Origin of the sequence: Streptomyces sp. NPDC126497 (assembly GCF_040302425.1) — a bacterium.
In the GTDB taxonomy this organism is placed as follows: domain Bacteria; phylum Actinomycetota; class Actinomycetes; order Streptomycetales; family Streptomycetaceae; genus Streptomyces.
In genome coordinates this window covers 1-57,285 of sequence record NZ_JBEORT010000038.1, presented here as the reverse complement: position 1 = coordinate 57,285, position 57,285 = coordinate 1, and the positions used below count along the sequence as shown (strand labels likewise).

Here is a 57,285-nt window from a genome sequence, read left to right as displayed (position 1 = left end):
CCGGCGGGCAGCGCCTGCTCCGGCCGGCACGCCGCCCACAGCGCCGCGCCGGCCGCCCAGGCCACCGCGACGCGGCCGCACACGGCGGGCAGTTCCTCCAGCAGCTCCGGTACCGGCGGCCTCCTGTCCGGGGGGCGCAGCAGCAGCGACACCCCGATCAGCAGGGCGACGAGCAGCGGATGGCGCTGGGCGGCGGGCAGTGCCAGCGCGGCGGGCAGGACGGCGGCGCCGTCCGCGACGAGCAGCGGCAGTGGCGAGGCCGTCCGGGGCGGCGCGGCGGGCAGCCGGGGGCCGGTGTCGGTGCCGCGCGGCGGCATGACGGAGACGGGGGAGGAGGTCCCGTGCCCCCTCGGCGGTACGCCGGGGGAGGGCACGGTGCGTTCGGCGGTCACGAGTGGATGGGCTCCCTGTGTGCAAAGGGCTCGGCGCGCGACTCCGCCCGGCCGGCCCCGGCGCACCCGGCCGTCCGGCACGGGTGCGTCCTGGTCGTGGCGGGGAAGGCGCCGAGCAGGTCGTGGTAGACGTCGGCGACCGCCCGCGCGGTGTGCCGCACGTCGTGGAGGGACAGCACGTGCCGGCGGCCCCGGTCGCCGAGGGAGGCGCGCAGCGCCGGGTCGAGCAGCAGCGCGCCGACCGCTCCGGCCAGGGCCCGGGGATCCTCCGGGGGCACCACGCAGGCGGTGGTGAAGGGGCGCGGCAGGCTCTCGCGGGCGCCGTCGACGTCGGTGACGACCACGGGCCGCCCGCAGGCCATCGCCTCCAGCGGGGCCAGCGCCATGCCCTCCCAGCGGGACGGCAGAACGACGAGATCGGCGGCCTGGTACCAGGGGGAGGCGTCCGCGACGGCCCCCGCGAACAGCACGGACCCGGGCGCGAGGGCCCGCAGCCGGTCGCGGTCCGGCCCGTCGCCGACCAGGACGAGACGGGCGTCGGGCACCTGGCGCAGCACGGCGCTCCAGGCCCGCAGCAGGACGTCCTGCCCCTTCTGTCGGCACAGCCGGCCCACGCAGACGGCGAGCGGCGCCCGCGCGTCCACCCCGGCCAGCGGCGCGAGCCCGGCCCGTACGGGGGCGGCGGGCGCCGGGCGGAAACGGTCGGGGTCGATGCCGTTGGGCACGACGGTCCAGCGGCCGGTGATCCCGGCGCGCACCCCGGTGGCGCGTTCGGCCTCGCTCACGCAGACCACCCGGGCGGCCCAGCGCGCCGCCCACCGCTCCCAGCGCAGCGCGAGGGCCGCCGTGCCCCCGCCCACCGCCTCGAACGACCAGGCGTGCGGCTGGAACACGGTGGGGATGCGTCCGCGCACCGCGAGCCGTCCGGCGAGCCCGGCCTTCGCGCTGTGGGCGTGCACCAGGTCGGGGCGCACCTCGTCGATCAGCCGGGCCAGCTGCCGTACCTCCCGCGCCAGCGAGGGACCCGGCGAACGCGTCGCCCTCCAGCGCCGTACGGGCGCGCCGAGCGACCGCAGCTGTCCGGTGAGGGGGCCGTCGGGGCAGGCCGCGGTGACGTCCAGGCCGTCCGCGAGCTGGGCCCGGACCAGGTCGGTCACGACCCGCGCCACCCCGCCGTCCACCGGCTGGGTGAGGTGCAGCACCCGCGGCCGGCGTCCGCCGGCCGACGGGTCGGCGGTCACGGTCTGCGCGCGCAGGAGGGCGCCCGGCGTGGACACGCTCACCGCCGGGCGTCGACGGCGGCGAAGAGCACGCCCGCCCATGCCGCGTCCCGCTGGGACGTGAGCCGGAAGGCCGCCCGGTCGCCGGCGTGCGGCAGCCCCCCGGAGAGGTCGAACACGTCGGAGTCGTAGCCGAGGGTGTTGGCGTACGCCGGCACCCGCGCGGGGGACGCGCCCCCGGGGTCGGCGATGGTGGAGTTCAGGACGTCGTCGAAGGGGTTGGCCCGGTCGGCGAACGCGGTGGGGGTGGACCCGTCGGCGGCGAGGACGAGCGAGTCGCCGGTGGTGCCGCGGTCGCCGTTGTACGCCACCAGCCCAGCCCGGCCCCCGGCGCCCGCCGGGAACGGCAGGTCGCGCAGCGGCATCTCGACGCCCGAGCGGCCGCCCAGCGGGGCGAAGCCGTCCCAGAGCGCGAGGTGCCGCAGCGGTTCCGCCGGGTTCTCGTACGCCACCACCAGCGTCCAGCCGCCCCAGGTCCCGGCCGCCGACCTGCCCATGGCCACGTTGACCTGCGCCACCGTGTACAGCCCCGGTCCGCTGTCCCGCACCAGCGCGGTCACGTCCGCCGAGGCCTGGAAGGCGTCCGCGCCGTCCGCCACCCGGTGTCCCACCAGCGTGTCGGCGAGCAGCTCCTTGTACGCGCCGCCGGGCTCGGCGATCAGCACCCGCCCGTTGTCCTGCCACGGCTTCTGCTCGCCGGCCAGCAGGTTGCCGCCCCAGTACAGACGGGCGTACGTCACCCGGGAGCCGGCGGGCAGACGGACCTCCGCGCGGGAGGAGTTGTACGTGTTCGGGTCCTGGTCGACGTCGATGTAGCCCATCTCGAAGTCGCCGTTCGTCCCGTGCGCGCCGGCCTGCGCGTCCCGGCACGAGGACGCCTGGGGACGGCAGGTGGCGGAGGCGTTGGCGGCCCGCACGATGCCGCCGTGCTGGACCGCGCGGTACCGCTCGGAGAAGGCGAGGCCGTCGGCCTCCGGGGCGGGCGCGACCGGCGCGGCGGCCGCGAGGCCGCAGGGTGCCCACATCGCTGCGAGGGAGAGGACGCCCACCGCGGCACGGCGAAGCAACTGACCCGGGGAATGACGCATGACCGTCGGAGCCTTTCGGAACGGGGAGGCGGTGCGGGCAGCGGGGAGGAGTGCGGCGCGACCGCCCATGAGGGTGCTTCGGGGTTCGCAACTCTAGTCATCAAACGGACAAATTCACCGAAATTCAGTGAACGGTGGCAAGTGTGTTGGAATCGTGAACCCGGTTCCGGGCGGCGGGCCGGGCCGCCCCACCGCCCGGCCGGGAGGAGGGCGGGCGGTACGGACGGGGGCGCGGGGCGGACAACCGAACGGCCTACGCCCGGTTGCCGGAGCCCCCGGGCGCTCCCACGGTGGGTTCCACGAACCGAAGCCCGCGAAAGGAACCTCCATGCGCGCTCTGCCCGTCCGGCGCCTCGCACCCGGCGCACTGTGCGCCGCCCTGCTGGCCGGCATCACCGCCCCGGCCGCCGTGGCGGCCGACACGGCCCCCGAGCATCACCGCGCGAGCTCCTCCGCCGCGCTGCTCGAGCGGGTCGGGGCCGTCGCCGGGGACGAGCGCGCGCTCGCCCCGGTCGTCGCCCTGGTGAGGGCCGCGCTCGACGCGGACGGCGGCCGGCTGCCCGCCGCCGAGGCCGGGAAGCTGGGCGAGGCGGCGAAGGCCGCCCTGGCGGAGGCGGCCGACGAGGACCCGGTCGTCATGACCGGGACCACCACCGTCACGACGGACGACACACACCTGGTCATCACCGGGGACGACCTCACCGAGGAGGAGCTGACCGTCCTGCGGGAGGCCCTCGACAGCCTTCTCGACCTGCTCCGGCCCGGCCCCGACACCGGCACGGCGACGGAGGAGGGCACCGGGACGGACGCGGCGACGGAGGAGGGCACCGGGGCGGACGCGGCCACCGGGGCGAGCGCCGGGGAAAGCGCGGAGCCGGCCACCGAGGCGGAGGAGAGCACCGGCACGAGCGCGCAGACGGACGCGGAGACGGAGGCGCAGGCGGACCCGGAGGCCGCGCAGGCGCCGTCGCCGGTCGACGGATTGCTGTCCCGGGTGGACGACCTCGTCTCCGCGCTCACCGGCGCCCGGCCCCAGGCGTCGGTCCTGCCCGCGCCGGCCGGCCCCGCACAGCCGCCGCTGCTCCCGGGCGTCACGTTCCCCGCGCTCACCTCGCTGCTGCTGCCGCCCTCGGCGTCCTCGTGAACCCCGGCGTCCTCAAATGATTCTCATATGAGGACTCGTCAATCTTCGGCTCCGTGGTTTCCGCTCCGCCCGGGGATCGTTAGGCACGGCGACAGAATTCCCCTCCGGTGACCGCCTCCGCGTCGCCGAAGAAAGGAACACGATGAAGTCCCTGAAGGCTGCCGCCGTCCTCGCCGGAACCCTGATCGCCGCCGGTGCCGCAGCGCCCGCGTACGCCCAGGAGTCCCTTGACCTGGCGAAGACCGGCGTCGACACCGGTCTGCGCACCGCGGTTCCCTTCGAGGTGCAGGAGTCGGAGAAGCTCGAGGCCGACGAGAGCACGCTGCTCGAAACGACGAAGGAAGCGGCCGCCACGATGAACGAGGCCAAGCCGGTCCGCGGCGACCTGGGGCTGCACGCCTGAAAACCCCGCCCCGCGACATCCGGCCCCCAGTTTCCCCTGGGGGCCGGATGTCGTTTGCCGTTACGGACAACCGTACGGACAAGGGAGTTGGGCCGATGATCATCGGAATCGACGGAACCCCCGAAGGCGCGCAGCCGCCGCCCGCGCCGGAGGGCAGAACGCGGCGGGACGTGGCCCGCGGACTGCGCACCGGCGCGCTGGCCGTGGCCCTGGCGCCGCTGCTCGCCGCCTTCCGCGCACCGCGGTCCGCGGCCGGGAGGGCTCCGGACCGCGCCTCCTTCGACCAGACGTACCGCGGCCGCCGCATCCGGGGGGAGCGGACCGCCGACGGCCACTGGCACGTCACCCTCGACGGCCGCCCCCTGCACCTGATGCGCCGGGCCGACGGCACCTGGCTGAGCATGGTCGACCACTACTGCTCCTACCCGACACCGCTCGAGGCCGCCCGCGCCGCCGTGGACGCCCTCGCCCCCGGCGAGCGACTGCGCGCGGCCGGCACGGAACCGCGGCACGCACACCAGGGAGGCCTCCATGGCGTACGTGCGTAAGGACGCCGCCACCCTCACGGCGTCCGAGAAGCGCCGGTTCGTGAACGCGCTGCTCGAGGTGAAACGGCGCGGCGAGTACGACGAGTTCGTGCGCACCCACCTCGCGTACTACTCCTCCGACGGCGAACGGGGGCTGCGCACCGCGCACATGGCGCCCTCCTTCCTGCCCTGGCACCGCCGGTTCCTGCTCGACCTGGAGGAGGCGCTGCGCCGGGTGGACTCCTCGGTGACCCTGCCGTACTGGGACTGGACCCGCGACCGCACGGCCCGTTCCGCGCCGTGGACCGCGGACCTCCTCGGCGGCGACGGGCGCCGCTCCGACCGCCAGGTGACGACGGGCCCGTTCGCCTACCGGGAGGGAAACTGGACCATCCGGGTGGGCGTGACCGACGGGGAGTTCCTCACCCGGGACCTCGGCCGCCGGGCCGACCCGATCGACCTGCCGGGCAAGAGCGACCTGGAGTGGGCGCTGAAGGAGTCCGCCTACGACGTGGCGCCCTGGGACTCGACGGTCACGCGGGGCTTCCGCAACCGGATGGAGGGCTGGGGCACCGGCCGGGGCAGCGCCTCGTGGCGCAACCACAACCGGGTGCACCGCTGGGTCGGCGGCGTCATGCTCACCGCCGCCTCCGTCAACGACCCCGCCTTCTGGCTGCACCACGCCTTCGTCGACCTGCAGTGGTACCGCTGGCAGCGCAGGCACCGCAAGGCCCGCTACCTGCCGGCGGCCCCGCCGGGCTCCGGCGACGAGCAGCACGGCCGGGTCGTGTCCCGCCGCGAGAAGCTCCCGCCGTGGGACGTGACCCCCGAAGAGCTGGAGGACGTCAGCGGGACGTACCGCTACGCGTGAGGTGACACGCGGACGTGCGAGGAGCCCCGGCGCCCCAGGCGTCCGGGGCTCCTCGCACGACGTGCCGCCCGTCCCCGCCGGGAGCCCCGCCCGCGCCCCCCATTCGTCCATTTGATACCTCCTCAAAACGCCCTGACCTGCGATTTCGCAAGAAATTTACGAGATCGGCCGTTTTGGTTGTGGAGCGCCGCAAAGTGTCACCTATAGTCATGACCGTCGGTGAACAGCCCATAACGGACTGTGCCGACACGAACGAGAAACGGAGAGGTAATGCGTAAGTTCCAGAAGGCTGCCGTCGTCGTGGCCATGCTCGGCAGCGTTGGCTTCCTCGGTGCGGGCGTCAGCCACGCCGGTGAGAACCCGGGCCTGAAGATCGACAGCGAGCAGGCGCAGGAGTGCGTCGGCGAGGTCAACAACCAGCAGGCGCTCATCGGTCTGCAGGACACCAACGTTGCCCTCAACCTCATCGGTGTCGGCAACCCGGCCGCGGGCAACACCGTGGTGGCCTGCACCCAGAGCTTCGGTGGCTGACGATCACTGACCAGGTGATCTAGGCAGGTCTCGGGGCTCGAGCCTGACGGTTCGAGCCCCGGGGCTTCTCGGCTTTCGGGCCGGTCCAGTACTTCGGAGCGACCCTGCCGCCCGGTGGCGGAGGGTCGACCGCATAAGGAAATCAGGTAGATGTTCACTTCGAAAAAGATCGCGGCGGCGGCTACCGCCGGCATCCTGGGAAGCTTCGCGCTGATCGGCCTCGGCGCCGCCCAGGCGTCCGCCGGCGACGGCAACGGTAGCAACGCGTGCGTCGACGACGGCAGCAACACCATTCGCTGCGAGCAGACGCAGAGCTGCACCGGCGGGGGGCAGGTCGACTGCAGCAGCACGGTCACCCTCGGCGGCAAGAAATCGTCCGACAGGTCGGCCGGCGTGCCCATGATCACTTCGGCGACCGCCTCCCAGACGCAGCCCGCTTAGATCTTTCCGCGCGGCGGAGGACGGCCGGGACCCTCGACGGGTCCCGGCCGTTCCGCGTTGCCGGATCACCGGACGGGTGCGACCGCCTTCCCGGTGACGGCACTCCGGCGGGACGGGCGCCACCGGGGGAGGGCGGTCGGCTCAACGGCAGGCCGTCGCACGGGCACGACCCGCGCACGGCGACTCGACGGCGCCGCAGTACGGCAGGCCGTCGACGGGACGGTCGGTGCAGAAGCGGGCGATCAGGTCCGCGGACTCCTCACGGCGCTCGACCGTCACCAGGTGGTCCGCCTCCTTGACGGTGGTGAACAGCGCCCCCGGCATCGTCGCGGCGAGTTCCCGCCCCATCTGCGGGGTGCACAGGGTGTCGTACTCCCCGGTGAACACCAGGGTCGGCACCCGGGGGACCGGCAGGGGCTCGTAACAGCCGTGGGTCACCAGCCTGGTGTTGTGCTCGACGGCCTTGCGGATCTCGTCCGGCGTCTGGGTCAGGAACTGCTGCTGGAGGAGCCGTGCCACGGCCGCGTGCCTGCGGACCTTGCCGGCCTCCGGGTTCGACATGAACAGCCGTACCAGTCCGTCGGCGGCCCCCTCGATGTCGCCCCGCCCGAGTGCCTCCGACAACCGCGGCACGGCGTCGGTGTAGAGGTCGGGGAGGCGGCTCGCCGCCCCGGCGAAGACGATGCGCCTGATGAACCCCGGATGGCGCTGCGCGAAGCGCAGGCCGACGACCTCGCCGAAGCAGCCGCCGAACAGGTTCACCTCGGACACGCCGATCTCCGTCAGCGTGTGCTGGACGGCGTCGGCGAGGAAGTCGATGCCGTAACGGGCCGGCAGGAAGTCCGAGCTGCCGTAACCGGGCAGGTCCACGGTGATCATCGTGCACAGCGGGGCCAGCCATCTCTCGTGGCCCTGCCAGGAGTACCGGTTCTGCGACGAGCCTCCGAGCAGCAGCAGCGGAGCCGTCCGCGGCGCACCCTGATGGACGATCCGGCACGTGTACGCGAAACCCTCGAAGATGAGGTCCCGCTCCTCCACGAAGTCCTGGGCGGCGGGGACGGCAGTGCGCATGAACGGCTCCGGAAAGGGCGGAAGACAGCGAACCGTTCCATGGTGGCCGGGAGTCAAGCGGACCTGGTGCAATCACTCTAATGTGGGCGATCCTGATCGCATGGTAGGTAAAGCGGGAAAAGGTTGATGTTTCCGCCGGTCCATGGAAGCGAGCACCCCGGCCGATCCTCCGGCCGGGAACTCCGGCGCGACCACCCGCGAAAACCCGGCGGCAGCCGGACGATCCCGGAGCCGCCCTTGATCGCCGAGGGGGTGTCCGGGGTTTCGTCGTGTCGGCCGGCACCGAATGCTGTAACGGTGATGCCGTTGGCGTCGATCACGAGGGCCGGGGCGATGAACGAGCGGGGGACGAAGGGGAGTGAGCCGGGCGGTGGTCCCGACTCGCACCCCGTATGCCGGAACGGGAGATTCCGATTTCGGAAGGGAAGATCCGTACAACTCGGTGACGTCCTCGCGGGTCTCCCACACATCCGGACCGTGATCCGGCCCCTCGTGCTGGGAGAATCATGCGCAAGCGTTACGCGGCGGTCGTCACCGTTGCTCCTCTGGTCGTCCTCGCCGCCGTGGCGCCCGCAGCCCACGCCGACACGACCGTGGGGGACACCCGCATCACGTCCATCACCTTCGCCAAGGCGACCACCGGCGTCGGCGCCACGCTCGGGGCATCGGTCAGCGTCACGCTGACCGCCACGGACAACTCCGGGATCCACAGCGTCATCGGTCCCAAGGTGGTGGGCCCCGACGGGCTGATCATCCGTCCCACCCGCAACGAGTGCGCCGCGCGGAGCGCGACCACCGTGCAGTGCGTCTACAGCTTCCCACTCTCGCCGGACGGCACGGACGCGCAGGACCTGCGGAACAGCTCGGCGGGCGCTTGGCGCTTCAAGGCCAAGGCCGTGGCCGACGACGGCGACTCCCACCACCTGTCGCCGGGCGCACCGCTCGGCGTCAAGCGGCACGCCAAGCTGGTGGCCGCCCAGGCCACGCCCGAGCCGGTCGACCAGGGCGGCAAGCTCACCGTCACGGGCTGGCTCCGGCGGGCCAACTGGGACACCAACGTCTGGGACGACTACGCGGGCAAGTCCGTGGCCCTCCAGTTCCGCAAGTCCGGCACCGACACCTTCAAGACCGTCAAGACGGTCACCACCGACAGCGCCGGCAAGCTGCGCACCACGGTCACCGCGAAGACCACCGGCACCTGGCGTTGGCGGTTCACCGCCAACACCATCGTCACGGGTGCGACGTCGCAGGGCGACCGGGTCGTGGTGCGTTAGCCGCCGGAGGCGTCCCGGCGCAGGTGAACCGGGAGTCCGCCCGGTCGGCGGGCACCGCCGGGTCGTAGGGCCCGTGCGGCCCCCCGCCACCAGACGCGCGGGTGCTGCTCATGCCCATGATCGGGTCGGGCAGCTGAGCCATGATGCCCGACTGCCTTCGGCCGGCGTGTCGCGACTGCCGCGGCTTCAATGTCGTCCCGGCGCCAACGAGTGACATCAAAAAGTACTGGCGTTGGGCACTCTGAACGTCACGGAACGACTCCCGAAACAACCGCGAAACGACTCCCCCGGAAAAGTGACACAGTCAGCCAGCAGCGACGCGACGGCGTTCCGGGCGCGGCCACCCACGCCCGGAACGCTGTTCCAAGGAGGGGACAATCGCAGTAATCGGCGCGCGAGACCCAGCCGTGGGAGGTGGGGAATCGCACGGCCAGGAATTCCAGGCGTGCCTGGCGGGGAAGTTGGCTGTCGAGTCCCAGCGCGGTCCGGACGGATCAGCCTCAGTCAATGCGGTGAGGTACCTGACGTACGCAGTCCGCCGCAGCTCTGCGTGCCGGAGCCGTTGGCCTCGCCTCGTTCGCACATGAGGCTCTCGGGACACGCCGTCGCTGCTCGGTCGTCACGGAAGTGCTGTCGACGTCCAGGCCGGCGTCACACCGCAGTGGGGGCACTCAGCGTCGGGTCCTGGCCGGAGTGGCGTAGCGCCTCGGCGACGAATCCGGACGCCACCAGCTCGGTCACGAGTTCACTGAGGAATTGCGTGGTCCTCGGACTCCGCTCCTTCGTGGTGCCCATGGCCTGCCGGATCGTCATGAACGCGGGCTCCAGCAGGCGCAGTTCGGCCCGCTGGGAAACGTGCGCGGTCAACGGTTGGCGGATGCCGGCCGCCACGTCCAGGCTCTCGGCGTGGAAGACGTCGACCCCCTCGTCGCCGCGCACCACGGTGGCGTGACGCAGGGTGCGGCTCAGGTGGAGGTCGTACGCGGACCCCTTCTTGACGCCAACGCGCACCCCGTCCCGGTCCACGTCGTGGGCGGAGGCGAACGCCGAGTTCACCGGTGCCGCGTACACCCCCTCGATGTGCACGTACGGCGTGCTGAACGCGACTTCCTTCTCGCGGTCCGGATCCACGGCCAGAAAACACAGGTCGGCGTGGCCCTCGGCCACCGCGGCGTACGACTTGCGGGCCGCATCGAAGCAGATGAACTGCACCGGCAGAGCCAGACGTGCGGCAACCTCGCGGGCAAGCTCGACAGTGACACCGGACGGTTCGTCGGGGGTGCCCTGAGCAAGGACTGCGTTGCCGAGGTTGACGGAGGCGCGCAGCACTCCGGTGGGGGCCAGGTCGTGTGCAAGCTCTGCGTCTATGGGCGTCATGGCCCGAGCCTAGGCGGCTGTCATTCGGTCGTTCGTGGCTGAAGGCTCAAGGGTGGGAGAGGAGATCGCGTCGGCACCCCGCATGAGCACCCCACGCAGGCCCCTACAGGCCCGCAGTCGGCAACGGCGCCCCCTCCGTCCCGGTGCCGGCCGATCCCCTGCCGGAGGCATTGTCCTGACAGGAGCCGGGGCGTCCGGGGCTTCGTCGCGTCGGCTGGCATGCGTTCTGACCAGCGAAAAGCCCTCCCGAGAGGGAGGGTGGAGAGGGGCGCCCCCGGCAGGACTCGAACCTGCGGCCAAGCGCTTAGAAGGCGCTGGGTGAGATCACCGGCGTACGCCCTCTGACCTCGTGTTTTTCGATTGACGACTGCGGGCCTGCGGCGTCTTCGACACGCATGCGACAGAGGGGTGGGCGATGCATGTCGGCTGGAGCCGCCCGCTCGGGGTATCTGCCTGAGCATGCTTGCTGTAGTGGCCTACCGCTCGTACCACGGTGCAACGACCGTATGGGCCTTCGTGGTCGCCCTTCTCATCGTGCTGGTGGCGGGTTGGTACATCCGGCGCCGAAGGTAGGTACGGCACCCGCAGACCTGCTTCTCGGGATCCGGCAGACCGCTAGGGACGGTTGATCGGGATCTCGTAGACGATCTCGCAGTGCGCGGCGGGCACCACGATGTCCGCCGTCTCCACGGGCCGCCCCTGGTCGCTGTAGTACGTCCGCCGGATGTGCGTGACGAGCGCGGACTTCTGGATGCCCAGGAGTGACGCCTCCTCGGCGGTCGCCTGCCTCGGCTCCGGCTGCTCCACGGCGTGGCTGACGGTCACGCCGATCGCGGCCATGCGGTTCACCACACCCGCCCCGGCGTGCGGCCCTCCCTCCGGGAGGACAGCGAGCGTGCCGCCGGTGAGGTCGTACGGCTCCCAGCTCGTCGACAGCTGCACCGGCCTGCCGTCGGCCAGGAACTCGTACGTCGTCCGGACGCACAGGTCGCCCTCGGCGATACCGAGCCGCGCCGCGATGTCCGCGGGCGCCGGCACCTTGGCGTCGGTCCGGCTCTCCCAGTCCCCTTGCCTGCCCAAGGCCTTCATGTCCGCCCGGAACGGCGACCCGTCGGGCCGCTCACGCGCGGACGACCGGACCATGCGCACGCGCTGCCGGGACTCGGCGACGTACGTGCCCGAACCGGCGCGGCCCTCCAGCACGCCCTGGGAGATCAGCAACTCCTGGGCCCGGCGGACCACGTTCTCGCCGACCCCGTACTCCTGGCCGATCTGGGCGCGGGACGGCAGGCGATCCCCCGGCTCCCATACGTGCTCCGCGATCCGCCGCCGGAGTTCGTCGGCGACGCGGAGATAGGGCGGCTGCTCAGACATATGGAAAATCTAGTCCACTAGCTCTAATCTAGTTAACTAGCTTCACTCAAAGTGATCGCCGGTGACGGAGGCTGCCCTGTGCCCGCTTCGGGAGTAAGCGCGGTGGCCATCGCCGCTCGGCTGTCCGCCGTCGGGCTTTTCACTCGCGTGGAGGAGCGCGACCGGTACACGACGGTCGAGGCGGAGGTGCCGGAATCGCTCTCCGCCGACTCATGGCGGGAGGTCCTTGAAGTGGTGGCGGAGGCCGATCGGTTCGGGCTCCTCGCCACCAGCCTGAACGACCGCACCCTCTGGGCGGTCGTACGCAAAGCGGTCCCCGCGACGGGCGATGTCGGGGGACCGAGCCATCAGCGATAGGAGCCGATCAGCGTGCTCAACCGTATCCGCCGTGCCGCCTCGCTCACCAGAGTGCGGTACTTCCCCAAGGGCAGGCACCGCCGCCCCTTAACGCCCTACCGGCCGCCGGCCGCTCCCGCTTCCCCCGCCTCCGCCGACGAACTGGCGGCCACCCTGGGCCAGGCCCTCGACAGCGTGAACCGCCGACACTCGTTCCCGGGTGAGGACGTCGCGCTCGTCCGTCCGTACGTGCTGGCCTGGGAGAGGCGCGTAGGGACGCGTCCAGTCGTCGTCGCTCCTCGTCTACCGGCTGAGGCGTGGTCGGCCCTCGTGGGGGTCCACGGATGACCTCTCGCCGACAGCCTCACACCACCGACGCCGCGGCCGTCCCCTACCGATCGACCGCATGCCGGATCGGCACGCATTCCACCTGCGCGGAATCCTCCCCGGCCTCGGCGCCGGTCGGCCTCCCGGTGGTCTACGAGACGTGCGACTGCCCGTGCCACTCGATGCCCGACCGATCCACGGACGCGGAGGTGGGGCAGTGATCGACCGGACCCCCAGGAGCGCGCTGGCCTCCAACATCGAGGTGACCGCGACCACGGTGCAGCGCGGCGACATCATCCAACTCGGCGGCCGAGCCTGCCAGGTACAGGACCTCTTCCAACTTCCCCAAGGCGCCAAGCAACTGCTCTTCGAGTCGGGCGAGCTGCTGACCATGCACACGCGTACCCGGCTCGTCGCCGTGCGAATGATGAGAAGGCGGTGACCGGTCCGTGTCCTCGCGCCATCACGAGATCGCCGACGACCTCCGGCACCAGATCACGAGCGGTCGCATCAAGCCCGGCGAACGCCTGCCGTCCGAGGCCGGTCTGGCCGACCGCTACAGGGTCAGCACGGTGACACTGCGCAGCGCCCTCGCGGTCCTCCAGGGCGAAGGCCTCGTCGAGAAGATCCACGGCAAAGGCAACTTCGTCCGTCGCCCACTCCGCAAGATCGTGTGTACGTCGGCGGATGGGGGACGCTGGACCCGTGGACGGCCGCTGAGGCAGCCCTGCGGGTCACCGTGCGCAGCAGCACGATTCAGGCGGACGGGCGTCTGACGACGTTGCTGAAGGTGCCGACGGGCAGCCCCCTCGCAGAGTTCGTCTGCGTCAGCCATGAGGGGGAGTCACCGCACGGACTGGCACGCATCTACATCCCGCGGGACCTGGCACCGGCCGGAATGCTCGACCACGAACCGTCGTGCCGTGAGGCGATCGCGAGATTCGCTGTCCTCGGCGTGCCGCCGGCTGCTGTCCGGGAGACGGTCTGTGCCCGCCCACCCACACCGGACGAAGCATCAACCCTCCGGACCAACTCCACCGCGCCGGTCCTCGCGATCACACGCGTTGCGACCGACCCCACCGGGCGAGTCGTCGAGGCCGCGCTCCTGGTGTTTCCGGGGGACCGTGTCGACGCCGTCTTCACCACCCACCACGTGACCGACGAGAGGCAGACTCAAGCATGACGGCATCGGACGAACTGCGGCTCCTCCCGTGGTCGGGACCGGAGGGCAAGCCCTGTTACCTGAGCACCGACGACAGGGGCGGGTACATGTCCCGCCTGGCGGACAACATCGAGGCGGTGCAGCTGGGAACGGCAGCCGAGCTGCTGGACCAGGCCCCGGAAACCCTCGCTGACGAGGACGCCGACGCGGAAGACCTGCGCCGGCTGGCACAGGAGCTGACCAGGGTCCTGCGAGACGTGCTCCGCGTTGCGACCAGCCGGGGGCACCTCCTCGAGGTGAGTGAGCCCCAGAGGCCCTGAGGGGCGAGCGGGCGGCGCACTCCCTGTTCCGCCTCGACGGGGAGAGGGACCCGGACCGCGATTCCGGATTCCTCTCCCCGTTTTGTCATGGTGGCTCACATACTTTTGGCGAGGTGAGACCTGTCCACAGGCAGACCACGGTGGACTGATCACTGCTTTAGGAGTTCGATCCGGGCCCGTTCCGGCTGCGGTCGGTGCCTGGTGTGGCGGCCGGACAGAGTTGCTGGCGTACGCCCCCGTCCAGCGTCGTTGATGTCAGATGTGGATGTCAGAAGCCTTTTGTTCCGTAGCTCTACCGAGATCGGTCATGGGAAGTCGTACAGGTTGCAGTGAGAGCTGCGAGTGTCGACGCTGGGCACTGTCGGTTGCTGGGGTTGCTGTACTTCGTTGCTGTCATGCAGGATCGGCCGATGTCTCGATCAGTAGGCGCGCACACCGCCGACCCGTGCCCCCGGTGCCTGGTCGAGGAGGTCCGTACGGGCAGCCTTGTGCCTACCGCGGAGCGCGGTGCGGTCGGCTACACCTGTGGGCGATGCGGACATTCATGGTCCCGCCCGGTCGAGGACGACCTAGACGTGTACGACATCGTCAGAGTGGACCTTCCGGAAAGAATGCTTTACGGCACTGTCCGGCAGGTGGAGGACGACCGAGTCCAAGTGCTCGACACGAGCAGCGGGCGACTGCTGTGGGTCGAACGCTGGAGGACCATCCTCTACTGAGGCCGGTCTGATCTGAGCACCACACCATCAGCTTGGGAAGCTGCGATCATTTGGGGCCGGTTTGGGCGCTGACCTCGGCGAACAGTCGAGTCGCGGCGTCGTCGGGCTCAGCTGCTTTCCCCGTGGTTCCCTGCTGTTCCCCGCTCGTTCTGGTGCGCTTGTGGTGCGGTCGGGCAACAGGCCGTCGCAGGCTCGAAATTGGTGTGCGGCGAGGGCATGGTGGTCGGCACCTTGGGGCTATGAGTCGTTGGAAGCATTACGACAACTAGTTCCCCGATCTGGCCAGCTTCTCTGTCGAGCAGCTGCGGGAGTGCCGGGCCTTCGCCGCTCAGCGGGCTGAGGGTGCCCTGGCGCGTGGCATGGGTCGGGACCCCAAGGCTGCGCGGGAGTGGCGCAAGAGGCTTCGCGCTGTCGATGACGAACTCCTGAAGCGAGGGATCCAGCGGGCATAGCCGTCGTGTGAGCCGTCTGAGCCTCAACCGCCGACAGTCAGCCACGATGGTGGGTGCGCTGGCCGACCAGGCGCGCGTGTGCCTCGCTGTACCCCCACTCGCCTCAGCCACGCTGGTGGTGGTCTCGTCGACCAGAGCAAGTCGCGACCACCGAACCGCGATCACAGACCCGGATCCCTCAGCTTGGGAGCTTCACTTTGTCCCCATCCGGGCTATATCTCGATCACGGAGCGGGGCCTCAGCTCACTATAGTCAGCCACGGTGGCTATCGCGGCTCGTTCGACCGTGACCTTCTGTGGGGCGCTTGATGACTGCCCAGAGCGCCGACGCTTGGCTACGCTTGCCCTGCAAGCACTGAGGATGCTGGCACGAGGGGGACGAAAGCATAGGATGAGACGCCGCCCTTTCCTGACCTACCTTGACGAGGCATGGACCCGTCTCCTCCATGGACGAGGAAGGTCAGAGATACCCGACGTAATAAATTGGGCTGACGTACATTTCTCGTGGGGGGAAGTGCGAAAAAAGGTCGTCTCTTCACTTAAAGATGGCGACGTTGGGCCTGATTATCTCGAAATTATCGACTTGCCCAAGAACTCCGTCGCAGTGCGCCCTATCGCGCGTCTAGCGGTACACGATCGACTTGTCTACGACACTCTCGTGTTTTCTATCGCCGAGTTGGTTGAGGATCAACTTCGCAGCAGTGTGCATAGCGCCCGGTGGGGAGATAACGGGAAGGCTTTCTGGTCGCCCATTAATAACTGGGTTTCCATGCAGAAAAAGGGTGTTCGCATGATGGCGAAGGCCCCGTACCAGTTGGCTCGAACCGACGTTGTTTCTTTCTATGAGCACATAGATGCCGACACGTTGGCGATCGACATTCAATCCGCTGGAGCTACGCGTTGGGTGACAGAACATCTAATTCGATACATTCGGGTGTTCCAGTCATCGAGTCACGCTTGGGGCATACCCCAGGGGCCTGACTCGTCGGCGATCCTAGCCAACCTCTACCTGCTTCCAGTTGATGAGTTTGTGCACAGATCAGGTTTAGATTATCTGCGCTACTCAGATGACATGATGCTGTTCGACACAGAGAGGGAATCGCTCCGTAACGCACTATTAGAGATCAATTCCATTTTGCGCTCGCGTCGCCTGACCATGTCTACGACCAAGACTCATATATACGACTCGGCGCAGGCGCTTTCGCAGCTTGAGAGCTTGGAAAAGGATGCCATCAACTATGGGATAAAGATAGGAGAGGATGGAGCGAGTGAAAGGCTTTACAAGCTCTTCCTGGAGGCGACTGCTGCCGAGCAGGTAGACCGCGACGTTAAGTTCGCACTATTTCGCATGGGGAACATCAAGGACGATAGGGCGCTCGGATGGGCGTTGCGGAACTTAAAGGAAAGTCACCATCTAGCCAGCGAACTTCTCAGGTATCTGGAGTGCTTCCCTGAAAGGCGTTTGGCGATACGCAGAGCCTACATATCGACTATGCGGCTCGTCGAGGATCACAAGTACGATCACCTGGAGCAGCGAATTCTTCAATCGGCGATTCGTATGAGGATTCGCTCTGTGAATATTCGCGACATGGCATGGGCCATTTTGCAGGATAAAAATAAGCCTAGTTTGCCGCGCGAGTTCGCTGCTCGTTACCTTGGCAGGGTAAGCAGCATTGCCGATGGCCAGTTGCTGCGTCGACAGTTCGAAAATGAGCCCGACGGTAACGTTCGGAGGGCTTTGCTAGTTGCCATGTATGAAGCGCATTCTGTTTCGCGCATCTTGCTGGAACGGCATGCAAACTCTAGTACGCAACTCACGTGGATAAGTCGTTATCTGTTAACTGGCCCTCGTGTTCCATTGCCCCGGTAGGAGAAACCTTGTTGCGACTGGTCATTTATGCCGCTCTAGCCACATCCGCTGTCGTTGCTAGTTTCTTCATTTCTAATTCCACAGTGGTTAACATGACTGCTGGCCTAGGAGTCGGACTCCTCATTCCTGTAGCCGATGAAGTTGCGCAAAACTGGGGCAATCTTCGACACTTGTGGTACTCGCTAAGGTATAGGAGTCGCCCTATTCGGGTTTCTACCTCATATCTGTTCAAGATTTACATAGATGGTCGATACCTCCTTGTCAGAGGGTCCAGATATCCCAACCAGTTCCAGCCGGTCGGGGGTGTGCACAAGGTTACCCCGCAAGGCAATTCCATTCTTTCTGGTATGGGGGTAACGGACGATAACTTGGTTCCTCTCGATGCCGTCAGTTATGGCGATATACGTGTGCGTGTCCCCGGAAGAAAGATCTTCAGTTTCTTCCGGTGGTTCGATACGAGAACTGGTCGAGAGGACTCGCCGTGGAGAGAATTTCAGGAAGAACTGCTTGCGACAGGCATTTTGCCACAGGATAAGTTCCCGCACATTATGCACAACTATCTCAGGCGTGAGGTCGATCCGATCCGTTACAGCGATTGGGCGGATTCGCTAGAGATTTTGGTTCGCGATATTTATGAACTAGTGCCGAGTCAAGAACAGGAAGCGGCTTTGAGGCAACTCGCGGCAGCTGGACACCCAGACGTCGTTTGGGTCACCTCTCAGCAAATCAACCGTCGCGGTGCCGTCCCTGGACAACCGCACACTGTCGAAGTCTCGGCACACAGCAAGGCGGTGCTGTAGCAAGGTCGGTGGGGCGCCCTTGACGCTAGTGATCACGGACCATAAGTCGTGGAACCGACTGCCCCAGCCGCAACGGACCCCTTCTCTGGCGGCAGGTGGTTGAGTGCCTGAGCGCGGCACGGGCGCCGGCCGGGCTGGAGCGGGACGGAGGCAGGAGCGCAGGCCCGGCCGGGGGCCGGGCCGCGCGCGGTGAGCGGAGCGAGCCGCCTTGAACTAGTAGAGAGACTTTGAATCACACTCATGCTGGCGGCTGTGTCCGGTCCCGGGAGATGCTTGACACTTCGGTCCCAGCTGACGGTGGCCGTGTTCGGCTTTTCTGTGCACGTCGTTGCGGCGTGTGGTGGGAGGCCGGGATTGGCGCTGGTGGAGTTGTCGGGTGTCGAGCAGCGGTATCGGGCTGTGCTTGCGGTGCTGGCGGGTGCGACGGTGACGGAGGTGGCCGCGTCGCTGGGGGTGTCGCGGCAGACGGTCAGCGGGTGGAAGTCGCGGTATGCGGTCTCGGGTCTGGCGGGGCTGGCGGACCGGTCGCGCAGGCCGGTGTCGTGTCCGCATCAGGCTTCTGCCGAGGTGGAGGCGGCGGTGTGTGAGCTGCGGCGCAAGCACCCGAGGTGGGGTCCTCGGCGGATCGCGTTCGTGCTGGAGCGGTCCGGGCAGGTGGATCCGGCGCCGTCGCGGATGACCGTGTATCGGATCCTGGTCCGGCATGGGCTGGTGGAGCCGGGGGTGCGGCGTCGGAAGCGGTCGGATTACAGGCGCTGGCAGCGGGACCGTCCGATGCAGTTGTGGCAGATGGACATCGTTGGCGGGGTGATGCTGATCGATGCGGTCACCGGTGAGCTGACCGAGGCCAAGGTCGTGACCGGGGTGGACGACCATTCCCGGTACTGCGTGATCGCGCAGGTGGTGGAGCGGGCGACGGGGCGGGCGGTCTGCGCGGCGTTCGCCGGGGCCTTGCAGAGGTTCGGGGTGCCGGAGGAGGTGCTGACCGACAACGGCAAGCAGTTCACCGACCGGTTCGGGCAGGGCGGTGAGGTGCTGTTCGACCGGATCTGCCGGGAGAACGGGATCGCCCACCGGCTGACCCAGCCGGCGTCGCCGACCACGACGGGCAAGGTCGAGCGGTTCCACCAGACACTGCGACGCGAACTCCTGGACGACTGCGGCGCGTTCGAGAGCATCGAGGCGGCTCAGGCGGCGCTGGATCGTTGGGTGCAGGAATACAACGCGGTGCGTCCGCATCAGGCCCTGGGCATGCAGTCTCCCGCCGACCGGTTCACCCCGATGCCCGAGGAGGAGCGGGATGTGCCGGGCTTGCGGGTGCCCGGGATGTTGGCGCTGGTGCCGCCGCAGCGGACACCCCCAGCGGAGCCGGAACCGGTCGACGTGCCGCCGGTGCCGGCCGTCCTGCCCGAGCCGGCCCCGGTGGTCCCGGCGGGGCCGGGTGGGCCGGTGGAGTTCGAGCGGGTGGTGCCGGCGAGTGGGAATCTGCAGGTCGCGGGCAAGCAGTTCTGGCTCGGGCCGGCCCGTTCGGGGCTGACGGTGACGTTCTGGGCGGACACCTCGGTGATCCATCTGCTGATCGCCGGGACGCGGATCAAGACGGTGCGGTCGCATCTGTCGGTGGCGGATCTGGGACGGCTGGCCGCCCGGGGCGGGCGTGCGGCCGGGCCACCGCCGCTTCCCGTCGGTGACAGGGAGGGGACGGCGTTCGAGGTGGACCGGGTGGTGAACAACAGCGGCCTGGTGGGCCTGGGCGGGCGCCAGGTGCTGGCCGCGGAGATCCTCGGCGGCCGCCGGGTGGGCATCCGCATCGACGCCGAGACGCTGTCGTTCTTCGATGTGTCCTCGCGGGAACTCCTGCGGGTGCGGCCCAACCCGCTGACCGGTGAGGAGGTGCGTCGGCTGCGGGCCTGCGTCCGGCCGGACCGCCACCGCGGCCGGGCATCGAGCCGGTGCGGGTGCAGCGGCGGGTCAGCGCGGTGGGCACCGTCATGGTCTGCCGCCAGACCGTCTCCCTCGGCCGCCCCTACGCGGGCCAGACGGTGACCGTGCACGTGTCGGACACGACGATCACCGTCGAGCTGGACGGCCAGGTCCGGGCCATCCGGCGCACCACCGACGTCCCGGTCCGCAACGTCAAGGCCAACAGGCCCCACAGGGTTTCCGATGTTGTCTAGGCCCACCGTCAAGCAACAGCCGGGACCAGAACGTCAAACATCACCTGGGACTAGACACAACCATCGCGCTGTTGCGGGCCAAGCCCACGCAGTTCGCGCCTGCGGCCGTGCGTACCGCCCTGCTTGAGTGGGCGTTCAACACGAACCGACGACCTGACGCGCCGCGGGACGTGGCGGCCATCCTCAGATGGGTCGAGCGGAACTCCCTGGCCGTCTCGGCCTGGGAGGACCCGGAGAAGGTCGACCAGGTCCTGCAGGCCATCGACACCCGCCTCGACGGCAGGCAGGCGGCGGCCTGGTCCCGGAAGCGCAACCGCCGGATCCTCAACGTCGTCATGAAGTACGCGGTCCGGCGGCGCATCCTGCGAGTCAATCCTCTTCCCAAGGGCAAGGAGTCGACGGCCGTCACGAAGACCTCGAACGCCGTGGACAAGCGGTCCTTGCTGAACCCCGAGCAGGCGGCGGCGATCCTCGACTGGATACGGTGCCGGCCGCGCGGCGGCAGGCGGCTCCACGCCTTCTTCGCCACGCTGTACTACTGCGGCCCGCGTCCCGAGGAAGCCGTGGCCATGCGGGTGGAGGACGTCACGCTGCCCCGACCCGGCGCCGAGGACCAATGGTGTGAGCTGCTGATCCACACGGCGACTCCGGAGGTCGGGAAACAGTGGACCGACACGGGTGAGATCCACGAACGGCGCGACTTGAAGGGTCGTGCGGAGGGCGAGACACGCACCGTGCCGGGGCATCCGGCCCTCACGCGCATCCTGCGGCAGCACATCCAGGACGAGCGGCTGAAGCCGGGCGATCTGCTGTTCCAGGGGGAGTCGGGCGGCATCCTCGCCGGGTCGGTCATCCGCCGGGCGTGGCGCGGTGCGCGGAAAGCCGTGTTGCCTCCGCACGTCTTCGAGTCGCCGACCGGGCGGCGCGTGTACGACAACCGGCACACGCGCCTGACCAAGTGGCTCAACGACGGCATCCCGCCCGCCCAGGTGGCGGAGTGGGCCGGGAACAGCGTGGCTGTGCTGCTCGCCACATACGCCCGATGCGTCGACGGGCAGTTGCCGGACCTGAAACGGCGGCTCGAAGCCGCGGGGGACCTGTCGGAGGCGCCCGGCGCCGGCTGATCCTCCGGCCGGGAACTTCGACACGTATTCGACACGGCCACCCGCGAAAACCCGGTGACAGCCGGACAGCCCCGGAGCCCGCCCTTGATCATCAAGAGGGCGTCCGGGGCTTCGTCGTGTCGGCTGGCATGCGCTCTGACCAGCGAAAAGCCCTCCCGAGAGGGAGGGTGGAGAGGGGCGCCCCCGGCAGGACTCGAACCTGCGGCCAAGCGCTTAGAAGGCGCCTGCTCTATCCACTGAGCTACGGGGGCCGGGTGTGTGGCCTCTGTCATGGTGCCCGGTGCCGGGTCTGTCCCTGACGTCGCCGGGACAAGGATAGGGCTCCCGCATCCTCGTCCCCGTCGCCTGACCTCCGCGGTTCCGTGTGGAGGTTAGGTGAAGCGGTCCTGATAATCGCAGGCAGGTACGAATCGTGCACCGCTTTTGGCCTCTCGCGCACCGGGTGTTGTGCACTCGTTATGCCTGGAGTGTGCACGCGCCGCGGCCATCCCTTCCCTTCCGTGCGTCCTGTCGGCGCGCAGGCATACTCATATGCTTCAGAAATCCCCTAAAATTGGGCATTCTTCGCATGTGGTGACCTTGGACGTACGGCCTCAGCTGCTCGACGCACTCTCCGCCCTGCGCGACCGTGTCGCCGCCGCACGCTTCCCCCTGCCCCTGGCGGGGGCCGCACGCGCGCGTGCCAACCGTGACGAACTGCTCGCGCAGCTCGACGACTATCTGGTGCCCCGGCTGAGAGATCCCGAAGCGCCCCTGCTGGCCGTCGTCGGCGGATCCACCGGAGCCGGGAAGTCCACCCTGGTGAACTCCCTGGTGGGCCGCCGGGTCAGCGAGGCGGGCGTGCTGCGGCCCACCACCCGGACGCCGGTGCTCGTCTGCCACCCGGAGGACCACCACTGGTTCAGCGGGATGAGGGTGCTGCCCGACCTCACGCGCGTGTGGGTGCCCCACCACCAGGACCCCGCGGACGACCTGCTCCTCCCCGGCGAGAACCCCGCGCGGGTGCTGCGCGTCGAGACCGCCGACACCGTGCCGCCCGGCCTCGCCCTCCTGGACGCACCCGACATCGACAGCCTCGTCTCCGACAACCGGGTCCTCGCCGCCGAGCTCTTCGGCGCCGCGGACATCTGGGTCATGGTCACCACCGCCGCCCGCTACGCCGACGCCGTGCCCTGGTACATGCTGCGCACCGCCAAGGAGTACGACGTCACCCTGGTGACCGTCCTGGACCGGGTGCCCCACCAGGTCGTCTCCGAGGTCTCCCGGCACTACGGCGCCCTGCTCACCAAGGCCGGACTCGGCGACGTACCGCGCTTCACCGTGCCCGAGCTGCCCGAGTCGGCCTGGGGCGGCGGGCTGCTGCCCGCCACCGCCGTGGCCTCGCTGCGGACCTGGCTGGTCCACCGGGCGCTGGACCCCGCGGCCCGCCAGCACACCATGGCCCGCACCGCGTACGGCGTCCTCGACTCCCTCAACGCCCGCATGCCCGAACTCGCCGGCGCCGTGGCCGCGCAGTACGCGGCCGCGCTGCGGCTCACCGCCGCCGTCGACGGGGCGTACGACAGCGAGCACGCGCGCGTGCGGGGCCGGCTGCAGGCCGGGGCCGTGCTCGCCGGGGACGCGCTCAAACGGTGGCGTGCCTTCCCCCTGGACTGCACCCCGGGCGAACTCCTCGACACCCTGGTGGAGAGCCTGAGCGCGCTGCTGCTGTGCGCCGTCGCCGCCGCCGACGAACGCATCGACGACGCCTGGCGGCGCGAACCCGCGGCGAACGCCCCCGAGCTCGCCGACCGCGCCACCGGGTCCGAGAGCGCCGAGCACCGCATCGGGCTGGCCGTACGGCGCTGGCGGCGCGAGCTCGAGGAGTACGCCGAGGACGAGGTGCGGGAACTGGACCGCAGCGTCGCGCCCGACCCCGAGGTGGTCGCCGCGCTGGTCGCCACGGCGCTGCTGGGCGGACGCCGGGCCCGGGACGCCGGGGAGGGGCTCGCCGAGCGGATCGGCGCGCACGGCGCGCTGCGGCTGCGCGACCGGGGCGGACGGCTGCTCGTCGCCCACGTGGACCACGTCATGCACACCGAACGCGAACGCCGGCTCGCGCCGCTCGACGCGCTCGAGGTGCGCGCGGAACCCCAGTCCGAGCTCATCGCCGCGCTGTCCGTACTGCAGAAGGAGAGGTGACCGGTGACCGCCGTCACTGACCAGGACCACACCGAGCACCCCGAGCACCACGGCCGCGACGCCGGAGGACCACCCCGTGCGGACGCCGCGAGCCCCTGGGACGACGGGCTGATCGCGCGCCGGGTGAACGGGGGCGACGGCGAGGAGGAGCGCGGGGCGGGACCGGCCCCCGCACCCGGGCCGCAGACCGTGGCCCCCCTCGCCCACGACCCGTGGCTGCGGTCGCGGCTCGAGGCGTTGCGCGAGCTGGTGGGGCTCTCCCGGGCCCGGCTCGACAGCCGGACCCTCGCCCGGGCGGGCCGGGTCCTCGACGAGGCCACCGCGCGGCGCCGGCTCTCCGGGGAGCACACCGTCGTCGCCCTCGCGGGCGCCACCGGCAGCGGCAAGTCGCAGCTGTTCAACGCGCTGGCCGGAGTGCCCATCTCGGAGACCGGCGTACGCAGGCCGACCACCGCCGCCCCCATCGCGTGCGTCTGGGGCGACGGCGCGACGGGCCTCGTCGAACGCCTCGGCATCCCGCCCCGGCTCAGACGGCGCCCCCTCCAGGCGACCGCGGACGCCGACGAGCGGCTGCGCGGACTGGTCCTGGTCGACCTGCCCGACCACGACTCGGCGGCCGTCCGGCACCGGGAGCAGGTGGACCGCGTGCTGGGCCTGGTCGACGCGGTCATCTGGGTCGTCGACCCCGAGAAGTACGCGGACGCCATGCTGCACGAGCGCTATCTGCGGCCCATGGCGGCCCACGCGGAGGTCATGTTCGTCGTCCTCAACCAGATCGACCGGCTGCCCGGGGAGGCCGCCGAGCAGGTCCTGGACGATCTGCGGCGGCTGCTCGACGAGGACGGCATCGTGCTGGGGGAGTACGGCGAGCCCGGTACGACCGTGCAGGCGCTGTCCGCGCTCACCGGTGACGGGGTCGGTGAACTGCGGGAATCCCTCGCCCGGTTCGTGGCCGAGCGCGGGGCCCCGGCCCGGCGGATCTCCGCGGACGTGGACGTCGCGGCGGCCCGGCTGCGGCCCGTGTACGCCACCGGCCGGCGCACCGGGCTGAGCGAGGAGGCGCGCGAGGAGTTCGCCGACCGGCTCGCGGACGCCGTGGGGGCCACCGCCGCGGGCGAGGCGGCCGAACGCGCCTGGCTGCGCAACGCGAACCGCGCGTGCGGCACCCCCTGGCTGCGGCTGTGGCGCTGGTGCCAGGAGCGGAGCGAGCCGCCCACTGGCCGGCTCGCCCTGCGCGGGCAGTCCGACGAGGAGATCACCGCCCGGCAGCGCGTGGAACAGGCGGTGCGCACGGTGGCCGACCGGGCCTGCGCCGGACTTCCGGCGCCGTGGGCGCAGGCGGTGCGGGAGGCGGCCGTGCGCGGCTCGCAGGGGCTGCCGGAGGCACTGGACGAGCTGGCCGTGCGCGCGGGACTGCCGCCGGGGCGGCCGCCGCGGCCCGGGTGGTGGCCGCTGGCGGTGTTCGCCCAGGTGTCGATGACGGCGCTCCAGTTCGCCGGCGGACTGTGGCTGCTGGCGCAGATCATCGGGGTCATGGCGCCGAACCTGGGGGTGCCGGTGCTGCTGATGGTGATCGGCATCGCCGGTGGCCCGCTCATCGAGTGGAGCTGCCGCATGGCGGCCCGGGGGCCCGCCCGGCGGTACGGGCAGGAGGCGGAGAGACGGCTGCGGGAGGCGGCCGCGGGGTGCGGGCGGGCCCGTGTCCTGGATCCGGTGGCGGCGGAGCTGTTGCGCTACCGGGAGGTGCGGGAGCAGTACGGGCGGGTCGTGGGGGCGCGGACCGGTCACGTGTGACGGCGGAGACGGGCCGCGTGCGACGGCGGAACCGGCCGCGGGTGACGGCGGGGCGCGTGCGGGGCGGAGCACCTCGTTCGGGTGGCGGGGTTCTCCACAGGCCGGGGGTGGTCCACAGCGCCCGGCGGGCCCGGCCCGGCGGAGGCAGTCTGGCGTGGTGGCGATCGCGGGACGGTCCGCGGCCGCCCTGCCGGACGGCAGCCGTACGGGACGGGCCCGTACGCGCACCGGCCCGGCGCCGGCCCCGTGGCCGGCGGACGGGCCGGGGAGGGAGACACGATGAACGAGACGATGGTGTGCGTGGTGGGCAACGTGGCGACACGACCGGTGTACCGGGAGACGGCGTCCGGCCCCGCGGCCAGGTTCCGGATCGCGGTCACCTCCCGGTACTGGGACCGGGAGAGGAGCGCCTGGGCGGACGGCCACACCAACTTCTTCACGGTGTGGGCCAACCGACAGCTCGCCACCAACGCGGCGGCTTCGCTGTCGGTGGGTGAACCGGTGATCGTCCAGGGCCGGCTGAAGGTGCGTACGGAGACGCGCGAGGGACAGCAGGGCTGGATGTCGGCGGACATCGACGCGGTGTCGATCGGCCACGACCTCGCCCGGGGCACGTCCGCCTTCCGGCGCGCGCAGCGACCGGAGCAGGCCTCCGTGCCGGAGCGTCCCGAGCCCAACTGGGAGAACCGGCCGGGTGACTCGCCCACCACGGGCGAGCCGGCGGCGCAATACGGCCTGCCCGCGGTGGTGATGACATGAGGTCAGCGGGCCGCCTCCGGTCCCGCCGCTGACCGAACCGGGGCTTATCGGTCGATGCGCGCCGAACATCCCCGGTGGATTTGTCGATAAGCCCTGTTCGAAAAGGTCCCTGCGATAACGATTCCGAGTCGGATCACTCCTCCGACGCGATCACCGGCGAGCGCGCTCCGTCGCCTCCTTAGGATGCCGGGCATGGCTCCCGGGGCTCTCGGGGCCGGTGATTCTGCTGGTGGGACCATCAGCCCCCCACGTCAACGGGTCCCGCTCGGAAAGGATTTCGGTGTTTGTTTCGTTCTCCGTGCGGTCCGCACGCGGGCCGGTCCGCCTCGCCGCAGGGACGCTGGTGTCCGGACTCGCCGCCACGGCCGTACTGGCCGGCGCCGGGACGGCAGCCGCCGACGACGGGGAGACGGCACCGGGCCACAGCGGGGCGGCCGCGACCATAAGCGGGCTCAAGACGTACGGCACCGCCGTGATACACGGCGCCGACGGGGAGCAGCAGGTGTCGGCGGGGCTGTTCGAGATGTCCGTCGAGGGCGGCGGCATGCTGCAGACGTACTGCGTCGACGTCCGGACGCCCACGCAGAAGGACGCCAAGTACCACGAGACCGCCTGGAGCGGGACCTCGCTGGGCACCAACAAGGACGCCGGCCGCATCCACTGGATCCTGCGGAACTCCTACCCGCAGGTGAACGATCTCGCGGCGCTCGCGAAGAAGGCCGGCGTGCGCGGCCGGCTCACCGAGCAGGACGCGGCGGCCGGCACCCAGGTGGCCATCTGGCGGTACTCCGACGGCGTCTCCGTGGACGCCGTCGACCCCCAGGCCGAGCAGCTCGCCGACTACCTGCAGAAGAACGCCCGCGGCCAGGCGGAGCCGAAGGCGTCGCTGGCCCTGGACCCGCCGGCGGTCTCCGGCCGCCCGGGTGAGCCGATCGGCCCGGTGACGGTGCGCACGGACGCGCGCAGCGTCACCCTCTCCCCGCCGGCGGACGCCGCCACGAGCGGGGTGCGGATCGTGGACGGGAAGGGCGAACCCGTCACCACCGCCACCGACGGCAGCCGGATCTTCTTCCAGGTGCCCGAGGACGCGGCGTCGGACACCGCCGAGCTGACCGCGCAGGCCTCGACGACGGTGCCGGTCGGCCGCGCCTTCGTCTCCGACAGCCGGAGCCAGACGCAGATCCTGGCCGGGTCCAGCGAGTCGACCGTCTCGGCGACGGCGAGCGCGACCTGGGCGCTCGAAGGCGCGATACCCGCGCTGTCCGCCCGCGAGAACTGCGCCGAGGGCGGTGTGGACGTCACCGTCGCCAACCAGGACGACGAGCCGTTCACCTTCCGACTGGCGGGCGCGGAGCACACCGTCGCGGGCGGCGCCTCCCGGACGGTGACGGTCCCGCTGACCGAGGACCGGTCGTACGACTTCACGGTCGAGGGACCGGACGGCTTCGAGCGGCGCTTCACCGGCATGCTCGACTGTGTGACCCGGTCCGCCGAGACCGGCACCACCACCCACACCCTCACCGGCCCGGCCCCCACTCCCGTCGTCGACGTCCCCGCCGACACCAACCTCGCCGCGACCGGGTCCTCCGGCGCCACCCCGTGGATAGCCGGCACCGCGATCGCCCTGGTCGTCGTCGGCGGCGCGGGCCTGGTCGTCGCCCGCCGCAGGCAGACCTCGCCGGGAGACTGAGGCCGCCGGGCGGACCCCGGACCGGCGCCACCCGGCCCGACGGGTCCCCCCCCCGGGGGAGCGGTCGGGCCCCGGGCGGGGCTTCTCCCGCCGATGAGGGACGGGTCAGGCGGCTCGGGCCGTGTCCGGGCCGTCGCCCCGCCCGGCCGTGGCCCGAGCGGCGGACCGTCCGGCCGCGCCGCCACCGGCGCTCACTCCGCCGCGCGGGGCCCGGGCGGCGCTGCCGTCGGCCTCGAACCGCCCGTCGCGCAGCTCGAAACGCTCGGGGGCCGAGCAGCCGATCGACGGGGTGATCAGCAGGCTCACGGCGAGGGGCGCCGGGTCGGTGCCGGCCGTCGAGAACTCGCAGACCGCGCCCCGCCCGGTGACGGGGAACCAGAACCAGCCGTCCACCGCGCCGACCCGTACCTCGTCCGACAGCACGAAACGGCCGTGCTGCCGGACGAACGCGCTCAGATGGACGGAGGCATTCAGGGGGTCGGCGGTGGACCGGACCGCGGTCAGGGTGAACTTGACGTCCCCGTCCGCGCCCAGGACCGAGGACGCGATCCGTCTGGTCTCGGCCGCCCGCCCGTCGCGGGCTGCCCCTTCGGTGCTTCCGGCAGGGGCGGTCAGCACGGCGGCGGCCGCCGTGGCGGCGACGAGCACCGCACCGCCGCGCACGAGCGCGGCCATGTGTATCGGCACGATTCCTCCCTGATGCCCAGGCGTCTTCCTCACGCACCAGTGCACTCTTCTCCTTCCACCCGGCAACGGGGAAACCGGATGAATCACCCGTTCGCGCGCGCCGCGTCACCCGATCGAATGGCGCCCGGGACGTCGCCGAATCCGGCCCGGTTCCGGCGGAAGGCCGGCCGACAGCGGTCGGGTGCCGGTCCTGCGTCACCTGTGCGGTGCTTCTTCCCGTCTCGCCCTCCGGGGTGCTCACCTGCGTAAACGATCGAGGGGGTGCGGTCGCCGGATGATCCATTTGCCCGTACGGGGTGTTGCATATGCGGTGTTTTGCCGCTTTTCTCATGGGCGAAGCACGACAAGGACGCCGCGCATCCCGGCCGGCCACCGCTTCCCTGGAGGAACTCCATGCGCATCACGTGTGTAGGCGCCGGCATCGGTCTGGTTCTCGGCGCCGTCGGTCTGTCGAGCCCGGCCGCGGCAGTCGCGAGCGACCCCGCCGGCGATTCGGGCGTCCACATCAGCACGAGACGTGCCGCCCCGGGCTCCACCGTCCGCGTCAGCACCACGGCCTGCGGCTCGGAGACCTACGGGAAGGGCGAGTCCGAGGCGGGAGGCCAGTTCCACCTCCTCCCGGGCGACCGCGAGGGCGTCCTGACCGGCGAGTTCCAGGTGCCGAGCGGAACCGAGCCCGGTGCTTACACCGTCACCCTGAAGTGCCCGCCCCGCATCAAGGTCACCGGCACGTACCTGGTCGGCACCGGCAACCCCAGCGGAGCGGTCGACGCCGGTTTCGGGGCGGGCGACGACAGGGGCGCACAACTCGCCCTGGGGGCGGCGCTGCTCGCCGGGGCCGCCGCCGGAGGCGCGATCAGGATGCGCCGTCGCCCGGCCGGCGCCCGCACCTGACGTCCTGCTCCCTGGACCCGAGCCCCGGGCCCGTGTCGGTCCGGGGCCCGGGTCGCACCCCGTCCTCCCACATCCCGGTCGCGAAGCGGAGGCGCCAGAGCGATGGCACCCGGCGACGAACCCGTCGGCCCTTCTTCCCCGGTCGATCCTCCTCCCCCGGCCACCCCCTCCACCACGTTCCTCGCCTGCACCCTGCTGATGGGCTTGCTGCTGGTGGTCACGGCGCTCCGGGGCGAACACCCTCCGCAACCCTCGACCGAGCAGTCCTTCTCCTCCCCCCTGCGGGCCGGTCCCAGCGCCACCGCCCCGGCCCCCTCCCCCTCCGCGCCGGCGCTGCCCCCGTCCGATCCGGTCCGGCTGTGGATCCCCGCCATCGGCGTGAACGCCCCGATGACGGAACTGACCCTCGACGGGACGGGGGCGCTGCGCCCGCCGCCGGCGGACATGCCGGCCTTCGCCGGGTGGTACGGCGACGGCACGCCCCCCGGCTCGGTGGGGACGGCCGTCACGACGGGACACGTCGACACCCGGGAAGGTCCCGGGGTCTTCTACCGGCTCGGGACGCTGGACAAGGGCGACACCGTCGAGATCACCCGGGAGGACCGGCGGACGGCGGTCTTCACCGTCGACGCCGTGGAGTTCTACGACAAGGAGGCGTTCCCGGACGAGAAGGTCTACGGCAGTTCCCGCCGGCCCGAACTGCGCGTGATCACCTGCGGGGGCGAGTACACCGAAGGCGACGGCTACCAGGGCAATGTCGTGGTCTACGCGACGCTGACCGACGTGACCTGACCCCACCGGGCCGACCCGCCCGTCACGCCCCGGCCCCGGACGCCGTGGGACCCGAGGGTGCTCGACGGCGACCGGCGGTGACGGGCGGTGCGCGATCACCGTCCGTGAAACCGCAGGTCGGGGCAGTCGACCCGGACGCGTTTCCGCGCAGGGGTGGCGGTACGGCAAGATGGGGTGTATCTGCCCACTGCCTGATTTCAAGCTGCCGGACGGTTTCTCTTGGCTGAGTTCATTTACACCATGCGCAAGGCGCGCAAAGCGCACGGCGACAAGGTGATCCTCGACGACGTCACCCTGAGCTTCCTGCCGGGAGCGAAGATCGGTGTCGTCGGTCCGAACGGCGCCGGTAAGTCGACCGTTCTCAAGATCATGGCGGGCCTGGAGCAGCCGTCCAACGGTGACGCCTTCCTCACCCCCGGTTACACCGTGGGCATCCTGCTCCAGGAGCCCCCGCTGAACGAGGACAAGACCGTCCTGGAGAACGTCCAGGAGGGTGTCGCCGAGGTCAAGGGCAAGCTCGACCGGTTCAACGAGATCGCCGAGCAGATGGCGACCGAGTACACCGACGAGCTCATGGACGAGATGGGCAAGCTGCAGGAGCAGCTCGACCACGCAGGCGCCTGGGACCTCGACGCCCAGCTGGAGCAGGCCATGGACGCCCTGGGCTGCCCGCCCGGCGACTGGCCGGTCGCCAACCTCTCCGGTGGCGAGAAGCGCCGCGTGGCGCTGTGCAAGCTGCTGCTCGAGGCCCCCGACCTGCTGCTGCTCGACGAGCCCACCAACCACCTCGACGCCGAGTCGGTGAACTGGCTGGAGCAGCACCTCGCCAAGTACGAGGGCACCGTCGTGGCCGTCACCCACGACCGGTACTTCCTGGACAACGTCGCCGGGTGGATCTGCGAGGTCGACCGCGGCCGGCTGCACGGCTACGAGGGCAACTACTCCAAGTACCTGGAGACCAAGGCCACCCGCCTCAAGGTCGAGGGCCAGAAGGACGCCAAGCGGCAGAAGCGGCTCAAGGAAGAGCTCGAGTGGGTGCGGTCCAACGCCAAGGGGCGGCAGGCCAAGTCCAAGGCGCGTCTGGCCCGGTACGAGGAGATGGCCGCCGAGGCCGACAAGATGCGGAAGCTGGACTTCGAGGAGATCCAGATCCCGCCGGGGCCGCGCCTGGGCAACGTCGTCGTCGAGGTCAACAACCTCAGCAAGGCCTTCGGTGAGAAGGTGCTCATCGACGACCTCAGCTTCACGCTGCCGCGCAACGGCATCGTCGGGGTCATCGGGCCGAACGGCGCCGGCAAGACCACGCTGTTCAAGATGATCCAGGGCATCGAGGAGCCGGACTCCGGTTCCATCAAGGTCGGCGAGACCGTCAAGATCTCGTACGTCGACCAGAGCCGGGAGAACATCGACCCGAAGAAGACGCTGTGGGCGGTCGTCTCCGACGAGCTCGACTACATCAACGTCGGCCAGGTCGAGATGCCCTCGCGGGCCTACGTCTCCGCGTTCGGCTTCAAGGGCCCGGACCAGCAGAAGCCGGCCGGGGTGCTCTCCGGCGGTGAGCGCAACCGGCTGAACCTCGCGCTCACCCTCAAGCAGGGCGGCAACCTGCTGCTCCTCGACGAGCCGACCAACGACCTCGACGTCGAGACGCTCTCCAGCCTGGAGAACGCCCTCCTCGAGTTCCCCGGGTGCGCCGTGGTCGTCTCCCACGACCGGTGGTTCCTGGACCGGGTCGCCACCCACATCCTCGCCTACGAGGGCGACTCCAAGTGGTTCTGGTTCGAGGGCAACTTCGAGTCGTACGAGAAGAACAAGGTCGAGCGGCTCGGCCCGGACGCCGCGCGCCCGCACCGCGCCACCTACAAGAAGCTGACCCGGGGCTGATCCCTTGCGGCACATCTACCGCTGCCCGCTGCGCTGGGCGGACATGGACGCGTACGGCCACGTCAACAACGTGGTGTTCCTCCGCTACCTGGAGGAGGCCCGCATCGACTTCCTGTTCCGCCCGGAGAAGGACTTCAAGCAGGGGTCCGTGGTGGCGCGCCACGAGATCGACTACAAGCGGCAGCTCGTCCACCGGCACCACCCGGTCGACATCGAGCTGTGGGTCACGGAGATCAGGGCGGCGTCCTTCACCCTCGCCTACGAGGTGAAGGACGACGACCTCGTCTACGTCCGCGCGTCGACGGTGATCGTGCCGTTCGACTTCGAGGCGCAGCGTCCGCGCCGGATCACCGCCGAGGAGCGCGCGTTCCTCCGGGAGTACGCGGACGACACCGCCGGTGCAGAGGAGGAGGCCGTCGCCGCATGACGGTGCTCCACCTCGCCGACGAGGGGGAGGCCGCGGACCTCGCGGCCTTCCTCTCCCGGCTGCTGCACTACGACCGTTCCGCCGCGGTGCGGCTGCAGGCGGCCGGTACGGCGCTCGCCGTCTTCGGCCGGCCCCCCTCCTTCGAGGTGCTCGCGATCCGCGCGGCACGGCTCGCGAAGCCGTACGAGGACGGACTGGACGTCACCCTGGACGTGACCGTGTCCGCCGGTGAGCTGCTGGAGTCGGTGGACGAGACCGCCGCCACGGCCGCCGTGCCGGGCGCGGTGACCGGCCCGCCGTGGGCCGGGGTGCTGCCGCCGCGCGGCGGCTGGCGGGCCGAACCCGGACTGCCGGAGCCGCGGGAGCTGCGCGGGCTGGTCGCCGCGTCGGTCGCCGAGTTCCGGTCCCGCACGGAGGAACTGGCGCCCGGGAGCCGTACGCGGGCGGAGTTCGACCGGATCGGCCGGGAGATCTGGTCCCGCACGGTCGCGCGGACCCCGCTCCCGGTGCGCGCGGTGCACGCCGCCCAGTCGCTGGGGTTCCTGCGGGGCGACGAACAGGGGCTGTTCTCCTCGGGGGCGTGGCTGAGGCTGCGCACGCCGTACGGGTCGGTCGCCGTGCGCCGGACGGGACTCGGGGCGCTGGGCCTCAGCGTCCGCTGAGGCCGGCCCGCCGGGACCGGCCCGCTCACCGCCCTTCGCTGTCGTCCGGGCGGACGGCGATGTGGTCGGGTTCCAGTTCCAGCGCGACGCGGTCACGCATGCCCAGCGCCTTCGTGTACTCGGCGGGCAGCTGGAGGCGTCCGGCGCGGTCCAGCATGGCGTACTCGCGGGCGACGACGGTCTCGTGGCCGGTGGCCGCGTCCACCTCGCTGCGGCGCAGCACCTCGGTGGAGGTGCGGCCGTCGCGGATGGCGACCGTGCGACGGACCTCGCTCGCCACCGCCTGGTCGTGGGTGACGATCACGATGGTCGTGCCGAGCCGTTCGTTCGCGGTGCGGAACGCGGCGAAGATCTGCTCCGCGGTGTGGGAGTCGAGCTCGCCGGTGGGCTCGTCGGCGAGGAGCACGGAAGGGGCGCCCGCGAGGGCCACCGCGATGGCGACGCGCTGCTGCTGGCCGCCGGACATCTCGTGCGGGCGACGGTCACGGCAGTCCGCCACCTCCAGCAGCTCCAGCAGCTCCAGCGTGCGTTCGGCGCGGGCCCGGCGCGCGGTCCGCGACCGGCCGCGGCGGCCGGCCAGCTGCATCGGCAGGGCGACGTTCTGCGCCGAGGTCAGATAGGGCAGCAGGTTGCGGGAGGTCTGCTGCCAGACGAAGCCGACGACCTCACGGCGGTAGGCGAGGCGGTCCCGTGCGGTCATCGTGAGCAGATCACGGCCGGCCACGCGGGCCGCGCCGGCCGTGGGGGTGTCCAGGCCGGCCAGGATGTTCATCAGGGTCGACTTCCCGCTGCCGGACGCGCCCACGAGCGCCATCAGCTCGCCCTCCCGCACCAGGAGGTCGAGCCCCTGGAGCGCCTGCACCTCCACCCCGTCCGCGGTGAAGACGCGGACCAGGCGGTCGCAGGTGATGAGCGCGTCATGACCGTAGGCCGGGCGGTCGCGGCCGGCGGTGGCGCGGTCGGCCAGTTCGGCCAGGGTGGGGTTCGAGGTCATCGGACGCCTCCTGAGCGGGGGTCGGTCGGTCGGGGCCGCGGATGTCCGGCGCACGGCGGGGCCCCGCGGCGCCGCCCTCCGCCGTCCGGCCTCACCGGGCGTCCCCCACCCTCAGCTCCCGGACCGACCCCCGGCGCCCCGTCCACCACGCCTGCACCACCGCGACCCCGACGGTCAGCACCACGACCGCCAGCGCCGGCACCAGCAGCGACAACGGATCGGTGCGCAGCGCCGCCCGCCCCGCCGAGGACGCGGTGGCGGGCAGGGCGACGGCGGTCAGGTCGATGCCGGGGGCGAGCAGCCGGATGGTGGCCCACGCGGTGAGGATCCCGCCCAGCGCCGCGAGCAGCGCCTGCGGCAGGGACTCCAGGACGAGCAGGCGGCGTCCCTGGGCGCGGGTGAGGCCCATGGTGCGCAGCCGGGCGAGCAGCGCCGCCCGTTCGGGCGCCGCGCGCACCAGCGTCAGCAGCAGCGCGAGGGCGGCGTAGCCGGCGCCCGCCGCCACCGCCGCCGCGTACACGCGCTCGGCGCCGGACTGGAGGGGCGAGTCGACGTAGCCGGCACGTTCCTCGGCGCGCAGCCGGACCGGTGTCCCGCCGCCCGCCGCCGCACGCAGCGCGGCCCCGTCCAGACGGTCGCCGGTCACCAGCAGCAGGGTCGTCCGGGCGGACCGGGCGGAGAGCCCCGACCGGTCCACGACCAGGAACTCCCTGCCGACGACCGCGGGGGTCCGCTCGCGCACCAGCGCGATCCGCACGGTGACGGAACTGCCGTCCTCCATGCGCACGGGGAACGGCCGGGTGCCGTGGCGTTCGGCGACCCCGGGCGAGGCCAGGGCGGGCAGGACCTCCGACGGCCCGGACGCCTCCAGCGCCCCGCGGTCGAAGGCGCCGATCCCGGTGTGCCGGGCGAGGGTGGAATAGCCGGCCGGGTCGACGCCGGCCACCGGCACCGTCCGCGTGCCGTTCCCGGGCTGGGCGAACCTGACGACACCCGCGGCGGTGACCTCCCGCACGCCGGGTGTGCGGCGGACCCGGTCGGGCAGGTCGGACGGCAGGCGGTAGGGCGACTCGACGCGGGCGTCGGCGCCGACGGTGAGCACGGCCGCGCGCTCCCGGGCGTCGGCCACGCCGGCGAGCACGGACCCGCCGAAGGCGGCGGTGGTCAGCGCGGTCAGCAGTCCCAGCAGGGGCAGCACCGCGGAGCCCGGGGCACGGCTCGCACGGGCCAGGGACAGCGGGCCGACCGCACCCCGCAGCCGCCTCGCCGGACGGGCCAGCCCGCGCAGCGGCAGCGGGTACAGCCGTACCAGCACGAAGGCGGCGATCGTCCCCACCAGCACCGGTGCCAGGGACACCAGATGGTCGCCGGAGTCCGCCGTGCCGCGCGTGCGCAGCGCCACGACCGCGCCCACGGTCAGCACGAGCAGGGTGACCTCGACGACCGTGCGGCGCCGTGACGGGCGTGCCAAGACGACGTCCTCGCGGGCGCCGTGCACGCGGACGGACCGGTGCGCGACGGCGGCCCGCAGGGGCAGGGAAAGACAGCCGAGGAGGGCGACGGCGCCCGCAGCGGCCACGGCGTACCCCGGCCGGGCGTCGCGGACCGCGAGGTGGGCGGCCGCCTGGCCGAGGGCGGCCGCGGGCTCGGCGACCACCGCCGTCTCGGCGAGCAGCCGGCCGGCGACGCCGCGCAGGGACCCGCCGCGGGCGCGCAGCAGGGTGAGCTCGGCGCGGCGCCGGTCCGCGGCCAGTCCGCCCGCCATCAGCAGGACCACGGCGGCGACCGCACCGGTGCCGAGGGCGGCGACGGAGACCACCGGGCCGATGGCGGAGCGCAGCGCGGTGTACTCGGCGAGCACGTCGTCCAGTTCGGTGCCCGCCGCGACGTCGGACGAGGTGGCCGAGCGCATCCGCTGGAGGGCCGGACCGGACTCCAGGGACGCGACGGCGGACTTCAGGCGGGCCGCGTCGTAGCCGTGCAGGGCGGTGGCGGCCGGGGCCAGCTGCCAGTAGCGCCAGGGCTCCCCGGCGGTGCCGAGCAGTGCCGGGGCCGCGTCCGGCGGGAGCAGCACCGTTCCCAGCCAGTACTCCCGGAGGTCCGGGTCGCCGGGCAGGACGGTCAGGCCCGGGGTGCGCAGCAGGGGGTCGGTGGACCAGTACGCGCCGCGGGGCTCGCGCGGTTCGACGATGCCGGTGATCCGGATCCTGAGCGGCGCGCGCTCCGCGCCGGGGACGTCCAGGACGGAACCGACCCCGATGTTCAGCTTCTCGGCGGTGTCGGTGGTGACGGCGCCCTCGACGCTCCCCGTCGCCGCGGTGACGGTGCCCGGGGCCACGGGCAGCCGGCCCTCGCGCGGGCGGGAGTGGTCGCCGAGCCCGTCCTGCGCGACGAACGAGAGCCGCGCGGGCAGCCCGTCCGGCCGGGGCAGCCAGGGCTCGTGCATCACCTGCTCCTCGGAGGTGCGCACCCCGTGGGTGGACTGCTCCGGGTCGACGGGCAGGGACCGCGGGGCCAGGCCGAGGACCGCGGAGTGGCCCGCGCGCATCGCGTCCGCGCGCACGGCCGCCTCGCGTTCCTCCGGGGACAGGCCGTAGCCGGGCTGCCGGTCGACCAGCAGCACCGTGGTGCGGGGAGGTCCGGCCGACTCCAGGGCCCGGTGCAGGCCCGTGTCGCCGTACCGGTCGACGGCACGCGGCAGCACGGCGGCCAGGAACGCGGTCACCGCCACCAGCAGCGCCAGGGCCAGCGCGGCGCCGGGGGCGGACCGCATCCGGGTGCGCACCCAGGGGGCGACCGTCCTCGGTCTCGGGGACCGCGCGCTCACCTCACTCACCTCCCCGTTCCCGCAGCGACGTCACCGGGTCCGCGCGGCGCACCGCCAGGGCGGCCGTGACCAGCAGCGGCGCCGCGGCCACGGCGGCCAGCAGGACGGCCACCCGCCCGGCCGGCAGCTCCACCAGCACCTGGGGGACCGGCCGGGAGGCCTCCGAGGTCAGCATGGTCAGCGGGATCACGGCCCGCGCCAGCACCGCGCCGAGCAGCGTCCCGACCGCCAGCGCCAGACCGACCAGCACCCCGTGCTCGACGATCACCACGCGGGCCAGCCGCCGGCGTGACGCGCCCAGGGCGCGCAGCACCGCGAACTCGGCGGACCGCTCCCGCAGCGCCCCGGCCGCGCTCACCGCGAACCCGACCGCCGTCAGCGCCGCCGCCGCGAAGACCGCCGCGGTGAACGCCGCCTCGGGTCCCGCGCCGAACGGGTCGCCGCGCAGCCGTGCGGCGATCTCGTCCCGCACCACCACCTGGGACGGCTCCACGTCGGGCCGGTCCCGCAGCGCCGCGGCCACCCGGGCCGAGGCGCCCGGCTCGGTCCGCAGCCACCACTCGGTGGGCGGCACGCTCTCGCCGCGGCCGGCCTGGAGCACCCGGTTGACCGACCGCAGGTCGAGCAGCAGGGCCCCGCCGTCGTCCGTCCCCCCGGCCGGCGCGGACGGCAGTTCCCGCACCGACCGGACGATCCGCACCGGCACGGTGGAACCGTCGATCGTCACGTCCACGCGCTGCCCGGTGCGGGCGCTCGTCGAGGCCAGGTAGCGGTCGGTGGCCACGCCGGCGACCTCGGGCGCCCCGGGCTGCGGCACCTGCAGCCGGACGGTGAGCGACAACGCCGTCCAGGAGTCGTGCTCCGGTACGTAGCCGGTGCCGTAGACGAAGGTCAGCGGTCCGGTGCCGACCGGCCGGGGGCGGGTCGGGCCGGTCCCCGGGGCGGAGGACGGCGCGGTGCCGCCGGTCCGCGCGGACAGGGCCCAGTCGGCGGAGCCGTCGGGCAGCGCCAGCGGCCGGGTCCGGCCGCCGGAGTCCGCGGCGGTCAGCGAGGCCACGGTGAAGCGGTGCTCCTCGGCCCGCCCGACCGGCTGGTCCAGGTCGAGCTGCAGTCCGGTCAGCGTCAGCGCGCCCGGGGGCGTCTCGGCGACGGCGGACAGGTCCAGGGTGAGCGTGTGGGTCCGTCCGTCGACGGGGAGCCGGCCGAAGGTGAGCTTGTGCGGCGTCCCGTAGCGGTCCTCCAGGGTGGCCCTGACCTCGACCGCCGTGCCCGCCCCCGCGCCCCGGACGCGGGCCGCCAGCGCCAGGCGCGCGGTGTCCGCCGGGACCCGCACGCCCGCCGCCCCGCCCTTCGGCGCCAGGCCGTCCAGGAGGGTGTCCGCCGATCCGGAGGCCAGGTCGGGACGGATCAGCACGGTCCCGGCCGCGTGCGCGGTGTCCAGCGCCAGCACGGTCGCCGTCCGGTTGCCGGACAGCGTGACCGGCGTGCGGTACGCCGGCGCGGCGGCGCTCACGCCGGGGACGGCCGCGTACGCCTGGGTGCGGCCCGGCCCGCTCTCCCCGGCGGCGAGCACCCGCACCGGGGCGCCGGCCCGGAAGTCCGCCTGGTCGTCCTGCGAGCGCTGCCAGGAGGAGCCCTGGCCGATCGCCAGCATGCCCAGCGCCACGGCGAGCACCAGCAGCAGCACCGGGCCGGTCCCGCGTGTCGGGCGGCGGCCGAGCTGCCAGCCCGCCAGCGCCCCCGGCAGCCCGCGGCCGCGGGCCGCCCGGCGTTCGGCCAGCCGCGCCACCGGTGGCAGCAGGCGCAGCGTCAGCACCGTGCCGGCCAGCAGGGCCAGCGCCGGGGCCGCGACGAGCAGCGGGTCGACGTCGAGGTCGCGGCCGACCACACCGGAGGGCCGGCCGCTCAGCTGCCCGTACGCGACGGCCGCCACCGCCAGCAGTCCCAGGTCCGCGCCCGCGCGCACCACGCCGGGCAGGGGCCTGGCGCGGCCGGCCGCGAAGGAGGAGGCGAACGCGGGGACCGTGGCGGCCAGCGCACAGCCCAGGGCCACACCCGCGGCCACCAGCCACACCGTGCCGCGCCCGGCGACCGCGCCGACGGAGGTGTCCAGGTCCAGCCCGGTCCGGGCCAGCGGGCCCCGCCCGGTGAGCAGCCCGGTGAGCGGGCCCGCCAGCAGCGGGGCGCAGGCCGCCGCGGGCACGGCCAGCAGCAGCGCCTCCATCGCGGCGAGCCGGGTCACCTGGGCGCGGGAAGCACCGCGCGCCCGTAGCAACCGGGTCTCGGCCGCGCGTTCGGCGCTCAGCAGCCGGGTCACCAGGAACAGGGCGCAGCCGGCCAGCAGGACCAGCTGCAGGGCGATGACCAGCAGGGTCGAGCGGGAGACGAGCAGGGAGCGTTCGACCCGGTCCAGCACGGCGGGCAGTGCGCTCGTCGCCGTCGCGGTGCCGCCCTCCACCCCGTCCTCGGACAGGGCGGAGGCGCCGCGCCGTACCGCCTCACGCAGCGCGTCGATCCGTTCCGCGTCCACCGCCGAGAAGTCGGCCGAGGCCAGCCAGCTCGTCGTGTCGACACCGATCCGGTCCCCGGTGAGCACCGAGGGGTGGGCGAGCAGCGGGCCGTACGTGGTGAAGTCGACCTCGACGACCCCGCGGCCCCTCAGGTCGTCCAGCCGCCAGTAGGGCGCGGTGGTGTCCACCGGCCGGTACACACCGGTGAGCCGCACCCGCACCGCCGGCCCGTCCAGCCGGTCGGCCAGGGGGATGCGGGCACCCGGTTCCAGACCGAGGGCGCGGGCGGCGTTCTCCGGCAGGGCGGCCTCGACCGTCGTGCCGTCGGCCGCCCGGGGCGTCCGCCCCTCGGTGATCCGCACCTGGGTGCGGTCCAGCGCCGCGAAGTGCGTCAGGCCGGGGGTGTCCGCACCGGCGGGTCCGCCCGGCGGGCGCAGGGAGCGGGGCAGGGTGTACGGGCCGGAGCGGGTCAGGGTGCGCAGGGTCACCGGCAGCCCGTCGAAGGCCTTCCGGGCGCCCTCGCGCACGGCGGCGTCGGCCGCGGCGCGACGGTCCGCGGGAACGTCGGCCTCGACGACGAGCGCGGTGCCGGCGGCGTCGTGCGGGTCCGCCAGGGCCCGGCGCAGGGCCGCGTCGCCGATCGACGCGGAGTAGGCGGTGAGGGTCGCCAGGACCGCCGTGGTCAGCAGGACGGTGAGCAGGGCGGCCCCGAGGAGCGGCCAGTGAGCCCGCGCGCGGGCGAGGACGAACCTCGCCGACCCCCCTGCGGCCGCCACCCGACCCCCCGTGGTTGTCCGGACCTCCGGGTGATGTTGTCAGAGGCGACCGGCCGCGGGAAAGCGCTTGGGGTACGGGCTTGACCGGATCGTGATCGCATTCCGGCGACAGATCTCCGGAATGCGATCGGAATGTTTCCGTCCGGTCCGGCCGGACGCGGGGGTCAGCCCTCGCTGTTGATCATCGACGCCGCCGCGTACGTCAGGTACTTCCACAGGGTCTGTTCGTGCTCCTCGGACAGGCCCAGTTCGTCGACGGCGTCGCGCATGTGCTTCAGCCACGCGTCGTGCGCCGCCCGGTCGACCTTGAACGGGACGTGGCGCATCCGCAGGCGCGGGTGGCCGCGGTTCTCGCTGTACGTGGTCGGGCCGCCCCAGTACTGCATGAGGAACAGCGCGAGCCGCTCCTCGGCCGGGCCCAGGTCCTCCTCGGGGTACATGGGCCGCAGCAGCGGATCGTCGGCCACCCCCGCGTAGAAACGGTGGACGAGCCGGCGGAAGGTCTCCTCCCCGCCGACCTGCTCGTAGAAGGTCTGCTCCTGAAGCGTGCCGCGCCGAATCTCTGTCACGCCGTCCATGGTCTCAGACGCCACGGCATAGGACCCGAGTCCTAGGACCTCCCCGCCGAGGGGGACGGGCGGGCCGCGGCGCGAACGCCGCGGTCCGCCCGCCGACGGTCAGCCCCGGCGGATGGTGATCGTCGTCCAGGCGCCCACGTGGACCCGGTCGCCGTCCTGGAGCGGGACCGGGACGAACGGCTGGATCGGCTCGTCCGAGCCGTTGACCGTCGTGCCGTTCGTCGAGTTCTGGTCGACGACCGCCCAGGTGCCGTCCGGCTGCTGCACCAGCACCGCGTGCTGGTGGGAGACGCCCGGGTCCTCCGGCGGGGTCGACAGATCGATGTCGGGGGTGTCGCCGGTGGAGTGGCGGCGGCGCCCGATGGTGATCTGGTTGCCGGTGAGCTGGCGCTGCTGCTCGGGCGAGTACGCGGGCAGGTTCAGCCCGGCGGCCTCGGGGCCGGAGCGCTGCATCATCGCCATGAAGTACTCGCGGTCCGGACCGATGGTCGCGGTCCAGGTCGCCGGGCCCTGCGGCGGACGGGGCTGCTGCGGGAAACCGCCGGGTCCGGGCGGCGCCTGGGTCGCACCGGGCTGCGGGTAGCCGTAGCCGCCGGGCCGGCCGGGGCCGTTCGGGCCGCCGGGACCGGGAGCGCCGGGTCCGCCGGCCGGCGGGGGGATCACCCAGTCGTCGTCACCGCCGCCGAAGGACGGTCCGCCCGGCTGCGGACGGCCGGTCTCCTGCGGGAATCCGGGCGGGGCCGGGGGTCCGGGCTGGAACGCCTGAGGGGCACCGGGACCGCCGGGACCGCCAGGACCGCCGGGGCCGTTCGGTCCACCGGGACCGCCGAAGCCACCGGGACCGTTGGGACCACCGGGACCGCCGAAGCCACCAGGACCGTTCGGTCCGCCGGGGCCACTGGGGCGGCCGGGGCCTCCGGGACCGTTCGGTCCGCCGGGGCCGTCGAAGCCGCCGGGGCCACTGGGGCGGCCGGGGCCACCGGGACCGTTCGGTCCGCCGGGGCCGTCGAAGCCGCCGGGGCCACTGGGGCGGCCGGGGCCACCGGGACCGTTCGGTCCGCCGGGACCGCCGGGGCCGTCGAAGCCGCCGGGACCACTGGGGCGGCCGGGACCACCGGGCCCGCCCGGGCCGGGCGGGGGCGGTACCGGGCGTGACGGGTCGCCGCCGAAGCCCGGCGGGCCCGGCGGGATCGGTTCGGCGGGACGGTTCACCTGCGAGGGGCGCGAGCCCTGGTAGTCGTACGCGTCACCGCCACCGTACGACGGCCCGCCGGGCGGCTGCTGGAAGGGCCCGCCCGGACCGGGGGCCGGCGGACGCGGGGCGGCCGGGGTGTACGAGGTCGCCGTGTTCGTCAGGAAGTTCCACCGGCACTCCTCGCAGAACGGCGCGGCGCCCTCGCGGGGCGTACGGCACTGCGGGCACAGCTCCGGCGGCCGTCCGCCGCCGGGGCCACCGGGCCCGCCGAAACCACCGGGGCCGCCGGAGGGCCCGCCGGGCGGCGGGAATCCGTAACCGCCACCGGGCGCGGGCGGCGGGGGAGGAGGTGGGGGCACGGCACCCGCCATGCGGTGACCGCACACCTCGCACCAGTCGTCGGAACCCGACTGGTGTCCGTTCGGGCAGGTCGGCATGTCGGCGCTTCCCCCTCTCCTTGTCCGGCCGGTTCCGGCCGGTTTCTCCAACCCCGAGGGGTCGGGCTCGATTACTTACGGATCACTTCTTTACACGGACAGTCTTGGTGGACCGGGTCTCGAGCGTCATCTCGTCGGCCTCCTCGACCTTCGTCTTCAGTCGCACAGTACCGGTCGCGGCGTCGACCACGTCCACCACCTTCGAAAGCAGTTTCGCAGTGTCCGCGTTGCCGGACGCGCTCGCGAGCTGCACGGCCCTGCCCAGTTTGGCCGTCGCTCCGCCGACATCTCCCTCTTTGCGCAGATCGAGGCCCTGTCGGATGACTTCAGCCAGTTCCGCCTGCCCGGTGTAGTGGGCGACCTGGGGGTTGATCGCCGTCGAGGCGGCCAGGTCGTCCGTCCACACGGCCCGGACCAGGCCCTGCGCCCCGAGGTTGCGCGCCCCGCCCTCGGACGGCTGCGGGATCACCAGCGACACCCGGGCCGCCAGCATCTCCTGGCCGACGCCCGCGGGCGGCACCTCGACGCAGAGGTGGTAGTCGCGGGACTCGTCGCCCCAGGAACCCAGCGGGTAGTCGCCCGCGCGCGGGCCCGCCTCCGTGCGGCGGCCGGTCAGCTCCTCGACCGTCGGCGCGACCTGTTTGACGAATCTCACCGTCGTGCCGACCGGGGTCCACAGCCGCAGCGAGACGTCCGCGACCTCCTTGCCCATCGCCGTCTCCATCATCCGCGTGAAGTCCGCGGCGAGGCCGGCCGGGTCGGCGACGATGTCGGCGGTGCCGAGGAGGGCGGAGGCGACGGCTGTGACTTCTTTCACTTCCCAGTCGGTGCCCACCCCGCGGGCGTCACAGGTGAACCGTCCGGCGCAGGCGTCCAGGGCCGCCTTCAGGTCCTGCGGCGACTCGTGCTCGTTGCGGCCGTCGGTGAGCAGGATGCCGTGCCGGATCGCCACGTCCGCCGACGCCAGCAGCCGGTCGGCCAGCCGCAGCCAGGTGCCGATCGCCGTGCCGCCGCCCGCGTTCAGCTTCCGCAGCGCCTGCTTGGCCTGCTCGCGCGTGCCGGCGCCGGCGACCGCCAGACCGCCGCCGCCCGGATACACCTCCCTGGCCACGTGCGTGCCGCCGACCACCGCGAAGTTCACGCCGTCGCGCAGGGCGTCGATCGCGGCGGCCGTGGCGTCGCGGGCGTTGCGCATCTTGGTCGGCGGGTAGTCCATCGAGCCCGAGCAGTCGACCATGAGCACCACGGCCGCCGACGGCCCCTCGCCGGGCGCGTGGAGGCGGGGCGCCGCCACCGCGCTGCCGATGGTGCCGCCGCCGGTCGCGGTCACCGTGACGACGGCGTTGACCTCGCGCCCGCCCTCCGGCAGGTACTCGTTCTGGTACACGTCCACCGAGAACTGCGGCACGTTCGGTTTCGAGAAATTGGCCATGCCTGTCCGATCCCCCTTGGATGCCCCGGCGGCGCGGGGCGACGACGGATGACGGACCGGTCCCCTCCGGTCCGTCGAGGCTTCCGTGTGAGGGGTCTTCGCACGAGCGGCCCCTCAGGCCGATCCTGCCCCCTGCGGGACGGCCGGGAACGGCACGAGGGCCACTGTTACGTTGTCGTGCCCCCCGCCGTCGAGGGCGTGACCGACCAGCACCCGGGCGGCGTGCAGCGGCCGGGCGGCCGCGTCCGCGGGCACGGCCTCGGCCATCTCGTCGGCCGACTCCGCGTAGTTCCACAGGCCGTCCGTGCAGACCACGACCACACCGGGCCGGTCCGGCTTGAACGACGCGGTGTGCGGCTCCAGTTCGTACGCGTCGGCGCCGAGCCAGCCGGTGATCGCGTGCGCGCGCTGGTCGGCGTACGCCTCGGCCTCGCCCATCAGGCCCGCGGCGACCATCTGCGCGGCCCACGAGTCGTCCTCGGTGAGCCGGGCCGCCGGGGCGGAGCGGTCGAGCGGCACCCAGTAGACGCGGCTGTCGCCGACCCAGCCGACGACCAGCAGGCCGGACGTCACCACGGCGCCGACGATCGTGCACGCCGGGGCGTTCTGGTGCGGGGCGTGCTCGCGGGCCGTCGCGGGCTCGTCGGCCAGCGCGTCGACCGCCCCGGAGGCGGCGACGATCGCGTCGTGCATCGCCTGCTGCGGGTGCGTGCCGCGCGGCAGGGCCGCCAGCAGCGACTCACCCGCCGCGCGGGAGGCGGCCAGTGACGCCTCGTCGGGACGGGTCGCGGAGGAGACGCCGTCGCAGACGATCGCCACGGAGGCGGGGGAGCCGTCGGACAGCGTCGTGGTGCCGACCGTGAAGGCGTCCTCGTTGCGGTGGTGGCGCAGGCCGCGGTCGCTGACCGCGGCCACGGGGCCGCATTCCTGTTCCATGTGGTCCCGTTCGCGCGGCTGGGCGTGGCCGCAGTGCTCGCAGTAGCCGTCGTCGTCGACCCGGCCCGCACGGCAGGCCACGCAGACCGCGGTGCCGCCGGCGGCCGGCTGCCGCTCGGCCGCCACCCGCGGGTCCGGGGCCTGGAGCGGGTACTCGTCGGGCTGCGCGGGCGACGGATCGGCGGCCGCCCGCGTCTCCGGCTGCGCACGCCGGTCGAAGTGCACCCCGGACGACGGCGCGGGGGGCGCCGCCGGCGGGGGCGGCACGGGGGCGTCCTGGGCCGGTGTCCCGTGACCGGCCGGAGCGCCGGGCAGGGGGGAGTCGTCCGGGGCGGGCCGGGGCGGTGCGGCGGGCGGGGCCGGCGGGCGGGCGCCGGCCGCCGGGACCTGCGCCGGCACCGAGCCGTTCAGGGCGATCGTCGGCTCGTCCCGGGGCCGTGCGGGGACCACGGACAGGTCGTATCCGCACGCACCGCAGAAACGATCACCCGACTCGAGGGGCTCCTCGCAGCTCGGGCACTTCGACAGCGCGGCCTGCTGGGGCATCTGCGACATCCACTACACCCATGTCCGGGGGCGGTAACGATTGGCACGTTCCACCAGGTCGATCCTCTCCTCGCCGCTGCGCGCCAACCGGGCCAGCGTGCGGTACGAACGCTCCAGTCCGAAGCGCAGGCCCCGTTCGTCCAGGCCGCTGCCGAGCAGCGTCCGTCCCCCGGCGGCGGGAGGGGCGGAACCCTGGCCCCCGGAGAGTACCCAGTCCAGCCCGCAGCCGAGGACCTCCGCCGCCAACAGCTCGCGCCGCGCCGGGTCCAGACCGTACGCCTCCAGGGCCTCGACCTGCCCGGCGGCGGCGGTCAGGTCGTCCAGGAACGGCACGTCGCCGGCGGCGGCCGCACGCCCGCGCAGCCGCGCCCGGACGGACGCCGCCCGCGCGGCCGTGTAGTGGATGGAGGACTCCGGCACCGACAGCAGCGTCCGCACCGCGCCGTCGCGGTCCCCGGCCGCCAGCCGCACCCGGGCCAGCCCGAACGCGGCGCTCACATGGCTCGGGTCGGTCGCCCACACCAGGCGGTAGTACTCGGCGGCGTTGTCCAGCTGGCCCAGCACCTCCGCGCACACGCCGAGCGCCAGCTTCGGCGCGATCTCGCCGGGAAACGCGTCGTAGACCGCGTCGAAGGCGAGCGCGGCGCCCTCGTGGTCGCCGGTGACCAGCGAGGCCACCCCCCGGTACCAGACCACCCGCCAGTCGTCGGGGTCCCGTTCCTCCAGCGCGTCCAGCGCCGCCAGCGCGGCGGCCCGCTCCCCGGTCTCCAGCCGGGCGCGGATCTCCCGCAGCCGGGTCTCCACCGACGGGGCGGGCGCGGCGGCCAGCGCGTTGATCAGCTCCCCGGGCGCGGACGTCAGAAGGCCCGCGAGGAAACCGGCGTTGGGGTCGGAGGGGTGGACGTGCGGCACGGGCAGGGCGAGCACGGCGGCGGCGCAGTCGACGGGCTTGACCGGGGCGGCGGCGCCGGCGACGGGCGGGAGCGCGGGAGGCGCCCCCTTGCGGGCGCGGGCCGGGCGGGCACCCAGGCGGGAGACGTCACCGTCCAGCGCGGGGAACAACTCCGGGTCCATCACCCGCAGTTCCGGACCGAAGAGGGTGGACAGCGCGGGCCGGGCGCGGCCCGTCTGCAGGGAGACCACCTCGCGCAGCACGCCCGTCAGCTGCTCGGCCATCTCCTGCGCGGAGGCGAACCTGCGGGCCGGGTCCGGGTCGGTGGCGCGGACCAGCAGGCGGTAGAACGACTCGTACCGCCGGAACACCTCGATGGTGTCCGGGTCGGGCAGCGAGTCCGCGTAGACGTTCGTGTAGCCCTGGAAGTCGAACGTGAGGACGGCGAGCGTGCGCGCCACCGTGTACAGGTCCGACGCCACCGACGGCCCGACGTCGGCGACCTCGGGCGCCTGGTAGCCGATCGTGCCGTAGATGGCCGACTCCCCGTCGTCCATCCGGCGCACCGCGCCCATGTCGATCAGCTTCAGCTGGTCCTCGGTCTGGATCGCGTTGTCGACCTTGAAGTCGCAGTACAGCAGGTTGCGGCCGTGCAGGTGGCCGAGCGCCTCGAGGGCCTCGATGCCGTACGCGCAGGCCTGCTCCACCGGCAGCGGATCGCGTCTGCCCTCCGGCGTGCGGCGGCCGTTGGCGATCTCCTTCAGCGACTTGCCGCCCAGGTACTCCATGACGATGTAGCCGTCGAGGGAGCCGGTGCGCTGGTCGAGGTGCTCCACGAAGTTGTAGATCCGCACGATGTTGGCGTGCTCGATCTCCGCGAGGAAGCGCCGCTCGGAGATCGCCGCCGCCATCGCGTCCTGGTCGCCCGTGTCCAGCAGCCCCTTCAGCACCACCCAGCGGTCCGAGACCGCCCGGTCCACGGCGAGGTAGACCCAGCCCAGACCGCCGTGCGCCAGGCAGCCGACCACCTCGTACTGGCCGTGCACGACGTCGCCGCCGCGCAGCTTCGGCACGAACGAGTACGGATGGCCGCACTTGGTGCAGAAGCCCTCCGTGCGCCCCGGCCGGCCGCTGCGGGCCCGGCCCACCGGCGCCCCGCAGTCCGAGCGCGAGCAGAACCGCTTCCGCTCGGGCACCTCCGGGTTCTCCAGCACCATCGCCCGCGGATCGGGGCGCGGGATCGACGGCACCTCGACCAGACCGGCACCGAGCCGGCCCCGGCCGGAGGAGCCGGCGCCCGCGCCGGAACTGCGCACCGACACCGAACGGCCCGTGGCCCGGCCCGACAACGAGCGGGAGAGCCGCCCGGACACCGAACGGCGGGACTTCGACGACTGGGACGAGGTACGGGAACCGCGGCCGCCGGAGCGCCCGCTGCCCGCGGAGCCGCGCGAGTCGCGGCCGCCCGCCGTGATGCCGGTCGGGGCCGAGCCGACCACGCCGCTCGGCGACACCACCGGGGCCAGGCCGCAGGTGTCGCAGTACAGCTCGCCGCCGCCGACGTCCTCGTACGCGCCGTCGCACCCGGGGCGCTGGCACCCGGTCCCCGACGCCCGGCTCCCCGGTCCGCCCATGACGCCGCCTCCCCCCTCACCGTTCACTCGCCCGGTCCCCTCCGGTCGTCGGGCACGCCCTGGCCGGGCACCCGCGGCGCCGTGCCGAGGACCTCCAGGACCGCCTGCTGGTAGCGCAGCACCGCCTGGTCGGCGGCGCGCAGGTCGCAGGGCGCGCTCCACAGCATGCGGCGCGCCCTCTCGTACCGCTCCACCAGGACGGGGTCCTCCGCCAGGCCGTGCCGGGCCACCTTCGCCTTGTACGCGTCCAGCCGCCCGCGCAGCTCGGCACGGACCGCCAGCGGGGCCGTCACCGCGGTCAACGACTCGCGGGCGCGCATGAGTTCGTCCTCCGCCTGCTGCTCGAGCGATTCCAGGAGCGGGGACAGCCGGTGCCACTGGGCGTGCCGGCGGTACTCGGCGGCCGTCGACAACCGCTCCTGCAGCGCGGTCGACGGTCCGCTGACCACCGGCACCTCCGTCGCGGCGATCTTCGCCAGCACCTCGCCGCGCGCGGTGCGGGCCTCGGCCAGCGTGCGGTCGGCGCGGGACAGCACGTCCCGCACCCTGACGATGCGCTTCTCGGCGTCCTGGCGGACCGTCAGCACCGCCTCGATCTCCCGGCGCACGTCCTCCAGCGCCCGCGCCTCACGGTCGTAGACCGTGGTGTCGGGCCGTCCGCCGCCGGGCGCCGAACTGCCCTCCGCCGGTTTCCAGTACGCCAGCGGGTCGGACACCACCTGCTCGCGCAGCTTCGTCAGCGTACGGGTGATCCGCTCCAGGTCGTCGCCGGCCGGATGTTCGCCCGGCCGCACCCCGACCGAGTGCGCGAGCCGGCCGGTGCGCCGGAGCTCGGCGGCGAGCAGGTCGATCCGCGCGGGCAGCGCCGACCACACCGCGTCGGCGGCGACGACCACGTCCAGCGAGGTCGCGTACAGCTCGTTCATGCGGTCGACGAGGGCGGCCAGCGAGTAGCGTTCGCCGAGTCTCCCGGGGGCCGGCGCGCCGGCGGCCGCCGCCGCGCCGCCCGCCAGGGTCACCGGCTCGCCGCGCAGCAGCTCCGTCAGCTCCACCAGGTCCTCACGGCTGGACCAGCGGCGGCGGGCCCGGACGCTGCGGGCCGTGCGCAGCGTGTCCGTGTACGCGTCGAAGTACGTCCACAGCAGCGTGATCGAGGCCTCCGTGGCCGTCCAGCGCTCGGCGGTGACGCCGGTGAGCCGCGCGCCCTCCAGGAGTCTTCGGCCCGCGTGGTCCTGCAGGGCGAGGAGCGAGGTCTCGATCGCCTCGTGCTCCGCGCCGAGCCGCGCCAGCGCACGGTCCACCTCGTCCCGGTCCATCACCGGCCCGGTGGGATCCGCGTCGGCCATCGGTCACCTCTCGCTGGGGGGTTGTCGGCGGTTGGGGGGGGTCCGGCCGGGTCCGGCCGGGGGTCAGCTCCCGCGCAGGTACTCCGGGGCCGGGGGCCTGGACCCGGAGGAGTCGTCGCCCAGTGTGGCCGAGAGCCACTCGTCGTACGCGTCCTGCCAGCCGTCCGTGGTGTCCCGGCGGAAGTCCACCAGGATCCGGTTGACCCGGCGCACCAGGTCGTCCGCGTCCTTCTTCATCGCCACGCCGTAGTACTCGGTCGTGAACGCCTCGCCCTTGAGCTGGACCGTCGGGTCCTGCGCGGCCTGGCTGGCCGCGAGCGCGCCGTCGGTGACCACCGCGTCGACCTCGCCGAGCTGCAGCCGCACCAGGCAGTCCAGCTGGTTGGGGACGGTGGTGCGGATGTCGGTGGACGCCGGCAGCCTGCCCGCCTCCTTGTCCGCCTCCAGCTTCGCGTACGCGGTCGAGCCCGCCGCCGTGCAGACCTCCTGGTGCGCGAGCGTCCCGTCGTACCCCCGGACCGGTGAGGACCTCGGGGCCAGGACCTGCTGGCCCGTCCTGAAGTACGGCGCGGAGAACGCCACGTCCTCCAGCCGGTCGCAGTTGATCGTCATCGTGCGGACGACCATGTCGACCCGACCCGCCCGGATCGCCGGGATGCGCTGGTCGGTGGGGATCGCCTTGAACTGGACCGCGTCCCGGTCGCCGAGTATGTCCTCGGCGATGCGGTGCACCAGGTCGATGTCGAAGCCCTCGAGGGCGCCGCCCCCGCCGCCGTTGGGGTCGCGGTAGCCCCAGCGGTAGCTGTTCTGGTCGACCCCCACGACCAGTTTGCGCTTCTCGCCCTCGCGGTTCTTGATCGCCTCGATGGTGGGTCCGTCGGCGTCCGACGGGGACAGGGTCTGCTTCTCCGGGTCCGTGCAGCCCTCGTCCGCCCGGTCCCGCGCGGTGTGCGCCGCGGCCCGGCCGGCGGTCTCCCCGGGGGCGCCGTCCGGGGTGCCGGCGCAGGGCAGCGCCAGCGCGAGGACCAGTGTCAGGGCGCAGGCGGTCGCCATCGCGCCCACTCCGCCCCAGCCCCTCAGACGGGCCCGCAGGTGTCGTGCGGTCATCGTCATGGCCCCCCTCGGCTCGTCCACGCGTCCGTTCACCGGTACTCCGCCAGTCTGCGGCCGATGCCCAGCACCGCGCCGGCCGCGCCCAGCACGGCGAGGAGGGCCGCGCCGGCCGGCAGGCCCGTCAGCGCGTCCCGGCCGTCGCCGGCCGCCCGCTCGAACTCGTCCTCCTCGTGCGCGAGCGCCGCGGCCAGGTTCCGGTCGACGCCGTCGAAGCACTCGCCGGTCGCGCCCCGCGCGCCGATCACCAGGTCGAGCGCCTGCTGGTAGTTGCCGTTCTCGTCCTGCTCGCGGGCCGCCTCGTGGCGTTCTTGCCACTCCGTCATGGCGCTCACCGCCGAGGAGACCGGCTTCGCGCCGCTGTCGTCGTCCGCGAGGCGCTCCGCCCGGGCCAGGCCCTCGCCGAGGGCGTCCATGTCGCGGCCGAAGTCGTGGTCGTACGCGTCGAACGTCTCGTCGCCGACCTTCGTCGTCTCGGCGCCCCGGGCCACCAGGGTCAGGTTCTCGTTGCCCCTGGCCTTCAGGGAGGCGATACGGGCGTCGTGCAGCACGTCGAGCGAGCGGACGCCGTGGTCGTAGGAGTCGTTCAGGCCCGCGCGGGCGAGGGTGTGGCCGACCGTCAGCCAGAGGAGGACGGCCACCGTCGCCGCGGTCGCCGCCACCAGGCCGTGGTTGAGGACCCTGTGGGTGTGCAGGTAGGTGCGGCGCATGGCCCAGGCGAGGGCGGCGAGGGCGAGGACGCCGAGGGCGATGGCGGCCCAGGGGTAGGGGGTCGCGTCCGCGTAGTCGTCGCGCAGGCGCCGGTTCTCCTTGGTGTAGAGGTCCTCCGCCGCCGGGAGCATCTCCTCCTGCATCTTCTCGTTCGCGTACCGCAGGTAGGCGCCGCCCACCGGGAAACCCTGGCGGTTGTAGGTGCGGGCGCGCTCGACCAGGCCCTTGTACTCGGGGAGCAGGCGGTTGAGCTCGGTGATCGTCCGCGCGGAGGGGGAGCGCGGGTCCGAGTTGGCCGCGGCGTTGACCAGTTTCTCGGCGGCGGTGCGGATGTCCTTCTCGTAGCGGTCCCTGGAGGCGGCGCGCTCCTGACCGCCGGCCAGGAAGCCGCCGGCCGCGGCGGTGTTGGCGTCGGCGAGGGAGCGGTAGATGTCGGCGGCGTCCGAGCTGAGGGGCTGACTGCCGGTGAGGACGTCGTCGGCGGCCGCGGCCCGGTCGGTCGTCTGCCAGGCGGTCACCGCGCCGAAGGCGAGGACGAGGGCGGCGAGGACCGCGCCGATGACGCGGAGGCGGCCGGGCTCGGTGGTGGCGGCCCTGCGGAGGCGGTCGACGCCCTCGGCGAAGGCGGTGCGGCGGGCCTCCGGCGGGGGCGGGGCGCCGACGGGGGCGGGCTGGGGAGGCACCGCCGGCAGCGTGGGCACGGGCGTGGGCGTGCTGGTGCCGGGTGGCGCCGTGCCGTTCGGCGTGTGTGTCACGTGACCTCCCCCATGGTCATCCCTCGGGCAAGTATCGCCGCCGGGACCGGCATGTGCACCGGCCTTGGCGCGATCTTGGTCCGATCACGGCGCGATCGCCGGACATTCCGCCCCACCCTGCCCACGGACACGCCCGGGAAATCGGTTCGGTTCCCGCGTGACGTCCGGCTCCTGCCGGACGACGAAGGAGCACCAAGGGGGAAGGGCGGCACCCGGAGTTCCGGGTGCCGCCCTTCGGAGCCGGCGGTTACTTCGTGGTGCTGGGCGGGGGCAGCGGGGACGCCGCCACCGACTGCGGGGAGACCGTGCTCGCGTAGACCGAGGGGGGCGCGACGCCCGCCGCCGGGTCGGCGGCCGCCGCGTCCTCCGCGGCCGTGGCCCCGCCGACGATGCGGATGCCGGTCGCGTCGAAGGCCCGCTTGACGCGCCAGCGCAGCTCCCGCTCCACGGTCAGGGACTTGCCGGGCATGGTCTTCGCGGAGAGGCGGATCACCATCGAGTCCAGCAGCACCGAGTCCAGGCCGAGCACCTCCACCGGGCTCCACAGGAGCTCGTTCCAGGGCTCCTCCTTGCCCATCTTCTCGGCGACCTCGCTCAGCGTGGCCTTCACCCGGTCCAGGTCCTCGTCGGCACGGACCGTGACGTCGACGCCCGCGGTCGCCCAGCCCTGGGAGAGGTTGCCGATGCGCTTGACCTCGCCGTTGCGGACGTACCAGATCTCGCCGCCGTCGCCGCGCAGCTTGGTCACCCGCAGCCCGACCTCGATCACCTCGCCGGAGGCCACGCCCGCGTCGACCGTGTCGCCGACGCCGTACTGGTCCTCCAGGATCATGAAGACGCCGGAGAGGAAGTCCGTGACCAGGTTGCGCGCGCCGAAACCGATCGCCACGCCCGCGACACCGGCCGAGGCCAGCAGCGGGGCCAGGTTGATCTGGAACGTGCCGAGGATCATCAGCGCGGCCGTGCCCAGGATGAGGAACGACGCCACCGAACGCAGCACCGAGCCGATCGCCTGCGAGCGCTGCCGGCGCCGCTCGGCGTTGACCAGCAGACCGCCGAGCGTGCTGCCGTCCACCGCCTGGCCGGTCCGGGACATGCGGTCCACCAGCTTGGTGATCGCCCGCCGCACCACCACTCTCAGCACCGTCGCGATCACCAGGATCAGCAGGACCCTGAGCCCGATCGCGAGCCACGTCGACCAGTTCTCCTCGACCCAGCCGGCGGCGTTGCCGGCGGTCTCCTGGGCGTCCTGGAGCGAGGGCACCCGTGGTGTCCCGGACTCCGAGGGCGTCGGTGACGGGTCGGCGGCCGACAGGACGGCGGACAAGGACACGGCAGGTACCTCCAGGCGCATGTCTGCCCCCGGTGCGACGGTCAATATCTTCAAGGTCACGAATGGGTCACCGGTAGGGGCAGAACCACCACACTAACGGGGCATTGTGAGTGGATCGGCGGCATGTGTGAAGAAGAGACCGTCCTCACCCGCGCGTGAACGGGCCGCGGCCCGGGGACGGACCGGGATGTGGGCGAAAACACTTCCGGCCCGTTACCGGGACATGGTGGCGCGTCCACCAGGCATGAGGGGAGACTGACTACGGATCGTCCCGGCGCGAGCCACGCGCCGCCGGCGTACAAGGAGGCCGTCCGTGCCGCATGTCCTGGTCCTCAACGCGTCGTACGAGCCGCTCGGCGTCGTACCGCTCCGCCGCGCGCTCGTGCTCGTCCTCGAGAACAAGGCAGTCTGCCTCGAGGAGACCGGCGCCCATCTGCACAGCGCGACCCTCACCGTCCCCGCGCCCAGCGTGGTCCGGCTCAAGCGTTTCGTGCGGGTCCCCTACCGGGGGCCCGTCCCGCTCACCCGCCGGGCGCTGTTCGCCCGCGACGGGGGCCGGTGCATGTACTGCGGTGGCGTCGCAACCAGCGTCGACCACGTCATCCCGCGCAGCCGGGGAGGCAAGCACGTCTGGGACAACGTGGTGGCGTCCTGCCGCCGCTGCAACCACGTGAAGGCCGACCGTCACCTGTTCGAGCTGGGCTGGCGCCTGCGCCGCACACCCGCCCCGCCCACCGGTCTGGCCTGGCGCATCATCGGCACCGGTCACCGGGACCCGCGCTGGCTGCCGTACCTGCAGCCGTACGGCGCGGACGACGCGATGGCCCGCGTCGACGGCATCTCCGCCTGACCGCGGTCCGGGCCGCCCGGCCCCGGGGAACCCCCGTTCCCCCGGGGCCGCGGCGGCTTCCCGCGCGGCACGTCAGCCGCGCCGTCCCCCGGGCCGCGCCCCGCGCACGGCGTACAGCGCCGTACCCGCCACCAGGAGCACCACGGCGGTCACCCAGGCGCCGTGCCGCGCGGCGGGCTGCACCGGCCACGCCCACACCGGGACCAGCGTGCCGCGCGCGCTCGCCGACCCCACGTACACGGCACTGACGTACCCGAAGACCGGCAGCCAGCTCAGCCGGGCCCCCAGCAGGGCGGCCGCGCCCGCGGTGAGGCCCGTGCACCCCAGGGTGTTGCGGACCATGGCCGCGGGACCGAACGGGGAGGGATGCCCGTACACGGTCGTCGCCAGCAGCAGCGCGGCGCAGCCGGTCAGCGCCGTCAGATGGACCAGGCGCCGGCGCCACCAGGGGCGTACGGCGGTGCGGTCCAGCTCCTCGGAGGCGCTGTGCAGGCTCGTGCCGATCACCGCCGCCGCGAACAGCGGGGCCAGCGCGACGACCGGGACCTGCCGGGACGGGTCCAGGTACGCGTCCAGGTTCCGGGCGCCCAGCACGGCGGCCGCGGCGGTCGCGGCGAGCACCAACGCGGTGCGCGGGAGGACGCGCGCGCGGGCGTACAGGAGGAGGCCGTGCGTCACAGCGACGGCACCCCGCTCCGGCCGCACTCGCCCCGCGTCGCGAAGTACGCCGACAGCCACGCGCGGCGCTCCGCGTCGCCCATCGACGCCAGCCGCTCGCGCGCCGCGAGCCGCTCCCCGAGCGCGGCGCGCCGGGCGGCGTCGCCCCGCGCGTCCTGCTCGTCGAAGTGCCGCCGCAGCGGGCTGGGGGCCAGGTGGTACTCGACGGCGTCGTCCACGGCGGACACCCGCGGCGCCACCTCGTCGCAGTCCCCGCGGCCCTGCAGCGTCATGCCCGCCGACCACGCGTACTCCCCGGGATCGGTGAGCCGCCCCCGTACGACGGACCAGCCGATCGGTGTGATCATCGGCAGTTCCACCTCGTCCGGTCCCGGCCGGCCCGGCCGGTCCTCGAAGCGCACCGGCAGGTTCTCCACGCCCTCCAGGCGGTCCGTCAGCCCGGACAGGGCCTCGGTGACCTGGGGGAGCAGGTTCCCGTAACGGGCGTTCACACAGATCTGCGGGGTGGTGGAGGTGTCGCACACCTGGCGCCGGGCGAGCGGGTCGGTGCGCCACAGGCCCTCACCGGTCTGGACGAGCAGCGTGCCGGCGGCGGCCGCGGCCACCAGCGGCAGCAGGGCGACCGCACGACGGCGCGCGGTGTGCGCGAGGACCGCGGCGGCCGCGAGACCGCCCGTCCACGCCACCATCGCCCAGGGCTGCCACCACACCGGCACCGAGGTGGACGAGGTCTCGGCGAAGGGCGACAGGTACCGGACGGATCCCCGGCGGTCGTGTCCGGCGACGCCGACCACGACGTACCCGGCCGCCGCCAGCAGCGGCGCCGTCAGCCGCCAGGCCACCAGGCGGCCCACGACCTGCCCGCTCAGCGCGGCGCACGCCAGGACGGCGGCGTCCGCGAGCGGTGTGCCCCACCGGGGCACACCGCCCATGGCGCAGTACCAGGTGGCGAGCAGCGCGAGCGCCGTCGCGACGGCGTACCCGGCGACCAGCCACAGCGCGACCGGCAGCGCCGACCCGAGCAGCACCGCCGTCCGGCCGCGCACGGCCGTCGCCAGCAGCTCCCCCGTGCCGCGCCTGCGTTCCCGGCCGCCCTGCCAGCAGCCGGCCGCCAGGGCCAGCGGGACACCGAGGATGATCGCCGCCGTGTGCACGTGCTCACGGGTCTCCGCCCAGCCCCCCTGCCACCGCTCCGACCCGACCGCCAGCGCCACCCCGAGCGTGAGCGCCATCGCCGCTCCGGCCCAGGGGGCGAAACCGCGCACGGCCTCCGCCCGCAGCGGGTGCCGGGGCCGCCGGACCCGCTGCCGCGGGGCCCGCTCCGTCAGGAGGGTCATCGGGCCGTCCCTTCGGGGCCCGGCCGCCGGTCCGCCCGCGCCGCGGACGCGCGGTGCGCCCGCAGCGCCGCCGTGTAGCCGCGTTCGATCGGGTGGTCGCCGGGGCCGCCCTCCGACTCGCCGAGCGCGGCGAGCGCCGGCGGCGTCCCCCGGTAGGCGACCCGGCCCGCGTCGACGAGGGTGACCTCCGTGCAGGCCGCCGCCACGTCCTCCACCAGGTGCGTGGAGACGATGACGGTGGACGAGGCGCCCAGTTCGCGCAGCAGCTCGCGGAACTCCACGCGCTGCTCCGGGTCCAGACCGGCGGTCGGCTCGTCGAGGAGCAGCACCCGGGGGTCGTTCACCACGGCCTGCGCGATGCCGACCCGCCGGATCATGCCGCCGGACAGGCGGCGCACCTTCACGTCGATGCGGTCGGCCAGGCCGACCCGGGCGACGGCCCGTTCGACCGCGGCCGGGACGCGGTCCGCGGGCATCTCCTTCAGCCAGGCCACGTAGGCGACGAACTCCCGCACCGTGAAGCCCGGGTAGTAGCCGAAGTCCTGCGGCAGGTAGCCCAGGTGGCGGCGGACCTCGCCGCGCCGCCGGTGGTCGCGGGTGTCGTGGCCGAGGATCTCCACCCGGCCGCCGGACGGTTCGGCGACCGTGGCGAGGACGCGGATCAGCGAGGTCTTGCCGGCGCCGTTCGGACCGAGCAGACCGTGCACGCCGGGGCCGAAGTCCAGGTCCACCGAGTCCAGGGCGACGGTTCTGCGGTGCCGGACGCGCAGGCCGGCGGTCCGGACGGTGGCGGCCGGCGCCTCGGGCACGGCACGGGAAGCGGTGTGCGGAGCGGTGCTCAACTCTTCTCCAGGAAGTGGAAGGCGGGGCGGCGCACGGCCAGCAGGGCGGCGGACAGGACGGCCGCGGCCGCCCAGCCGCCCTGCGCCGGGGCGCCGCCGAGGTACGAGGACAGCCGCAGGCCCAGCTCGTGGGTGGGCCCGCCCGGTGCGGTGAGCACCGGACCGAGGACGGCGCACAGCCAGCCACCGCCGGTCAGGGCGGTGGCGGCGCGCAGGCCGACGTATCCGGCGAGGGCCAGCGAGGCCAGGGTCAGCGCGAGACCGGGCAGCAGCCAGGCGGCGGCGTTCGGGGCGCCGGGGGACGGCAGCAGCGCCCCGGCGAGGGTCAGCAGCGGCAGGCTCACCGCCAGCACGGCGGCCGTGCGCATCAGGACCAGCCGCAGCCCGGCCGAGGGGGTGGCCGCGGTGATCTCGTGCATCGGGTCGGCGTGCGGCCCGTAGGACAGGGCGACCCCGGCGACCGGCACGACCGGGGCGAGGGCCAGCAGCCAGGGCCGGGCGTGGGCGAGGCCGGCCCCGTGGGCGAGCGCGACGGCGCCGACGGCGACGAGCAGCACGGCCGGCAGCCAGGCGCCGCGCACGGCCGGCCCCAGGGCCCACAGCACGCGCACGGCCCGCGGTCCGGCGGAGGGCCACCGGTGCGTCCGCGACCGGATCCGGGCCCGGATCCCGGCGGGAGGGGCGGGGACCGTTCCGGACGCGCCGGCCGGCGTCGCCGTGCGTGCCCCGGTCCGGGC

Annotated in this window: 46 protein-coding genes, 2 tRNA genes and 3 pseudogenes; 26 read left to right on the top strand and 25 right to left on the bottom strand. The window is 72.9% G+C overall.

The window, feature by feature from the left end; genetic code table 11:
* From ABTY20_RS17990 to ABTY20_RS17980, 3 genes and pseudogenes are all read right to left on the bottom strand, one after another.
* Nucleotides 1-392: pseudogene (locus ABTY20_RS17990) on the bottom strand (transferase); the annotation flags it as partial.
* Complete coding sequence (locus tag ABTY20_RS17985; RefSeq protein ID WP_502991831.1) at nt 389-1,675, bottom strand: glycosyltransferase family 4 protein; 1,287 nt, start codon at nt 1,673-1,675, stop codon at nt 389-391. The gene ABTY20_RS17985 and the pseudogene ABTY20_RS17990, both read right to left, overlap by 4 nt.
* Nucleotides 1,672-2,760 carry a DUF3344 domain-containing protein gene (locus ABTY20_RS17980; RefSeq protein ID WP_351997966.1) on the bottom strand — a complete coding sequence of 363 codons (1,089 nt, stop codon included), beginning with the start codon at nt 2,758-2,760 and terminating at the stop codon, nt 1,672-1,674. Before ABTY20_RS17980 ends, ABTY20_RS17985 begins: the two co-directional genes overlap by 4 nt.
* A gap of 328 nt (nt 2,761-3,088) precedes the next feature.
* On the opposite strand from ABTY20_RS17980, the gene ABTY20_RS17975 reads away from it, so the two are divergent.
* The 6 genes from ABTY20_RS17975 (at nt 3,089) to ABTY20_RS17950 (ending at nt 6,677) form a co-directional block, all read left to right on the top strand.
* On the top strand, nt 3,089-3,904 hold the full coding sequence (locus ABTY20_RS17975) for a hypothetical protein (protein WP_351997965.1): 816 nt from the start codon (nt 3,089-3,091) through the stop codon (nt 3,902-3,904).
* A gap of 142 nt (nt 3,905-4,046) precedes the next feature.
* A complete protein-coding gene (locus ABTY20_RS17970) occupies nt 4,047-4,307 on the top strand; it encodes a hypothetical protein (RefSeq protein ID WP_351997964.1) in 261 nt (86 codons plus the stop codon).
* A 95-nt stretch (nt 4,308-4,402) separates the two neighbouring features.
* Nucleotides 4,403-4,855, top strand: a complete 453-nt coding sequence (locus tag ABTY20_RS17965; RefSeq protein ID WP_351997963.1) for a tyrosinase family oxidase copper chaperone — start codon at nt 4,403-4,405, stop codon at nt 4,853-4,855.
* Nucleotides 4,839-5,705 carry a tyrosinase family protein gene (locus ABTY20_RS17960; protein ID WP_351997962.1) on the top strand — a complete coding sequence of 289 codons (867 nt, stop codon included), beginning with the start codon at nt 4,839-4,841 and terminating at the stop codon, nt 5,703-5,705. Before ABTY20_RS17965 ends, ABTY20_RS17960 begins: the two co-directional genes overlap by 17 nt.
* 270 nt (nt 5,706-5,975) lie before the next feature.
* A complete protein-coding gene (locus ABTY20_RS17955) occupies nt 5,976-6,236 on the top strand; it encodes a hypothetical protein (protein WP_351997961.1) in 261 nt (86 codons plus the stop codon).
* Between the two features lie 150 nt (nt 6,237-6,386).
* Nucleotides 6,387-6,677: a hypothetical protein gene (locus tag ABTY20_RS17950; protein ID WP_351997960.1), complete on the top strand. Its 291-nt coding sequence runs from the start codon at nt 6,387-6,389 to the stop codon at nt 6,675-6,677.
* Between the two features lie 141 nt (nt 6,678-6,818).
* On the opposite strand, the gene ABTY20_RS17945 is transcribed toward ABTY20_RS17950, so the two are convergent.
* Complete coding sequence (locus ABTY20_RS17945) at nt 6,819-7,748, bottom strand: alpha/beta fold hydrolase (RefSeq protein ID WP_351997959.1); 930 nt, start codon at nt 7,746-7,748, stop codon at nt 6,819-6,821.
* Nucleotides 7,749-8,254: 506 nt separating this feature from the next.
* On the opposite strand from ABTY20_RS17945, the gene ABTY20_RS17940 reads away from it, so the two are divergent.
* A complete protein-coding gene (locus ABTY20_RS17940; protein ID WP_351997958.1) occupies nt 8,255-9,022 on the top strand; it encodes a calcium-binding protein in 768 nt (255 codons plus the stop codon).
* A 651-nt stretch (nt 9,023-9,673) separates the two neighbouring features.
* Here ABTY20_RS17940 and ABTY20_RS17935 read toward each other — a convergent pair.
* The 3 genes from ABTY20_RS17935 to ABTY20_RS17925 form a co-directional block, all read right to left on the bottom strand.
* Nucleotides 9,674-10,399 carry a transporter substrate-binding domain-containing protein gene (locus ABTY20_RS17935; protein ID WP_351997957.1) on the bottom strand — a complete coding sequence of 242 codons (726 nt, stop codon included), beginning with the start codon at nt 10,397-10,399 and terminating at the stop codon, nt 9,674-9,676.
* Between the two features lie 259 nt (nt 10,400-10,658).
* Nucleotides 10,659-10,741: transfer RNA gene (locus ABTY20_RS17930), tRNA-Ser, on the bottom strand.
* Nucleotides 10,742-11,014: 273 nt separating this feature from the next.
* On the bottom strand, nt 11,015-11,773 hold the full coding sequence (locus ABTY20_RS17925; RefSeq protein WP_351997956.1) for a GntR family transcriptional regulator: 759 nt from the start codon (nt 11,771-11,773) through the stop codon (nt 11,015-11,017).
* A gap of 78 nt (nt 11,774-11,851) precedes the next feature.
* On the opposite strand from ABTY20_RS17925, the gene ABTY20_RS17920 reads away from it, so the two are divergent.
* The 9 genes and pseudogenes from ABTY20_RS17920 (at nt 11,852) to ABTY20_RS17880 (ending at nt 21,059) form a co-directional block, all read left to right on the top strand.
* Nucleotides 11,852-12,130 carry a hypothetical protein gene (locus ABTY20_RS17920; RefSeq protein WP_351997973.1) on the top strand — a complete coding sequence of 93 codons (279 nt, stop codon included), beginning with the start codon at nt 11,852-11,854 and terminating at the stop codon, nt 12,128-12,130.
* Between the two features lie 523 nt (nt 12,131-12,653).
* Complete coding sequence (locus ABTY20_RS17915; RefSeq protein ID WP_351997955.1) at nt 12,654-12,878, top strand: hypothetical protein; 225 nt, start codon at nt 12,654-12,656, stop codon at nt 12,876-12,878.
* 7 nt (nt 12,879-12,885) lie between these two features.
* A pseudogene (locus ABTY20_RS17910) lies at nt 12,886-13,619 on the top strand (GntR family transcriptional regulator).
* A complete protein-coding gene (locus tag ABTY20_RS17905) occupies nt 13,616-13,918 on the top strand; it encodes a hypothetical protein (RefSeq protein WP_351997954.1) in 303 nt (100 codons plus the stop codon). Before ABTY20_RS17910 ends, ABTY20_RS17905 begins: the two are co-directional and overlap by 4 nt.
* Before the next feature lie 1,684 nt (nt 13,919-15,602).
* Nucleotides 15,603-16,958 (top strand): RNA-directed DNA polymerase, encoded by a 1,356-nt coding sequence (locus ABTY20_RS17900; protein WP_351997953.1) that lies wholly within the window; start codon nt 15,603-15,605, stop codon nt 16,956-16,958.
* Between the two features lie 92 nt (nt 16,959-17,050).
* Nucleotides 17,051-17,758, top strand: a complete 708-nt coding sequence (locus ABTY20_RS17895) for an SMODS-associated NUDIX domain-containing protein (RefSeq protein ID WP_351997972.1) — start codon at nt 17,051-17,053, stop codon at nt 17,756-17,758.
* A 369-nt stretch (nt 17,759-18,127) separates the two neighbouring features.
* A pseudogene (locus ABTY20_RS17890) lies at nt 18,128-19,156 on the top strand (IS481 family transposase); the annotation flags it as partial.
* A gap of 656 nt (nt 19,157-19,812) precedes the next feature.
* Entirely contained in the window at nt 19,813-19,935 is a 123-nt protein-coding gene (locus ABTY20_RS17885) for a hypothetical protein (protein ID WP_351997952.1), read from the top strand.
* 71 nt (nt 19,936-20,006) lie between these two features.
* A complete protein-coding gene (locus ABTY20_RS17880; RefSeq protein WP_351997951.1) occupies nt 20,007-21,059 on the top strand; it encodes a tyrosine-type recombinase/integrase in 1,053 nt (350 codons plus the stop codon).
* 178 nt (nt 21,060-21,237) lie between these two features.
* Here the strand turns inward: ABTY20_RS17880 and ABTY20_RS17875 are convergent.
* Nucleotides 21,238-21,310, bottom strand: a tRNA-Arg gene (locus ABTY20_RS17875).
* A 319-nt stretch (nt 21,311-21,629) separates the two neighbouring features.
* Between ABTY20_RS17875 and ABTY20_RS17870 the strand changes: the two genes are divergently transcribed.
* The 4 genes from ABTY20_RS17870 to ABTY20_RS17855 all read left to right on the top strand — a co-directional run bounded on the left by ABTY20_RS17870 (nt 21,630) and on the right by ABTY20_RS17855 (nt 27,483).
* Nucleotides 21,630-23,240 (top strand): dynamin family protein, encoded by a 1,611-nt coding sequence (locus ABTY20_RS17870; RefSeq protein ID WP_351997950.1) that lies wholly within the window; start codon nt 21,630-21,632, stop codon nt 23,238-23,240.
* A gap of 3 nt (nt 23,241-23,243) precedes the next feature.
* Nucleotides 23,244-25,034, top strand: coding sequence for a GTPase (locus tag ABTY20_RS17865; RefSeq protein ID WP_351997949.1), 1,791 nt, complete (start codon nt 23,244-23,246; stop codon nt 25,032-25,034).
* Nucleotides 25,035-25,313: 279 nt separating this feature from the next.
* Nucleotides 25,314-25,793: a single-stranded DNA-binding protein gene (locus tag ABTY20_RS17860; RefSeq protein WP_351997948.1), complete on the top strand. Its 480-nt coding sequence runs from the start codon at nt 25,314-25,316 to the stop codon at nt 25,791-25,793.
* Between the two features lie 280 nt (nt 25,794-26,073).
* The gene (locus ABTY20_RS17855; RefSeq protein ID WP_351997947.1) at nt 26,074-27,483 is read left to right on the top strand and encodes a Cys-Gln thioester bond-forming surface protein; all 1,410 of its coding nucleotides are present in this window, start codon (nt 26,074-26,076) and stop codon (nt 27,481-27,483) included.
* Between the two features lie 105 nt (nt 27,484-27,588).
* Here ABTY20_RS17855 and ABTY20_RS17850 read toward each other — a convergent pair whose 3' ends face one another.
* The gene (locus ABTY20_RS17850) at nt 27,589-28,170 is read right to left on the bottom strand and encodes a hypothetical protein (RefSeq protein ID WP_351997946.1); all 582 of its coding nucleotides are present in this window, start codon (nt 28,168-28,170) and stop codon (nt 27,589-27,591) included.
* 393 nt (nt 28,171-28,563) lie between these two features.
* Here ABTY20_RS17850 and ABTY20_RS17845 point away from each other — a divergent pair, with 393 nt between their 5' ends.
* From ABTY20_RS17845 to ABTY20_RS17825, 5 genes are all read left to right on the top strand, one after another.
* Complete coding sequence (locus ABTY20_RS17845) at nt 28,564-29,064, top strand: sortase (protein ID WP_351997945.1); 501 nt, start codon at nt 28,564-28,566, stop codon at nt 29,062-29,064.
* Nucleotides 29,065-29,262: 198 nt separating this feature from the next.
* Nucleotides 29,263-29,856: a class F sortase gene (locus ABTY20_RS17840; RefSeq protein WP_351997971.1), complete on the top strand. Its 594-nt coding sequence runs from the start codon at nt 29,263-29,265 to the stop codon at nt 29,854-29,856.
* Nucleotides 29,857-30,075: 219 nt separating this feature from the next.
* Nucleotides 30,076-31,740: an energy-dependent translational throttle protein EttA gene (gene ettA / locus ABTY20_RS17835; RefSeq protein WP_351997944.1), complete on the top strand. Its 1,665-nt coding sequence runs from the start codon at nt 30,076-30,078 to the stop codon at nt 31,738-31,740.
* 4 nt (nt 31,741-31,744) lie between these two features.
* Nucleotides 31,745-32,167 carry an acyl-CoA thioesterase gene (locus ABTY20_RS17830; protein WP_351997943.1) on the top strand — a complete coding sequence of 141 codons (423 nt, stop codon included), beginning with the start codon at nt 31,745-31,747 and terminating at the stop codon, nt 32,165-32,167.
* The gene (locus ABTY20_RS17825; RefSeq protein ID WP_351997942.1) at nt 32,164-32,829 is read left to right on the top strand and encodes a DUF8010 domain-containing protein; all 666 of its coding nucleotides are present in this window, start codon (nt 32,164-32,166) and stop codon (nt 32,827-32,829) included. Before ABTY20_RS17830 ends, ABTY20_RS17825 begins: the two co-directional genes overlap by 4 nt.
* 25 nt (nt 32,830-32,854) lie before the next feature.
* Here the strand turns inward: ABTY20_RS17825 and ABTY20_RS17820 are convergent, their stop codons facing one another.
* The 12 genes from ABTY20_RS17820 to ABTY20_RS17765 form a co-directional block, all read right to left on the bottom strand.
* Nucleotides 32,855-33,823 carry an ATP-binding cassette domain-containing protein gene (locus ABTY20_RS17820; protein ID WP_351997941.1) on the bottom strand — a complete coding sequence of 323 codons (969 nt, stop codon included), beginning with the start codon at nt 33,821-33,823 and terminating at the stop codon, nt 32,855-32,857.
* Between the two features lie 91 nt (nt 33,824-33,914).
* Complete coding sequence (locus ABTY20_RS17815) at nt 33,915-36,596, bottom strand: FtsX-like permease family protein (protein WP_351997970.1); 2,682 nt, start codon at nt 36,594-36,596, stop codon at nt 33,915-33,917.
* 55 nt (nt 36,597-36,651) lie between these two features.
* On the bottom strand, nt 36,652-39,936 hold the full coding sequence (locus ABTY20_RS17810) for an FtsX-like permease family protein (RefSeq protein ID WP_351997940.1): 3,285 nt from the start codon (nt 39,934-39,936) through the stop codon (nt 36,652-36,654).
* Nucleotides 39,937-40,100: 164 nt separating this feature from the next.
* A complete protein-coding gene (locus ABTY20_RS17805) occupies nt 40,101-40,514 on the bottom strand; it encodes a globin (RefSeq protein WP_351997969.1) in 414 nt (137 codons plus the stop codon).
* A gap of 99 nt (nt 40,515-40,613) precedes the next feature.
* Nucleotides 40,614-42,146 carry an FHA domain-containing protein gene (locus ABTY20_RS17800; RefSeq protein ID WP_351997939.1) on the bottom strand — a complete coding sequence of 511 codons (1,533 nt, stop codon included), beginning with the start codon at nt 42,144-42,146 and terminating at the stop codon, nt 40,614-40,616.
* Nucleotides 42,147-42,228: 82 nt separating this feature from the next.
* On the bottom strand, nt 42,229-43,578 hold the full coding sequence (locus tag ABTY20_RS17795) for a vWA domain-containing protein (RefSeq protein WP_351997938.1): 1,350 nt from the start codon (nt 43,576-43,578) through the stop codon (nt 42,229-42,231).
* Between the two features lie 114 nt (nt 43,579-43,692).
* The gene (locus ABTY20_RS17790; protein ID WP_351997937.1) at nt 43,693-45,069 is read right to left on the bottom strand and encodes a PP2C family protein-serine/threonine phosphatase; all 1,377 of its coding nucleotides are present in this window, start codon (nt 45,067-45,069) and stop codon (nt 43,693-43,695) included.
* A gap of 3 nt (nt 45,070-45,072) precedes the next feature.
* Nucleotides 45,073-47,586 (bottom strand): serine/threonine-protein kinase, encoded by a 2,514-nt coding sequence (locus ABTY20_RS17785; protein ID WP_351997936.1) that lies wholly within the window; start codon nt 47,584-47,586, stop codon nt 45,073-45,075.
* Nucleotides 47,587-47,609: 23 nt separating this feature from the next.
* Complete coding sequence (locus ABTY20_RS17780) at nt 47,610-48,932, bottom strand: hypothetical protein (RefSeq protein WP_351997935.1); 1,323 nt, start codon at nt 48,930-48,932, stop codon at nt 47,610-47,612.
* A gap of 63 nt (nt 48,933-48,995) precedes the next feature.
* Nucleotides 48,996-50,039: a glutamate ABC transporter substrate-binding protein gene (locus tag ABTY20_RS17775; protein ID WP_351997934.1), complete on the bottom strand. Its 1,044-nt coding sequence runs from the start codon at nt 50,037-50,039 to the stop codon at nt 48,996-48,998.
* Nucleotides 50,040-50,074: 35 nt separating this feature from the next.
* Nucleotides 50,075-51,508: a GlnX family signal transduction membrane protein gene (locus ABTY20_RS17770; RefSeq protein WP_502991830.1), complete on the bottom strand. Its 1,434-nt coding sequence runs from the start codon at nt 51,506-51,508 to the stop codon at nt 50,075-50,077.
* Between the two features lie 247 nt (nt 51,509-51,755).
* Nucleotides 51,756-52,841, bottom strand: a complete 1,086-nt coding sequence (locus ABTY20_RS17765; RefSeq protein WP_351997933.1) for a mechanosensitive ion channel family protein — start codon at nt 52,839-52,841, stop codon at nt 51,756-51,758.
* Nucleotides 52,842-53,154: 313 nt separating this feature from the next.
* Between ABTY20_RS17765 and ABTY20_RS17760 the strand changes: the two genes are divergently transcribed.
* Complete coding sequence (locus ABTY20_RS17760; protein ID WP_351997932.1) at nt 53,155-53,691, top strand: HNH endonuclease; 537 nt, start codon at nt 53,155-53,157, stop codon at nt 53,689-53,691.
* A 72-nt stretch (nt 53,692-53,763) separates the two neighbouring features.
* Here ABTY20_RS17760 and ABTY20_RS17755 read toward each other — a convergent pair whose 3' ends face one another.
* The 4 genes from ABTY20_RS17755 to ABTY20_RS17740 form a co-directional block, all read right to left on the bottom strand.
* The gene (locus tag ABTY20_RS17755) at nt 53,764-54,369 is read right to left on the bottom strand and encodes a hypothetical protein (protein ID WP_351997931.1); all 606 of its coding nucleotides are present in this window, start codon (nt 54,367-54,369) and stop codon (nt 53,764-53,766) included.
* Nucleotides 54,366-55,706, bottom strand: coding sequence for a hypothetical protein (locus ABTY20_RS17750; RefSeq protein WP_351997930.1), 1,341 nt, complete (start codon nt 55,704-55,706; stop codon nt 54,366-54,368). Before ABTY20_RS17750 ends, ABTY20_RS17755 begins: the two co-directional genes overlap by 4 nt.
* A complete protein-coding gene (locus ABTY20_RS17745) occupies nt 55,703-56,515 on the bottom strand; it encodes an ABC transporter ATP-binding protein (protein WP_351997967.1) in 813 nt (270 codons plus the stop codon). Before ABTY20_RS17745 ends, ABTY20_RS17750 begins: the two co-directional genes overlap by 4 nt.
* Before the next feature lie 29 nt (nt 56,516-56,544).
* Nucleotides 56,545-57,285 (bottom strand): zf-HC2 domain-containing protein (locus tag ABTY20_RS17740; protein ID WP_351997929.1); only part of this gene is annotated, 741 nt, incomplete at its 5' end.

Bases quoted from the DNA above. Each gene is read 5' to 3' on its own strand.
- ABTY20_RS17825 (WP_351997942.1), top strand. From the start codon at position 32,164: ATGACGGTGCTCCACCTCGCCGACGAGGGGGAGGCCGCGGACCTCGCG.
- ABTY20_RS17950 (WP_351997960.1), top strand. From the start codon at position 6,387: ATGTTCACTTCGAAAAAGATCGCGGCGGCGGCTACCGCCGGCATCCTG.
- ABTY20_RS17940 (WP_351997958.1), top strand. From the start codon at position 8,255: ATGCGCAAGCGTTACGCGGCGGTCGTCACCGTTGCTCCTCTGGTCGTC.
- ABTY20_RS17820 (WP_351997941.1), bottom strand. From the start codon at position 33,823: ATGACCTCGAACCCCACCCTGGCCGAACTGGCCGACCGCGCCACCGCC.
- ABTY20_RS17775 (WP_351997934.1), bottom strand. From the start codon at position 50,039: ATGACCGCACGACACCTGCGGGCCCGTCTGAGGGGCTGGGGCGGAGTG.
- ABTY20_RS17980 (WP_351997966.1), bottom strand. From the start codon at position 2,760: ATGCGTCATTCCCCGGGTCAGTTGCTTCGCCGTGCCGCGGTGGGCGTC.
- ABTY20_RS17945 (WP_351997959.1), bottom strand. From the start codon at position 7,748: ATGCGCACTGCCGTCCCCGCCGCCCAGGACTTCGTGGAGGAGCGGGAC.
- ABTY20_RS17790 (WP_351997937.1), bottom strand. From the start codon at position 45,069: ATGTCGCAGATGCCCCAGCAGGCCGCGCTGTCGAAGTGCCCGAGCTGC.
- ABTY20_RS17965 (WP_351997963.1), top strand. From the start codon at position 4,403: ATGATCATCGGAATCGACGGAACCCCCGAAGGCGCGCAGCCGCCGCCC.
- ABTY20_RS17895 (WP_351997972.1), top strand. From the start codon at position 17,051: ATGACTGCTGGCCTAGGAGTCGGACTCCTCATTCCTGTAGCCGATGAA.
- ABTY20_RS17840 (WP_351997971.1), top strand. From the start codon at position 29,263: ATGGGCTTGCTGCTGGTGGTCACGGCGCTCCGGGGCGAACACCCTCCG.
- ABTY20_RS17805 (WP_351997969.1), bottom strand. From the start codon at position 40,514: ATGGACGGCGTGACAGAGATTCGGCGCGGCACGCTTCAGGAGCAGACC.
- ABTY20_RS17935 (WP_351997957.1), bottom strand. From the start codon at position 10,399: ATGACGCCCATAGACGCAGAGCTTGCACACGACCTGGCCCCCACCGGA.
- ABTY20_RS17970 (WP_351997964.1), top strand. From the start codon at position 4,047: ATGAAGTCCCTGAAGGCTGCCGCCGTCCTCGCCGGAACCCTGATCGCC.
- ABTY20_RS17955 (WP_351997961.1), top strand. From the start codon at position 5,976: ATGCGTAAGTTCCAGAAGGCTGCCGTCGTCGTGGCCATGCTCGGCAGC.
- ABTY20_RS17815 (WP_351997970.1), bottom strand. From the start codon at position 36,596: ATGCGGTCCGCCCCCGGCGCCGCGCTGGCCCTGGCGCTGCTGGTGGCG.
- ABTY20_RS17780 (WP_351997935.1), bottom strand. From the start codon at position 48,932: ATGGCCGACGCGGATCCCACCGGGCCGGTGATGGACCGGGACGAGGTG.
- ABTY20_RS17795 (WP_351997938.1), bottom strand. From the start codon at position 43,578: ATGGCCAATTTCTCGAAACCGAACGTGCCGCAGTTCTCGGTGGACGTG.
- ABTY20_RS17785 (WP_351997936.1), bottom strand. From the start codon at position 47,586: ATGGGCGGACCGGGGAGCCGGGCGTCGGGGACCGGGTGCCAGCGCCCC.
- ABTY20_RS17860 (WP_351997948.1), top strand. From the start codon at position 25,314: ATGAACGAGACGATGGTGTGCGTGGTGGGCAACGTGGCGACACGACCG.
- ABTY20_RS17750 (WP_351997930.1), bottom strand. From the start codon at position 55,706: ATGACCCTCCTGACGGAGCGGGCCCCGCGGCAGCGGGTCCGGCGGCCC.
- ABTY20_RS17925 (WP_351997956.1), bottom strand. From the start codon at position 11,773: ATGTCTGAGCAGCCGCCCTATCTCCGCGTCGCCGACGAACTCCGGCGG.
- ABTY20_RS17905 (WP_351997954.1), top strand. From the start codon at position 13,616: ATGACGGCATCGGACGAACTGCGGCTCCTCCCGTGGTCGGGACCGGAG.
- ABTY20_RS17960 (WP_351997962.1), top strand. From the start codon at position 4,839: ATGGCGTACGTGCGTAAGGACGCCGCCACCCTCACGGCGTCCGAGAAG.
- ABTY20_RS17975 (WP_351997965.1), top strand. From the start codon at position 3,089: ATGCGCGCTCTGCCCGTCCGGCGCCTCGCACCCGGCGCACTGTGCGCC.
- ABTY20_RS17800 (WP_351997939.1), bottom strand. From the start codon at position 42,146: ATGCCGACCTGCCCGAACGGACACCAGTCGGGTTCCGACGACTGGTGC.
- ABTY20_RS17845 (WP_351997945.1), top strand. From the start codon at position 28,564: ATGCGCATCACGTGTGTAGGCGCCGGCATCGGTCTGGTTCTCGGCGCC.